Genomic DNA, 44,747 nt, shown 5'->3' with positions numbered 1-44,747 from the left:
ATGGCCTCTTATAAACGTCTGGAATTCAATAAGCATCTACTTTGTACCTTTATTGATAAGTTAGATTTAGACCCGGAGTTGATTTTAAACCATCCTAATCTTCCTTCTGTCTTGTATTATGGTACTTTGGCTGCTTAAAAACTGTCCGGAGTATTGGTGTATGAATTTGCCAATCCCACCTACCTGCAAGGGACTGGACGCACTCCAGGCATTATTGGCAAATCAATACGGGATGTTTTCCCGGAGATAGAGGGGCAAATTTACTTTGAAGCGTTTGAACAGGTTTATCGAACGGGAGAAACATTTATTCGGAAGGAGTCACCTACTTACTGGGATCGCAATGGCGATGGGGTGTTGGAAGAGGCATTTTTTAACTGTATCTTTCCGGCTTGGCGAGATGCTGAGGGAACCATTCAGGGCGTCTTAATTTATAACAGGGACGTGACAGCCCAGGTGCGGGCAAGGCAACAGATTGAGGCATTACTGGCAGAACTTCAGCACAAGGAGAGACAGCAGCAATTTCTGATTGAATTGAATGACGCGATTCGTGCCATTCAAGACCCCAAGGAAATTATGTGGCAAGTGGTTTGTGCCACAGGGCAACACTTCCAAGTTACCCGCTGTACTTACGGCGAAATTGATTCTACTCAGGAATACGTCATCGTCGATCGCGACTATTGCAATGGTGTAATCAGCATCGTCGGTAGCCATCACATGGATTCCTTTGGTCGTGAACTCATTGCTGAATTAAAGCAGGGCAAAACTATTGTCGTAGATGATGTCAATCGCGATCCTCGGACTGCCGGATCGGGGGCTGCTACCTTTGACGCAATTCAAACCAAATCTCTCCTGTGTGTTCCCTTAGTGAAAGAAGGACGATTTGTTGCATTGTTGGTGTTGCACCATGTCTCTGTCCGGTGCTGGACGGAGGAAGATGTGGTGCTAATGGAGCGAATTGCTCAAAAAACCTGGCTAGCCGTGGAGCGATCACGCTCAGAAGAGCAATTGCGAGAAAGTGAAGCTCATCTGCAACTCGCTCTGAAGGTTGGACGTATGGGAACGTGGGATTGGGACATGCAGACCGAGGCATTGCTTTGGTCAGAAGGACACTTCACGATACTAGGGCTAAAACCGAATGAGTGCGAACCGGGCTATAAGGTTTGGGCAAGTCGGGTTCATCCCGATGACCTAGCAGAAGCTGAGGCGAAATTTCAGCAAGCCATAGCTGAAAAGAAAGAGTATCACCATGAATATCGCCTACGTTGGTCAGATGGCTCGGTTCACTGGGTGGAAGCGAGAGGAAAGTTTACTTATGATGTTCAGGGAAAGCCCAAGCACTCGATCGGAGTTGTCATTGATATCACAGAGCGCAAGCAAGCAGAAGAGGCGTTGCGTCAAGCCCTACAAAAGCTCAACTTTCATGTTGAAAACTCTCCAATGGCAGTCGTTGAATGGGATCGAGACTTTCGAGTCATTCGGTGGTCTGCTGGTGCAGAGCGCATTTTGGGCTGGAAAGCCGAAGAAATAATCGGCAAATCTTTAACAGAGATACCTTTTGTCTTTGAGGAAGACCTCGAACCGGTGACTGAAGTCTGCCAACGGCTGACCTATGGTGAAGAACCTCATATTTGTTCCTACAACCGCAACTATACGAAAGATGGCAACATTGTGCATTGCCAGTGGTATAACTCCAGTCTCAGGGACGAATCGGGACGGATGATTTCGGTGTTATCGCTGGTACTGGATGTGACGGAGCGCAAGCAAGCAGAACAAGAACGAGAACAACTGTTAGAACGCGAGCGCCTTGCCCGTTCTCAGGCAGAAGCCGCACAGCACCAACTGGCAACTATTTTTGACACGTCTCCGGTTGGACTTGCCCTGTTAGATGAAAAGCAGCGATTTATTGCCATCAACGAAGCCTTAGCAGAAATTAATGGATTAACCCGAGAACAACACTTAGGACATTCCATTCCAGAACTTTTTGGTCAATTCGATCCCCAAGTAGTTGAAGTCTTTCATCAGATCTACACCACAGGGAATCCCTTCATTTCACCAAACTTTGCGGTGAATGTTCCCGGACGCAGCGATCGCCATCCCGGTTACTACAACGTTTACTATCTTCCGACTGTTAACTCAAATGGTCAGGTTGAAGGGGTTTTAGTTTATGTAGTCGATGTGACTGAACGCGTCAGGTTAGAGCTTGCCCAACGCTTTCTGTCTGAGGCAAGTGCGGTGCTTGCATCCTCACTCGATTATCAAACGACTCTAGAGCGAGTCGCGCAGCTTACAGTGCCGAAATTAGCGGACTGGTGTACGGTTCACATGATAGAAGAGGATGGTGCGATCGAGCAGATTGCGGTTGCTCACATTAACCCTGCCAAACTGGAATGGGCACATCAGATTAGAGATAAGTATCCTATGAACCCGGATGACCCTCGCGGTGCTGCATACACATTGCGAACTGGACAACCTGATTTAGTGCCGGAGATTCCCGATGAACTGTTGGTACAGGCAGCGCGTGATTCAGAGCATTTAGAGATTCTGCGGCAGGTTGGATTCAGATCCGTAATGACGGTGCCACTACGAACTCAGGCACGAATTCTAGGGGCCATTTCCTTTATCTCAGCCGAATCTGGACGACGGTATACCTCAGCAGATTTGCAACTAGCAGAGGAACTGGCTCGTCGTGCTTCTTTGGCGATCGACAATGCTCAGTTATATCGGCAGGCTCAACGCGATCGCGCCAAAGCAGAAGCCGCTAACCGCATTAAAGACGAATTCTTGGCGGTGTTGTCCCACGAGTTGCGATCGCCCCTCAATCCGATTCTGGGCTGGACAAAATTGCTACGAACTGGGCGATTAGATGGCACAAAAACGCAGCAAGCCCTGGAAACGATCGAACGTAACGCCAAGCTGCAAGCCCAATTAATTGAGGACTTGTTGGATGTCTCGCGCATTCTGCAAGGAAAAATGACGTTAAACGTCGCTCCTGTGAATCTAGCGGCAATGATTGAGGCTGCACGGGAAACGGTACGACTGGCAGCCGAAGCCAAACACATTCAAATCCAGACCACATTTAATCCTATTTCAGGAACGGTTTCAGGCGATACCAATCGCCTCCAACAAGTAGTCTGGAACCTCCTCTCCAATGCTGTGAAGTTCACCCCAACCGGAGGACGAATCGAGGTGCAACTAGAGCAGGTTGGTATGTATGCTCAGATTCAAGTTAAAGATACGGGAAAAGGCATCACACCAGACTTCTTACCTCATGTGTTTGACTATTTCCGTCAAGAAGATGGCACCATAACCCGACAATTCGGCGGCTTGGGATTGGGACTAGCGATCGTCCGTCATTTTACCGAACTGCACGGAGGAACCGTTCAAGCAGACAGCTTAGGACAGAACTTAGGGGCTACATTTACCATCCGGCTACCGTTAAACATCGTAGAGCCGGAACCCTCTTCTGATGACAGGCACCCAGAAAGTGCGGCAGACTTAGCAGGTATTCAAATCTTGGTTGTGGACGACGATGCAGATATGCGGGAGTTGGCAGCATTCACCCTAATGCAATCTGGCGCACAAGTTGCCACAGCCGCTTCGGCTGCACAGGTCTTGACCCTCCTGAATCAATCTGTCCCCGATCTGCTGTTATGTGACATTGGGATGCCCCAGATGGATGGTTATGCCCTGATTCGGCACATTAGAAAGTGGTCACCTGAACAGGGAGGCACGATTCCAGCGATCGCACTTACTGCCTATGCTGGAGAGATCAATCAGCAGCAAGCCCTAGCTGCCGGATTTCAGATGCATATCTCCAAGCCTGTTGAACCTGATGAATTGGTAAAAGCGATCGCGCGTTTGCTGAGATCGGCCAGTTAAATACAGCTAACCATGTTCTCGATCTCTTGAACCAGTGTTTCTGGGGCTACAGGTTTGGTGATGTGCCGTTGAAAACCTGCGGCAAGTGCCTGTTGCTGATTGATCTCTCCAGCATAGGCAGTTAGTGCGATCGCAGGAATATTATTTTCTTGTTCTGATTCCAGCGATCGCACCTGACGCATGAACATATAGCCGTCCATCTCCGGCATCCCGATGTCACTGATTAGAATATCTTGCTTTGATTGGCTCAGTATTTGTAATGCAGCGCTTGCAGACGCTGCTGCCGTCACTTCTGCACCTGCTTGTTCCAAGACAAAAGCGAGAAAATCACGCGAGTCGGCTTCATCATCGACAATCAAAACCCGGATGTTTGCAAGGGGTAAAGTGTCAGAAACAGTTGTGCAGGAGTTAGTCGTAGCTGCTTCATCCTTCGGCGTGGCACTTTCCCTTCTCAACGGCAGTCTGACGGTAAAAATCGCCCCTTGTCCCTCTCCCGGACTGTCTACTGCAACAGTTCCTCCGTGCAACTCGACAAGCTGACGCACGATCGCCAACCCTAACCCTAATCCCCCAAACTTGCGGGTTGTAGTGCTATCCGCTTGTCGGAAATACTCAAACACATGGGGCAAAAAGTCTGGAGAAATTCCCGTGCCGGTGTCACTCACCTGAATTTGTGCCTCAGACCCGATTTGCTCTAATGTGATTTCTATCTGTCCCCCCATTGGGGTGAACTTAACCGCGTTGGATAGCAGATTCCACACCACTTGTTGTAAGCGGGTTGAATCACCGGAAACTTGGCCAATACCCGGTTTAAATCGCATCTGAATTTCAATTGACTTTGCCTCTGCTGCCAGACGGACTGTTTCCATTGCCGCTTTAATGATGGATGGCAAATTAACGGGACAGACATTGAGGCTCAACTTTCCTTGAAGAATTCGAGAGACATCGAGCAAATCTTCTATCAGTTGCGTTTGCAATTTAGCGTTGCGCTCGATCGTTGCTAGGGCACGATCTGTGGCTTTTTCATCCAGCTTGCGCTCGCGAAGGAGCCTTGTCCAGCCCAGAATCGGATTGAGGGGCGATCGCAACTCATGGGACAACACGGCTAAAAACTCATCCTTAATCCGGTTCGCTGACTCTGCCTGTGTGCGGGCAAGCTGTTGGGCTTCATACAGCCGAGTGTTTTCAACAGCCACCGATGCCATTTGTGCTAGTTGCACCAGAATCGCTTCGTCTTCTTCTGTAAACTCACCTTCGTACTTATCGGATAGCTGGATTAACCCAATGTTACGCCCGTCTCGCCCCACGAGAGGAGCAACCAACCAGCCGCGCATGGGGGGATGCCTGTCTGCTGCCTCGCCAAACCCTTTCCACTTGGGGTGAGCTTCCAGTTCTACCTGGGTCATTCGCATGGATCGGTTGAAATGACAGACACAGGCATAGATTCCAGATCCATCCGGCTGGTCGTTATAGTCTTGCCACTGGGCATACTTGTCGGACAAGTAAACAGCATTAATTGCCTGTGCCCAGTTTTGATCGATTGACAGGCTTGTGACCGACTGGTGAGTGCCAATGATTTGATATGCCTGCTCGGTAATCACTTGCAGCACTTGTTCAACAGAAAGGGTTGCGTTGATTGCTAAGGCTGCCTGCGTCAATCCATGCAGTTGGCGGCTGTACTGCTGCTCTTTGATCAGCGTTTGTATTCGCATCTCCTCGGCCTGCTGCCGCTCCAGTTCAGTGGCAACCCGTATGGCAAAAATTGTCAGCAGGGATTCTGCAAGCTGAACATTTTCCAACGGCTTGCCGTCCATCACGCCCAGCAACCCTAATGGTTTGCCTGCCGAGTCAAAGAACGGAATTGCCACATAGCTTTCCACGTTCAAGGGTTCTAGAAGGGGAGCTTTGGGAAATAACGCTTGCACACCACGGGGGTAGCAACACATTTTTTGTTGTCGAATGACTTCTCGGCAAGGTGTGTCCTGCAACAGATATTCAAAGTTGTCGATAATTTGACCTTGGGCACAAGCCGCGATTGTTGTAATCGCTTCATTGTCGTCTCCAGTGAGCAAACCAATATAGGTATAATCGCTTCCCAGTGCCTTTGTGAAGTGTTGTACCAGAGCCGGAAAAAATGCCTCACCCGTCACCGTAGAAACGCCCTGCGTCACCTCTAGTAGAGCCGCATCCAGTTGAGCAATTTTATGCGCTGCTAGCCGTAGCTCTAATTCGTCCACAACCACTGCCGCCAAATCTGCCAAAGTCGCTTTTTGCTCATCAGTTAAGGCATTACGCGGTTTCATATCTAACAAACAAAGCGTGCCGAGGTTAAAGCCATCTTGGGTGAGCAACGGTGCACCCGCATAAAACCGCAGACCTGGTTCATTTTGTACGAATGGATTACAGGTGAGGCGCTTGTCTTGCCTGGTGTCGGGAATGACTAGAACATCGTCATATAACAGCGCCAAGCTGCAAATTGTAGCTTCTCGCTCCACTTCCCGTAGCTCAAAGCCGTAGCAGGACTTGAACCAAGCTCTCGATTTGTCCACCAGAGAGACTAGGGCGATTGGCATATCAAACAGACGAGCCGCCAGTGACGTAATGCGATCGAATGCCGCTTCAGTTGGAGTATCCAGAATGTTGTATCGCCGCAGTGCCTCTAATCGTTCCACCTCATTTGCAGGCAAAGGGGCGGTTATTGCAATGGATGTAGGCGAAGTTTCAGTCATTGGTTTTGAGTCAACGGGCGAGTAGAGAACTGGAAATGTAAGGGGAATGAGGTTGCGTTATTCTGAGGTGCCTGACCAAGGCAGCGTTAGCAGCGCTTAACGAAGTTATCGCCTGAATCAGGTCTTCTGCCCCTACAGGTTTAGAAATATGCTGTTGAAAGCCTGCGGCGAAAGCAATGGCGACCGCACAGGCATCAATCAGGGTTTGTAACGTCTGATTGCTTAAGCGCGCTCGCCTCTTGAAGCACGAGAGTTCGAGGAGGAATTAGACAAATTCAGGAAGATATAACATTTGCTATATCTAATTGTCTGCCATTAGGGGGATATATTTATCTACCTTGCAGGAGAAGTGGGTTCACAATGCCGGGGGTGTTTCTAAGCTGATGTGCATCTAAAGAGTTAAGCTTCAGCTACCTTAGTACCAAGATTTCAGGTTAATTATCAAACATATGTTTTGACTATAGTAGTGTGGGAGGATGTCACTTCTTGAGGACGAGCCTAATGCTGCTTGGCATAGATTTAGGAACAGGCTCTGTTAAGGCATTGCTCCTAGCGACAGACGGAACGGCAATGGGTGAAGCATCAAGCTCCTATCCGGTTCATGCACCCCAACCTGGATGGGCTGAGTCGGAACCTGCGGATTGGTGGTTAGCTGTTGCCTCGGCTGTTAGGAAGGCAGTGGGAAATCACGCTGAAGAGGTACAGGCGATCGCACTTTCAGGGCAAATGCACGGTGTTGTCCTAGCTTCGGAGTCGGGTCAGCCTCTGCGTCCTGCTATCCTCTGGGCAGATACTCGCTCTAGTGCCACGCTGAACACTTATCATTCGCTCGATGCCTCTATCCTAGAGCGCTTGGGCAACCCGATTACGGCTGGAATGGCGGGCCCCACTTTGTTGTGGCTACGAGAACACGAGGCTACTGTCTACACCGAAGCGCGTTGGGCACTCCAGCCCAAAGATTGGCTGCGGTTACGGATGACTGGAGAAGTTGCAACCGAACCATCTGATGCTAGTGGTACTTTGCTTTACGATGTTGTGTCGGACAACTGGGCAGAGGATGCAATTTCAGCGCTGAATCTACGCTATGATTGCTTACCAAAAATTATCCCCTCTAGTGCGATCGCAGGTTATCTAACAACTGTTGCTTCAGAGCATCTTGGCTTAAGAGTTGGCTTACCCGTTATTGCTGGTGCGGCGGATACAGCAGCGGCGGCACTTGGTAACGGACTACTAGAGCCTGGTTTGGTTCAACTCACCATCGGCACAGGCGCTCAAATCATTACACCTCGATCGCAACCAATTATCGATCCTCATGGTCGTACACATCTCTATCGAGCCGCCGTACCTAACCAGTGGTACGCCCTTGCAGCAATGCAAAATGCCGGGTTAGCGCTTGAGTGGGTGCGAGGTATCCTCGGCTTGAGTTGGCAGGAAGTCTATACTAAAGCGTTTTCTGTTCCCCCAGGATGTGAAGGGTTGACATTTTTGCCATACCTCACAGGTGAGCGAACTCCACACCTTGACCCCTATGTACGCGGGGCATGGGTGGGGCTTGGACTGCATCACACACAGGCGCACCTGATGAGGGCAGCTTTAGAGGGAGTTGCTTTTGCCTTACGACAAGGTTTTGAGGCACTTGAAGCAACAGGTTTTAAAGCGACAGAACTGCGTTTAGCAGGCGGTGGAACAGCAGAAATGCCTTGGAAACAATTACTGACCGATGTATTGAGAATACCCCTCTATTCAACTACAGTTGCTGCGGCTTCTGGACGTGGTGCTGCTCTACTGGCGGGTATCGGAATTGGCGTATACGCAGATGCTAATGACACCATCAAACTGGCACCCACACCAATGCTTGCTGCCACTCCCCAATCAGTTGATCCAATCCTAGAAGAGGCTTGGTTTCGATATCAATCCCTTTATCCACGACTTAAAAAAATGTGATAGGAGTTATGCCTAAAGGAGGAGGTACTAGAACCTATCCACAAATTACTCTTAAGCTAAGACTGTTTAACATCAGTCAAATAAAATAACTAAGTTTACTACAAGAAGAGGTAGATATTACATGAATATATTAGCTGGAATTAAGCTACCAAAATCAGCCGAAAGCGCGGATGTATATATACGGTGTAATGAATCTGCATCTATAAACTACCAGGAAGATGACAAAAAAGTTGTTTTATCTCATGGTGGTGTTGTCTCCTCAAATTCTTACTTTAATTCGTTTTACGAGAGATTTTATACTCAATATACAACTCTTAGCTCTATCTACTACTTGCTGAAACTTGAAGGCGATTTTAAAGTTTCTGTTTACCGAGAATTTGATGGACAAAAAAATAAAGAAATTATTTCTGAAGAAAGCTTTGAGAAATGTCAATTCTCTGATCCTGTAAAAATCTCACCAATAAATCTCCTTCAAGGCAAAAAAGCGGGCAGAATATATTTTGAAATAACTTGTTCTAGCGAACATGGTGAATTTAAAGGGGCATGGATAGCAACTGATCAAAGTAAAACTAGAGAAGCCTCCTTGGGGATTGTAATTTGCACCTTTAAAAAAGAGGACTTTATACAAAATACTTTAAATGCAATTTTTCAAGATGAATTACTAGAAACCAAGGACTTTAAAGTATTCGTGGTTGATAATGGTAGAACTTTAGATGAAGCTGATTTCGGAAAGCCTAAACTGAGGCTAGTTCCTAATATAAATGCTGGTGGAAGCGGGGGCTTTACCAGAGGGTTGGTGGAAGCTTTAGAGGAAAAAAAATATTCTCATTTTTTGCTTATGGATGATGATATAGAGTTAGAAAGTGAATGTATTTATAAATTATTTCCTTTGTATGAATACGCCAATTCTGATTTTGCTGTAGCGGGTGGACTGCTAAATTTACAAAAAAAGCATATGTTGTATGAAGCAGGAGCATCGTACAACGCCTATTCTAAAAATAGAGGATTTGGGCCTGGGGCATTAATTGCTTTAAATTATAATATCGATTTACGAGATTCTAATTCTCTCAACAGGTTGCTCAAGGAAGAAGATGTAGACTATGGCGGATTTTGGTTTTTCTCTTTTTCTAAGGAACTGGTTGAACAAACTAAATTACCGCTGCCTTTATTTATCAAAATAGATGATGTAGAGTTTGGTTTAAGAATAAAAGAGCTGGGCAATAACATTGTAGCTTTTCCATCACTGGCGGTGTGGCATCAACCAGCTTCGGCCAAGAATGTAAATTGGGAAAATTATTATTATATCCGCAATGATTTAATAGCTTATTCCATCCATTATTCTCCAGAATATATGGATGCAGTTGAGCATTTGACAAAAGTAATACTTCAGGCTTTAGCAAAATTTGATTATAATCATGTAGAGATGGTTGTAAAATCTTTTGAAGACTATCTAAAAGGTCCAGATTTTATCAAAAACTCTGATCCAGAAACCTTTCACATGAGCATTGTAAAGCTTAGTAAAAGCTATAATAACCAAAATGAGGTAGATAAATTAGCTGGTACTAACCTTTTGACTAGGTGGTTTAAAGTTGCTGCTGAAGGTAGTAATGAATGGTCATCCGTAAGTGAAAAATGGAAAAGTGCTTCAAAGGAGATGACATCTACTATATTTTGGCAGCAATACCTTGGGCTAAAGAAATAGAATTGAGCGTCTCCACTGGTTGATGGTGGACAGCTTAGGCCGCCCGCAACTCAACGGTTCACAACAAAAGCGCCTTGGGATTAATTATGGTAGTTGACCCTCCCCCGTCACAGCGTAGCTTGACGGGGGATTCTTCCTTCACAGCTTGATGCCAAGTAAAAGCAGTGCCTTTACTTGGTCTTACTCTAGCTCCAGAGGCTACTGAGGTATGCCCTACGTCTCAAATTCGTAAACCTCGATTTCTAATGTTTTTAGCTGCATTGATATTTCTATCATGGTGAGGCCCGGATTAGGGCATTCCCACTTTCTGATATCCAATGAAAGCCTATTTACAGCAGATTGCAAGCTTATAGACGACAATAGCAGCATTTAGAAAACCAGTTTTTTAGATATTGAGGATTAATTAAATAAGCGTGCGAAGTGCGACCCGGATTTGGTATCAGATGAAAAAAACTTGAGTTAAATGATGACATAATCTTCGCCCAAAATAGCTTGACTGACCTGTGGTTCCCGCTCTACTGGGTCGCTGTAATGAGTCTCAATGTGTTGGATGAAACTTTCCCGATAAGCTTTGAGATGCGAGTTAAGTGCTTCGATATCCTGCTGTCCTGTTGCGAAACCCCTCTCTCTTCTAAATTGACCGGATTCCTTAACGAAAGCCATGTCAACTTGCCACAAAGCTGTATCAGTCGGGCGATATGACAAATCAACAATATCGTAAGCTGCGAAGCCTTGGGACTTCATAAAACTCATTACATCATACATCTGACCGAACAAAGTAACTTCTACAATTACATATTCAGTCTGCTGCAAAATTTCAGTTGCTCCCGCTAAAACATCTAACTCCTGTCCGTCTACATCGACTTTAATTAAATACGGGCCTGACAAGTTTCTTTCCCTGCATATTCCATCCAGGGTAATTGCTGGTATCTTTCTTAAATAAGGATTGCTGCTGTCAGTAACACGATTTTCCGAAAGTGAAGAATGCACCATACCGGGACTGACGTTGAGGGTGAAAACTCCCGATTCTTTGCTCGCTGCCGCAATAATGTATTCTGCACTTTTGAGCTTGCGGCAAATTTTGGCGAGATAAGGTTCATTTTCGACGATGGGTTCAATTAGCAAATGTCGCGAATTGGGGAAAGTGTCGTAAAGGTTAAACGTTCCCAATGCCGCGCCGACATCAATCACAGTTTTTGGTTCAAAGCCTAAGTTTTTAGCCAGCAGCAAGCTGCCTGACATGGAGTTTCTGAGAGTTCCTGTTTGTTGTTGGCTCACAATTTTTTCCAGATTTCAATGTGGATAAACTTAATATTATGTCTTGCAGCAGAGTTATTGTATGTCCGAATAAAGAAACGAAGCAATCGCCGAGGTTTCCGATTGCTTCCCTTCGGATCGCAATGACAGAAATAGGTTTCAACTGAGATGTTGCACCAATCTCAATCAGTTTTTTAGGAACAGGCTTTCCGGCCTGTTCCACAAGAAAATTTACTATTTGTGGAACAGGCCGGAAAGCCTGTTAAGCGAGAATGGTGCAAGATGTGAGTTTCAACCCAACCTGCTACTATTTCGCGGATTTCTGCGCCTTGTTTTCCGGTTCGACAGATTGCAAAGCTTCGTCGAGAATTGCCCGTGCTTCTTCAGCTTTACTTCTAGCTTCTCGATAGCGGACGTTAGCTTGAGCAAAGTTTTTGAGAACCTTGAAACCATCTTTTAAACGACCAATTTCCTCGGCAGTCACAGCCTCATCTGTAAACAAAATGTCGATCGCCGCCCGGATTTTGAGTGCTTCTTCGCGGGATTCCATCACTTTCAATTTGAGACTTGCCAAATTGCTCAAAATCTGCACTGCTTCAGTAATCGCGTCCTCGCCTTCAGACGCAGCATCTTCGATATCCTTAACTTCAACAAACTGCTTGGGCCCAAATCCCTCCACGAGTTCCGTAGGCAGCTTGCCCTCATCCATGAGATCCATCAGCCGATCCATCGCTTCTTCGCGGGCTTTGGCTGAATCTTTCCCCTTGACAGTTAAAATAATTTCGGGGCTTTGAGGAAGTGTATAGCGAACCATATTTTGACAGCCTGTGCGCGAAAACAATTGAATGATATTTTATCTTTATTCGATCGCCAGTTGCAGCTATCAATCCGCTCCATTACCAACCGCTTGCCAAAACTTGACACATATACACTCAAAAGGAACCCTCGACAATGAAAGATAAATTTCTTAACTTTCTCAACTTGATTTTAGTAGCTGATGTGTTTTTCGTCTTTGCCATTTTTGGGTGGTTTGTGATCGCAGTAGCGGGTCGATCGACCGGAGTGAATCTCGGTTTTGATTTGTGGTACAGTCTCTGGCAGCCCGTATTTAATCCCGCCCTGGGAATTCTTATGGGCGGTGCTATTCTCAGCGGTATAATTAACCAAGTTTCTAAACGCCTCAATCCCAAGTAAAATTGATGTTTTGTTGGAGACAGTGATTGGCCATGCTACTTAGTTGGCGATCGAACTTGTGGGATGCGTCAGAGATGAGGCACTTAATTAGGTCGATGAAGCTTGAAAATACATAAGTAGTCAAAAACGAGTGAAACGCTCCCCAAAGGAGCGATATCTTATGAAAGCAATCACAAAAGTTATGATAGCTTTACATTCTGTGACAGAGTAAAGTTTATTTTCGCCTACCTATTTTCGTCGAAAATCAGGATTGGACGATCGCGATCTAAAAATATCAACTCATGTTCTGAGGAACAAAAGTCGGGCATTAATTATGGGAGAACAAAAATGTATCGGTATCCTCACTAGCGGGGGTGACTGTGCAGGCTTAAACGCAGTTATTCGAGCCGTTGTCCACCGCGCAACGGGAACTTACAATTGGAAAGTGATGGGGATTCGTCAAGCCACCAACGGATTGATGAGTCGTCCCCCTCAAGCAATTCCGTTGGATATTGAGAAAGTAGACTCGTGGCTCACCATTGGCGGTACGATGCTAGGCACGACAAATAAGGGCGACCCTTTTGCTTTCCCGATGCCGGATGGGACTCTACGCGATCGTGCTGAGGACATTATCGAAGGCTATCATCAACTAGGTTTGGATGCCTTAATTGGCATTGGTGGCGACGGTAGTCTTGCCATTCTCAGGAAGATTGCTCAACAAGGTAATTTGAATTTAGTTGCTATTCCTAAAACTATTGATAATGATGTCGGAATTACCGAGCGTTCCATCGGTTTTGATACTGCTGTCAATATTGCCACTGAAGCACTCGATCGCTTGCATTTTACTGCGGCAAGTCACAGTCGCGTCATGATTGTTGAAGTCATGGGACGCGACGCTGGACATATTGCCATCAGTGCCGGAATTTCTGGGGGAGCTGATATAATTTTGATTCCCGAAATCCCTTACAAAATTTCCAATATCTGCGCCCAAATCCAAGAACGCCTAGACCGGGGAAAAAACTACTGTTTAATTATAGTAGCGGAGGCCGTTCGCACGGAAGAAGGCGAGTTAGTAATGCACACAAATCGCTTAGGTCAAAGTCGATTAGGCGGAATTGGTCAGTATTTAGCTGATACAATTTCTGACTGCAGCGGTGCAGAAACTCGCGTCACCGTTTTGGGACATATTCAACGAGGAGGAACTCCTTCATCGCTAGAAAGGTTAATTGCTTCTGCTTTTGGCGTCGCAGCAGTTGATTTAATTGCCGAAGAGAAATACGACTGCATGGTATCTTGGCAAAAGCGGGAAGTTGTGAGCGTTCCGCTGGAAGATGCGATCGCCAAATACAGACCTGTAGACTTCGATGGTACTCTGGTTAAAACTGCCCGTGGTTTAGGCATTTGTCTGGGAGATTAAACAATTACCCGTCCGATTTCTCAAAGATTTAGTCCGGGACGCACTCAGAACCAAGAAACCGGGTTTTTCAACCGAGACTGAGGGTTTTAAGCCCGTGTATTGTAGTTAAAAAACCAAGGTGCTCACCTGTCGTGCTTCCAGGACTAATATTAACCTGGAAGTAGTGGCGTTTCAACTATGATTAGTGTAACTTGCAATCAGTTCCGAGCGAGTATCGACCCCGAGTGCGATCGCACTCGGAACTACAAAATACCCCAACAAGTGGAAAGGTGAGAAATTGACACCATTTACTACACAAATTAGAGTGCGCCATTACGAAATGGACGCCCTCGGTCACGTAAATAATGCTGTATACCAGCATTATTTAGAACACGCTGCGATCGAACATTTAGAACACTTGGGATTTACACTCGATCGCTACCGGGAATTGGGCGGAGTTTTTGTAATGCGGCGGATAGAGATTGACTATTTGCGATCGGCTGCCGCAGGCGATCGATTGGAGATATCCACTTGGATCGAACAAATGCGCGGCCCGCGCGCTGTCCGCCGCTACGAAATTCGCTTAGCTGGAAATGACGAAATATTGTTAAAAGCCGAGGCGCTTTGGGTTTGGGTTGAAGTTACCACCATGCGACCGCGAGCAATTCCCAAACAAATAATTGATATTTTTGAATCACAATCTCAAGCATTACCAACATAGAGAAAAAATCAACTATTATATTTGCAAAATCCTGTAAAAATCTATGGGTTTGTAGTGAGGACTTCAGTCCCCTATTCCCCGTTTGTAGTGAGCACTTCAGTCTTCTATTCCCCGTTTGTAGAAGTGCAAAAGGTTTATTGTACAGCGGGCCGCAAATCCCGATCGCAAAAAGTCGGATCGCCCGCCTGCCAGTTTGGATGCCGCAGAGGTACGATGGAGATAGGGAGGGAGGCCAAGCCCGCGAAGGTTAAGCTTGGTGACAATACCCACAGGAAGGAAAAAATGACACTTAACTTGCGGCGACCGATTTTAATAGGCGGAATAGGACTTTCAGCAGCGCTGTGGCTGCTGGAAACTCTACAGCATTCGGGTTCAGAAATGGGCGAAACGGCACTCATCGGCTTGGCGGCTGCCGGTGCGGGGTATTGGTGGTGGAAACAACAATCCCCCAAACTCGAACTCGCACTCCCGGAACCCTTGGCGAACCGGGAAGCAGCCGAAAAAGCGATCGCGACTTCCGAAGCCGCCATTAAATTGCTGGCTTCAGAAGCTCAAAACTCCGCCGATCCTGCTAATCTAACAGCAAAGCTCGATCGGCTCAGAGCTGAATTAGACAGACAAGATTTGCGGATTACCGTAACTGGCGGCAAAGCTGTGGGCAAAACTGCCTTAATTCAAGTTTTAAATTCTAATTGGGCATCTCAACACCCGCAAAAGCTTAGTTTACAAGACACATCACCGCTGTTTGCTAATACAAATGCCGATGCCAAAATCGGCGGTGATTTAGTGCTGTTTGTGACAGCGGGCGACATCACAGATTCCGAATTTCAAACATTATCTCAGCTAGCTGCCGCAGGTCAGCGCGTGCTGCTAGTCTGGAACAAACTAGACCAATATTTGCCAGAACAGCAGTCGCAGGTTTTGCACTCTTTGCAGCAGAAAATGCAAGGAATATTGGGAGCCGAAGATATAATTGCGATCGCAGCTTCTCCCAATTCTATTAAAGTGCGCCAGCACCAAGCGGACGGCACATTTAAAGAACGCATCGAAAATCAAGTCTCTCAACTCGACGCGCTGACGGAAAGATTGACTAAAATCTTAACGGAAGAACGGCAACAGTTGGTCTGGGCGAGTGCAGTGCGCGAGGCTGCAAGTATCAAGTTAGAGGCAAAAACCTTATTAAATGCAGTCAGGCGCGATCGGGCAATTCCGATTATCGAACAATATCAGTACATCGCCGCCGCCACCGTGTTTGCTAACCCGGTTCCGGCTTTAGACTTGCTAGCAACAACCGCCATCAGTACCCAACTCGTAATCGATCTCGGCGCTATCTACCAGCAACAGTTTTCCTTAGACCAAGCTAAGACAGTAGCGGGTACTTTGGCTAATCAAATGTTCAAATTGGGATTAGTAGAACTGTCTACCCAAACTATTACTGGACTGCTGAAAAGCAATGCCGTCACCTATGTAGCCGGAGGCGCGGTGCAGGGAATTAGTGCAGCCTATTTTACCAGAATAGCAGGACTGAGTTTAATTGAATATTTCCAAAGTCAAGAATTGGAAAATGCTGCCAAAGGCATTTTCAATCTCGACCAGTTGACTAAAACTTTGCAAGCAGTATTTACGCAAAATCAGCAAGTTTCCTTCTTGCAATCTTTCGTCAACCAAGTGGCGAGTCGCCTTTCATCTCAGGTATCTGGGCCCGAAACCGTTAAGTCGCCGGCCAATTAGAAGTAGTCCAGCATCTGATGTTAAATTCGGTCGATCGCCCATGATATCCGTAGGGACACGGCACTGCCGTGTCCTAGCCCCAGCCCATTAAGAAATCGTTAATTCAGCGGCCCCTTAAAATTAGTCCAGCATCCGATATTAAATTCGGTCGATCGCCTAGGATATCTGATATTAAATCCCGTCGCTAGCCCAAAATATCCATCAGGACACGGCAGTGCCGTATCCCTACCTAATTCCCAAATAAAAAGTTATAAATTTATAAAAAATTGTATTAAAATAAGAAATAGGATTTATAATTCAACGCTAAATTATACCTGCTTAAAAAAGCCGATCGCCAATGGCTGACAATTCCCCTCAAGAAAATCGCTTATCCCTAGCCCGTGCCAGTTTGCGCGAATCCCTGGCGCGCTATTCCCACCTGCGCCAAGGCCAAAAAAACTCGAATAATACAGAATTAGAAGCAACGCTGCAAAAGCAGTTAGATATCTTAACTTCCACCTCAGAAAAACTCGACTACAACGTCATTCGCATTGCTACTTTTGGCCTAGTCAGCCGTGGGAAATCAGCCGTATTAAACGCGCTTTTAGGTCAAAAAATTCTGCAAACAGGCCCTCTCAACGGCGTGACTCAGTGGCCGCGTTCCGTGCGTTGGACGATTCCTTATCTTCCCACCACAGAAGACAAAGAAAAAATCCAAGTAGAATTAATTGATACTCCCGGACTTGATGAGGTTGGCGGCGAAGTGCGCGGCGAAATGGCGAAACAAGTAACTCGCCAAGCAGACTTAATTCTGTTTGTCGTTGCAGGCGATATCACCCGGACGGAATATCAAGCACTGTGCGAATTGCAAACAGCTCAAAAACCGCTGATTTTAGTTTTTAATAAAATTGACCTTTATCCAGAATTAGACAGAAAAGCTATTTACCAAAGTTTGCAAGCGCTGGGAAATTCAGAACAGTTAGCAGCCGCTACGGTAACAGAGGAAACAGATCCCGAAAAGTCCGATCGCCCAAACAACTCCTCCGATAAATCTACAGCACAATCGCCGCTTAAAACTGCCAAATCTTTAGAAATAGTTATGGTAGCCGCCGAACCCGCGCCGGTGCAAGTGCGGGTGGAATGGTCCGACGGAAGAGTAACTAACGAATGGGAGTCGCCGCCCGCGCAGATAGACGAACTCAAACATAAAATTCTCACAATTCTTAACAGAGAAGGTCGATCGCTCCTCGCTCTAAATGCTTTAGTTGAAGCTAGAGATGCCGAAGCAAATATTGCCCGTCAAGTTCTCAAATTGCGACAAGCAGAAGCCGAAGATTTAATCTGGCAATTTGCAAAATATAAAGCTTTGGCTGTGGGTTTAAATCCCGTGGCATTCTTAGATGTAATGGGCGCAACTGTCGCAGATTTAGCCTTAATTCGCTCTTTATCCAGACTTTACGGCTTACCCATGACTGGTTACGAAGCGGGGAAACTTTGGCAAACTATTTTCTCCAGCGCTGGTGGCGTACTTTTGGGAGAATTGGGCAGCAGTTTTCTCTTGGGATTTGGCAAAACTGCGGCCGCAGCGGCCCCGCACATCGGCTTTTCTACTTTTGCGGGAGTTGCTGTCACTCAAGCTAGTTTAGCAGCTTACGGAACCTACGCTGTCGGTCGCGCCGCCCAAGTTTATTTAGAAAAAGGCTGCACCTGGGGCCCCCTGGGACAAGATACGGTAATTCAAGAAATTCTCGCCACCATCGAGCGTAATACAATTATCGATCGCTTGCAGCAAGAGTTTAAAATATGACACAAACAACAGCTATTACTGAAATTATTCAAACTTTAGCAGATGTTGAATCTCGATTCAATCTTACGCGAACTGAATCCGAGGGATTTTTCCCAGAATGGTATGCAGATTTACCCGAAATTACAGAAGTCGATAAAGCCGCTCTCAATTTAATTCGGCGGCGATATCTTTATCATTTAAATGATGGAAGCCTTACAGAAGGAACCGTTACGCTAATCATGGGTTCGCCTCTATTGGAACGAGCGGGTTTTTACGATCCACCGTTTAAAATGATGGCTGAAAAATCTGTACAAATTGTTTTAGATGACGAGGAGGATGAAGTAGAAACTCTCAAGGGACGGATTGATGTTTTAGTGATGCAAAATCAGTTGTGGGTGACACTCTTAGAGTCGAAGCGCACCACCATTTCAGTAAGGTCTGCACTTCCCCAAACACTAGCATACATGACCGCCAATCCCCGCAAGGATAGACCGAGTTTTGCTGCGATGACAAATGGCAGTGAAATTGTATTCGTCAAGCTAGACTTTCAGAATCCGCCTAAATATGACTTATCAAGAATATTTTCACCTGTTCCTCTAATGAACGAACTTTATACGGTTCTTCAAGTCTTGATAAAAATTGGTCAACTGATTGTTCAGCCCTAAAAATCGCAGTTGACTAGGGTGCGTCAGCAGAGGGTTATTTCTTAATAATCGAAGAGCTAGAATCTGACGCACCCTACTGCTTTTATTCTTATACAATTGTCAAAAAATAATGCAACTTTATGCCCGTGTTCCCAACCACGATTTTCATCAGTGATTCCCAATTCTTTAATCGAAAATCGAAAATCGTATTACCGTCTGGCGATTCTCACACCTTCCCTAAAATGAGCGATCGTTGCAATAACCGCTATAGAAAAGTAAAATATTCTAATCAGCCAAAAACAAACCCGCATTGACCAAGAAACAATAGTCGGAGCAATACCTGTGAACTGTACAAATCTGGAATTAACTTTTTTTTCAAAACTGTCGAGGTCTTTCATCTCCGATTGTTTCGTCGGAATAACCGGAAACTGACCAGTATATACGTAATAACCGATAAAACCAGGCAATCCTACTTTTCTATTCAAAAATGAGTTAGTTAAGGTAGCAGTTTGGGGAGGCGATAATTTATCCGATTCTTCCACTTTGTCCAGCCAAGAATTATATCGAATGGCTGGCGTAATCATGAAAACTAAGGGAACTATAACTATTAACAAAGCAGCACTAATTTTGCGACCGTATTTAGGGTGTAGAAGCCTTGTCGCCACACCCACTCCCATACCAATAAACGCAAATACCAATATATTTAATAGTTCAATAATTTCGATACCCCTCAACAAATCGCCGATAATCAGAATTGTATATAATAATTTGTCTGCTAGTAGCAGAGCGGCCCACTTGATGAGAATTGAAACGCCTACAATAGTAGCTACAATTGCTACATACCCGATGCCACCTAGAACGTACAGTAAAATTGAGCCGGCTTGTTTGAATGATTGCATGGAATTATTCACTCTTGTGAAAGTTGAGGAGTCCGATTGACAAAACAACTTGAAATTTTAGATTAATCTGAAGTTCCAAATTAGACTTTTAAAATTGATTAGCTTGAGATATAGAAATCAATCTAAAATCTAAAATCTACAATCTATAATCGATCGACAAGTTCCCGCGCCGCCGCTTTGGTGACTTGTGCGATCCGTTCCTTCACAACATCCTCTTCGATCGCCCTCTGGTCTGATTCCAGTTCGCGATCGATCCCCAACCATAAAAGATACTCGATATTACCGGCCGGGCCAAGTAAAGGCGACCACGTTAAACCGCGTTCGTGCCATCCTAAAGCTGTGGCTGCCTTCCACACTTGAAAAATCGCATCAGCTTGAGTTGCTGAGTCTCGCACTACGCCTTTTTTCCCGACTCTCTCGCGCCCTACCTCAAACTGCGGCTTTACCAACAACACCGCTTCTCGCGGTGGTACCAACAATTCCCACAGCGCCGGTAAAATCTTATCCAGGGAAATAAACGACACATCTACTACCGCCAAATCTGCTGGCGCAGAGTCGCCGTAAAGCTCCGTAGCAGTCATGTACCGCAAATTGGTGCGTTCTTTCAAAATTACCCTCGGATCGTTACGCAAGCCCCAATCTGCTTGACCGTAGCCAACATCTACGCCATACACTAGCGCGGCGCCGGCTTGCAGCAGACAGTCGGTAAAACCCCCTGTGGAGATGCCGCCGTCGAGACAAATTCTGCCTGCAACGGGAATCGCAAAAACTTCTAAAGCTTTGGCTAATTTGTCGCCGCCTCTGGAAACATAGCGCGATCGCTCTTTAATCTGAATTTTTGCTGCAATATCCACCTCAGTGCCCGGTTTGTCAACTACCTGTTGGTTGATGGAGACTTTCCCAGTCCGAATCAAGGCCTGAGCTTGCTGTCTGGAACTGCACAAATCTAGGCTGACCAATAAAGTGTCTAGTCGCTGTTTAGCCAAGGTTTTTAATCTGTACGGATAGGGTTAAGAACAGTACCAGATTAGCACTTACGCACAAGCCCGACTGCTAATTTTTGGCGATTATTTTGGTTTGGCGATTGTCGCGGGGCGATCGCCCCACCTCACATTATGTGACTGAGATCGCTCTGAGTGTGTAGTTGGATCACAGATAAACATTCATAGAATCACACAATAATTTTTGTGACTAGCGGATGATTTATATGCAGCTAAAAGCGCTACAAATACCGTCAGGGCGATCGAGCATGAAAACACTTAACTTTCCTATCAGAAATGCGGGCAATTGTCAAGAAAATCCCCTCGCCTTCGTCAGCGGTGACATCATCCACATTCTTTACCCCAACGGCGAAGTAGAAGCAACAACCGCCGAACAAGTCGATTTGCATCAAACCAAAAATCCCCTAGACAAATGCCTCGTCTGGGGATGTGTTGACGATTTTTAACACCAGTTTCAAACAAGAAAGCAATTATAGGGAAGCTCCAAACCGTTAATTCATCAGTCATTCCCAATTATTCAAATTTTTAAATTAAAAATTTGAATTTAAAAATTTTTAATCTAAAATCTTTAATCTAAAAGGGTATAACCCATAAAAAAAGATCGCTTGGAGGCGGTGATGCCAAAAAAAGCGATCGATATAACTGCTGCTAACTGCCAGCCACAAGTGCAATTTGCTGCTAAAAGAACTACCAAATTGACTTAAATATCTTGTTCGCTCAATTCGCGAATCATGTAATCAAAAGGCTGATCCAAAAAAGGCCCCACAGACAAGCCAGCAGCTTGCACCTGAGCCTTAACCATCTCCTTCATAATGCTAATCCCCATCACCGTCGGGCCAATGGGAACGCTTAGAGAATTGTAAGTTTCTCGCAAACCTTGCAGCACGCGCTCGTCCAGCACGTCGGTACTTCCAGCCACCAGGGCGTAAGTAGCATAGCGCAAGTAGTAGTCCATATCCCGCAGACAAGCCGCGTAGCGACGAGTCGTGTAGGCATTTCCCCCGGGACGGATCAGTTCCGGCTGTTCAGCAAATAGCTGGATACCAGCTTGCTTGACAATTGCCGCAGCATTGCTGTTAATCGCAGCCGCCGCCTGTACCCGTGCCGTGCCCGTTGCAAAATAAGATCTCAACCGATCGATACCATCCCGGTCTAAATACCTACCAGCAACATCATAATTTTCAATCAGGCTCGTCACTGCATCGCGCATAAGTTTCTCTCCCAAAAATCTTTATCAATACTTTGCTATCTGAGACAGACCGCCTATTGTAGACTACTACAAATCGGCGTTTGATTAAGATTTGAGATGGGATTTTCAATCTCTGTAGTCTATCCCCGGCAAACGGTCGTAAAATTCACCCGTTTGCCTTGTATCTTCAGCCGAAAAATCCACAGGGCAAGAATCTCAAACTGCCCGGCCACACTGGGCCCCTATTTCAAAATTTTGTAGCCATAGATACAAAATAGTGGATACTGAAGGCCTACGATCGCCCAAACAGTCTGAAATCGGCCGATCGCTAAGACACAACCAATATGAGGAGTAAGTCATGTTCCAGACGCCCCAAGAAGCCTTAAATTACATAAAAGAAAATAAAATCCAGATCGTTGACCTAAAGTTCATCGATATGCCGGGGATCTGGCAGCACCTTTCCCTGTTCCACGACCAAATCGACGAAACCTCATTCACAGACGGCGTACCCTTCGACGGTTCCAGCATTAGGGGCTGGAAAGCCATCAACGAATCTGACATGACGATGGTCATCGATCCGACCACCGCTTGGATGGACCCGTTCATGGCAGAACCGACCATCAGCTTCATTTGCAGCATCAAAGAACCCCGCACGGGCGAACCGTACAGTCGCTGTCCCCGCACCATTGCCCAAAAAGCCATAGACTACTTGCTTTCGACCGGTCTCGGCGATACAGCATTCTTTGGCCCGGAAGCAGAATTCTTTATTTTTGACGACGTTCGCTTCGACCAAACCCAAAATTCCGGCTACTATTACGTAGATTCGATCGAAGGTCGCTGGAATTCCGGCAAAGAAGAAGCAGGCGGCAACCTCGGCTACAAACCGCGTTACAAAGAAGGTTATTTCCCAGTAGCACCAACCGATACCTCTCAAGACATGAGAACGGAAATGCTGCTGACAATGGCAAAATGCGGCGTACCCATCGAAAAACACCACCACGAAGTCGCCACCGGCGGTCAATGCGAACTCGGTTTCCGCTTTGCAACTTTAGTACAAGCCGCCGACTACTTGCTGACTTACAAATACGTCATCAAAAACGTCGGCAAAAAATACGGCAAAACCATCACCTTCATGCCCAAACCGCTGTTTAACGACAACGGTTCAGGGATGCACGTTCACCAGTCGATTTGGAAAGACGGCCAACCTCTATTTGCAGGCGATCAATATGCAGGTTTCAGTCAAATGGGACTGCATTACATCGGCGGCATTCTCAAGCACGCACCGGCACTTTTGGCAATCACCAACCCCACGACCAATTCCTACAAGCGTTTAGTTCCGGGCTTTGAAGCGCCTGTAAACTTAGCTTACTCTCAAGGAAATCGATCGGCATCAGTGCGGATTCCGTTGTCTGGAACCAACCCCAAAGCCAAGCGGTTAGAATTCCGCTGTCCCGATGCCACATCCAACCCCTATTTAGCATTTGCAGCCATGCTGTGCGCCGGCATTGACGGCATCAAGAATCAAATCGATCCGGGCGAACCTTTGGACGTAGATATCTACGACCTTTCCCCTGAAGAATTGAGCAAAATTCCTTCAACTCCCGGTTCCTTGGAAGGCGCTTTAGAAGCTTTAGAAAAAGACCACAGTTTCTTAACTGAAAGTGGCGTATTTACCGAAGACTTCATCCAAACCTGGATTTCCTACAAACTCGACAATGAAGTCAACCCAATGCGGCTGCGTCCTCACCCCTACGAGTTTGCTCTCTACTACGACTGTTAGAAAATTAATAATTAAAAATTAAAAGTTAAAACTGGTAATTATACCATTTTTAACCTTTGATTTTTAATTATTAAGAACGCCGCCCTTAAAAGCGGCGTTTTTTTGAAGTTTAGAACTTCTGGATCAACGCCCAGACTCTCCCGTTACCCGACATTATCTGGGCAACGCTGTTAGTAGTAGGGCCCATTGTAGCCTCAGAGACATCCTCTACAGCCCATTTAGTTGCTTTCTCATCAACAATAAACAAATCATCAGCGGTAGTGCCTTCTTGAACCCGATATATCTTATTCAAAATGAAACGCTGTCGCGCCTCAGCTTTTGGTATGCCCGTAACTTCATCAGGATCGATAGAGATGGCACTACCTTCTTTTAATGTACCTTTTGAGTTGGTTAAATTGCGATCGTCCCTTTGAGCAACCCGCACGCCGTGAAGCTGCAAACCAGGCTCTGTCTCAGAGATATTCAAGACAGCAGCTAGCGCCCCACTTTTTCCCAAACCGAGAACCGCTGCACTAATAGTCAAAATTAGCAAAAGCTTGAAATGATTCACCGTATTTATGCTCCTTTGTTTGTGAGATTCTGCTCTCAGTATAAAGTAGCAATTAGCAATTAGAAATTACCAAACGATGTCCGATATTTTTGTGATGATCCGCAATCAAAATAACGTCGCCATGACTTCAGTTGACGGCATTGCCTTCATTACTTTACTGACTCGGGACGGACGGGTTCTAGTCGAGGAAACAGTTTCCTTGATGGAGGCAGATGCGGGATTTGATGACTTGGCAGCAGGACAATATACTGTAATAGTTAGGCACGAACGGGTTGAACCGCGCTCTGCTACCTGGGTTGTCACGATCGGCAATGAAGATCAAGTAATCATACTGACATTTATCTATCTAGAACCCGAACGGTTACTGCTTCGCATTCTAGCTACTGTTGAAAAGAGACTATAACCATGACAGCTAAAGTTATTCCATCGCAGTCAATTAAAATGTTCCGCTATCGAGTAAATTTCTTGGCAAAAGACCTTTGGAAGGAGAAAAACCCAGTTGGTCGAATGAATCTGGCTTTGCAGTTGGCGGATGCCGCGAGTACGCTGGCTAGACTGGAAGTGGAGGAGGCACGAAAATTTCAAGAAGAGTCGGCTTCGGAGGATCTGGTTTCAGAATCAACTGAGAGTTGATATCAACTTTGGGAATAGGGCATCGGGAATAGGGAATATGGCATTGGGAATAGGTTATTGACAACAAAATTCTAACTTGCTTCCTGAATTAGGAAGCCGAAAAACTGCGTTACACTTATATAAGTATCTTTACAAAACAACATAAAAGCATGACTGTTGCCTATCCCCGCAAGCTTCGCAACGCAATGGGAGCGCGCGAAATTTTAGCTAATGTAGTGCGCGATCGCGAAATTCACCTGATCACCCTCAACCGCTACCGCTACAGCGAACAGCGCAGTTGCAAAGACCTCACAGACGTGATCGAACGGCTCGACGGGAACCCGGCAGAACTCGTGCGCGACCTTTCCCGGCACATTTCCGACGAAGCGCGGCACGCTATGTGGCTCACCGACTTACTGGTAGACTTGGGCCAAAATGTGGGAACGCCGCCGGGAATCTCCTACATTGACGAATTTGACCGCCTGCTCAACAAAGAGCAATACCGCAACCTCGATGACGGTATAATTGCAGTTTTAGCCGCAATCAATGTCACCGAAAAGCGGGGCTGCGAATACTTCTCAGCGCACATCCACGCCCTCAAACAGGCTCCCCAAACCGCAGAAAACGTCAAAATCCGCGAAACAATCGAAAAGATTTTTCCCGAAGAAGCTGGTCACGTCCGCTGGGGCAACCGCTGGCTCGGCTCCATAGCTGCCAAAAGCCCGGAACACCGCCAGAAGGTGGAACAGGCAAAGCGCAAGTATGTGGCGATCGAACAAGCAGCTTTTGAATCGGGAATGGATATCATGTTGGGGGCAGAACTCCGCCGCGTCACCCGCCTGGTGGATATTGCCAACACCATGCCGATGTGGGAACGCCCGCAATACCTGATGGAACGCTTGCCCGCAAGCCTGCTGGCCCCGGATCTGCAAATGACCAGAGTCGATGTAGCTCAGCGGGCCTGGAACCGCGACCCGCAGGCATTTGTGGAGAAATTGGTGCCCATGTTCCTCAACGGCTTGAATACCATTGAGAAGAAGCCGGCGGCGACTAAGCCCAAGGCTTAAAAACGATCGCGAACCTGGTTGAAACGGCTCTGCAAGTCAAACTTGCGTCTGCCTCCGCAAACAAGCGAGATATACTGGTTCCCAGGCCTAGCCTGGGAACCAGTTATTTAAAGTCATAATTTTAAGCTTTAGCAAGTAAACTGATTATTGGAATAGTTTTCCGTCTAAATATAATCATGACTACCAGCGAGCCGAACATACAAACAGCTTCTGCAGAAAGCCTATCGAGTGAAAGCGCGATCGCCGATGCCCAGGTCGAAAAAGCCACAGCCGTCACCTATGCAGAAGAAATTGAAACTGTCATCGCCAGCATGGCTGTAGACCAAAAAGTGATGGTCGGTCAAAGTGAAGCTGGCGGACATCTTTGGAAGTTTAAGTACGGCAGTGTCGAAGTGTTCGTGCAACTCACGGGCGAAACCGAAGATGATACTTTGACTGTTTGGGCTTTTGTACTGCAGTTGCCAGCGAAGAATGAAGCTCAATTAATGCGGAAACTTCTAGAAATGAATTGGCTGTCTACTTTGGAATCTCATTTTGCTATTGTTGATAATCAAGTTGCCGTAGTATCGACTCGGACGATGGCGGAAATCTCGACCGGGGAAATTTCTCGTGCTATCACTATTGTCGCCACGATCGCCGATGACAACGATGACCTGCTGCAAGCAGAATTCGGTCAGTAGTCATTAGGGTGCGCGACTTTTGAGCGAGCCGCACTCCGCTAAATTATTGGCCGTCGCGCACCTGACATTTAAGTAGCGTGCGCGAGTTTTGCGTCTATTTATTTAAAGAGAAATGGTTTTACAGATGAAGCCATACGATCTAATTCTCCTTTGTTGTGTTGGAGAAGATGATGTTCCCATAACTCATTTGTGTTGTCAGAACAATCTTTTGCAAGAGCTTCTCCAATCTCCTCAAAAGTCTTTTTGATGTCTGTCCTTAGATTCTCTGGTTCAGATAGCACTCCCAGCACGAATACTCTGGCTTTTAGATCGTCGGGAATATGACTTTCTACATAACTCAACCGATTTTGATCATCATCGAAATCAATGAGCAAAACCATCATTCTTTGTGGTAATTGTCGCATTTCAGATGCAGACTTATTCGTGAATTCCTCCACAGCTTTTTTCCAACCACCAGCAGGTGGCAGGACTTTAACAGCACGGTTATTCAGGTTTGGCCCCAGAAGAAATCCGTTGACAATCTGGCGATTAGCATCATCTTCCGCCAACACATGAATGTGCGGTTGATACTTATTACTCATAGCTCTATGTCGCCACCAATCAAGGCATTTATCAGGTCGCCTTTCACAGACACCTCACTCAGCGGTCTGACTAAAGTGGGCTCTAAGTGGCTTTTGCGATCTAATACAAAGGTATTTTCATTTGAAAACTTGCGGATTGCTTCAGGATTATGCGATGTCACTAAGATTTGACCGCTATTTTTAAATGAGCGTCGCAGAGACATTACAAAATGTCCAACCTCCGATAAGGATAGATAGTTATCTGGCTCGTCCCAGAAGCAAAAAAGGGGGCCATAAAATTTGTTTGCAGCCAAGACAACAGCGCAAAGAAAAAAGCATTTCTCCCCGTCAGATAAGTCATTAAATTCAATACTCAGATTCGCATTATTTGCTTCAAACCGAACCATCATGCTTTTCGAGTCTTTGCCGATTAGTTCATTCAGAAAATCCTGAATGTCAGGCATGACTTCTCGGAGATATTTATCAACCTGTGTGTAGGCAGCAGGATAGCGACTCAGTAAGCCGGAAACCCACTCCCCAAAGTTTGAACCATCTCGCTTTGGCTCCAAAGTTTCACCGTTTGAGTCTCCAGTCATCAAGCTGGGAATCGGGGCTAAAATGATCGTGCGAGCCAGCCAAGTCTTGAAAATATGAAGCGGATCAGTCTCAGATTGCTCCTGAATTACTGGCAGGGCAACAAGATGCCAATCTACCCGAAACTGAGCTTCACGATTTGGGGAGGTGGTGTGAAGAGTGACTTGGGCTTCTTTTCGAGAGTAAATTGGATCTCCTGCAACTAGCAGTTGCTCTTCAAAAACTCGAAGCTCTCTAAATTTTTCTGGTAAATCTAAGGCAAGGACATATTTGTATAATTTATCTTCGAGTAATACTTCTATTTCAAACCGGATCGGAACATCAGACCTTCCACGAGCGAAATCTTTCGAGCTAATAAGGTTAAGTTTTTCAAGGTCGCGCATTCTATTGATGCCTCGACAAATCTTCTGAAGGACTTCTAATGCAGAGGCAGTAGTTGATTTACCTGCACCATTTTTTCCAATCAAGAGAGCAGATGGCATCCCCTTTATGGGCAGTTCAAAGTTTTCTAGGCATCTGAAGTTGTGTACATATAGTCTTTGGAGCATAGCAAAACAATTCCAAGGAGTGGGAAGTGAAAAAACTTTTTGAAATGCTTAATTAGGGAATAGGCATTGCCAGAAACTTCCAAAAAGTTCGGGTGCTTTTCTGAGCTAGAGACGGATGAGTTGCCGAACAATTAATCCCCGCCGCCAACTTTTACCTCCTACTCGTCAAAAAACACCACTGCCCCAAATTTACTCCGTACTTAAAACTTAATATGCAGGCCCTGCGATCCAAGCAATAGTGATTCCCAGCCCCAAACCGACAAGCACTTGAAAAGGAGTGTGTCCCAGCAACTCTTTCAGGCGAGCCTCATTAAGGTTGTGATCTTCCTCAAAAAACTCGTCAATAATTTGGTTGAGGATGCGAGCTTGCTTGCCTGCAGCTTGGCGGACGCCTGCAGCGTCGTACATCACAATAATTGCAAAGATCGCAGCGATCGCAAAGTCCGGACTTTCCCATCCCATCGTTTGTCCGACTCCAGCAGCCAAAGCGCCCACAAAAGACGAGTGAGCGCTGGGCATTCCCCCCGTTGTTACCAAATACTGAAGATTAAACTTGCGATTTTTGACCAACTCGATCGGCAGCTTCATGATCTGAGCCGCCAGACAAGCGAGCAAAGCAACCACGAGTATATGATTGTTTAAGATGCCGCTGCAAATTTCCTGCATATTATTTGGTATTTCTAGTTACTGCGGCTGGTAATAAAATCGGCGATCGCCAGCAGCGGTAGAGCTTTGCTCCCAAACACTGCCAATTGAGCCTTAGCATCAGCAACAAGCTGCGAAGCTTGGCGCCGAGACTCCTCAATTCCCCACAAACTCGGATAAGTGACTTTCCCTGCTTGAACATCCTTGCCAGCAGTTTTGCCCAGTTCTTCTTGGGTAGCAGTAATATCCAAAATGTCGTCAATGATCTGGAAAGCCAGCCCAATATTTTGAGCAAAACGAGACAGCCGCTGCAAATCTGCACCCGAGGCCCCAGCCAGAATTGCCCCACAAACTACGCAAGCCTCTAACAGCGCGCCTGTTTTGTGAGCGTGAATGTAATTCAAAGTTTCCAGAGAAACATCTGTCTTTCCTTCCGATTCCAAATCAACCACCTGACCGCCTACGAGTCCAGCGGCACCCGATGCCCGCGCTAAATGGGCGATCGTCTGCAACACCTGCTGGGGGGGTACGTTCTGAGTTTTAGTGGCGATAAATTCAAAAGCATAGGTCAGCAAACCATCGCCCGCCAAAATGGCGATATCCTCGCCGTAGACTTTGTGGTTCGTCAGTTTGCCGCGCCGGTAGTCGTCATTGTCCATTGCCGGCAAATCGTCGTGGATCAGCGACATGGTGTGGATCATTTCCAAAGCGCAAGCTGTGGGCATTGCCATAGATGTAGTGCCGCCGGCCAGTTCGCAGCTAGCCAGACACAGGATCGGACGCAGGCGCTTGCCCCCCGCTAGCAGCGAGTAGCGCATTGCTTCGTAAATTTTCTCTGGGTAGATGACCGGGAGTGCACTGTCGAGAGCTTCCTCGATCGCCTCTTTTCGCTTGACTAGATAGGTAGATAAATCGAAAGAGGATTCCGGTTGGGACGAACCCATTTCTGTTGCCAATACCATCCCTTGCTCTCTTGTACTGAATAATTATGTGGGATATTGTGAGCCGTTCAGGTCGGATCGTGCCGACTTTTACGGCAGTAGTTGCTCGAACTCCGAGCATCAATTAATCATTCTACGGGTGTTGTTGCACAGAAAATCTTTGAGTTTTGATAACTTTGTCAAATTACCAGTCAATCTAAAATTTACAATCTCAAATCTCAAATCAGCTGATTTGTCTGGCGACTTCCAAAAACCGCTGCACCGCGGCCGTTGGATCGCTGCGCCAAATTAGAGCGATCGCCACAATGCAGGTTGATTCTGGTAAAGATTTGTAAACAACCCCGCTGCGCTGGAAATTTTGCATCGACGCCGGGACGATCGCCACTCCCATCTCGGCGGCTACCAGACTCACAATGGTTTGCATTTGAATTGCTTCTTGAGCTGCGCGAGGGCTGAAACCTGCTTGCTGACAAAGACTGACGATCGCATCGTACAATCCCGGAGCCTGGGATCGCGGAAATAAAATAAAGGGTTCGGTAGAGAGTTCGCGTAATTCAAGATGTGTGCGATCGGCCGCCGGATGCGTTTCTGGCAGTGCCACGATCAGCGGTTCTCGAAAAACGATTTCAGAATTTATCCCCTCTTCCTCAACCGGAGGACGCACGAAGCCGATATCAATTTGCCCGAACCGCAGCCGCTGCAACTGTTCGTTTGTCGTCAGTTCGTGCAGTTCCAGCGTGACGGCGGGACACCGAGTGCGAAACGCCTGCAAAATGGCTGGAACCACGTTGTGTGCTGCAGAACTCACAAAGCCGATCGTTAGTTGGCCGAGTTCGCCGCGACTGGTTTGTCGGCCGAGTTGAATTGCTCGATCGACTTGCTGCAGAATTTTCTCGGCCTCCTCGAAAAAAACCTGTCCCGCAGCCGTTAAATGCACCGTCCGCTTGGTGCGGCGAAACAATTGAAACCCCAACTCTGCCTCTAAATGCTGGATTTGTTGGCTCAGCGGAGGTTGGGCAATATGCAGTTTTTCGGCTGCACGAGTGAAATTCAGTTCCTCTGCAACTGCAATGAAATAACGCAAATGCCGAAGTTCCATAAGTCCCAATGATTGATACTTTAAAAGTATAAGTTGTTAGCAAAACATATATTGGACATTGATGATGATATTTCATACAGTGATTAATAGGCGAAGTTGAGAATTAAACAATGGCTAATTTGGATATCAAAGTTAGAGAAGCAGAGCTGGTAGATTTGGAACTAATTCTGGCTTTTATTTCGCAAAAATCAGAATTCGATGGAGTTCCACATCTTTTACAAGCAACAGCAGACAAATTGAAGCAAACACTATTTGTCGAGTCTCCCCTAGTGCGAGTATTGTTGGCGGAAGTTGGCGACACAGCGGTAGGGTTTGCGATGTTTTATGCTTCCTATTCAAGTCTTTTGGCGCAGCCTTGCCTTTGGCTTGATGATTTATTTGTGCAATCTCATTTTCGCGGTATGGGAGTCGGTACAGCACTGTTAAAGTCTTTGGCAAAAATTGCTGAGTCAACAAATTGCGGGCGTATGGAATGGACTGTTAATACTGGCAATGCGCCGGGAATTGCTTTTTACCAAAAGCAGGGAGCGCGCCTTTTGCAAAATATTAGGGTTTGCCGTATGGATGGGGATGGAATTGGTCTGCTTGCTGGCAAATAAGTTAATAACGAACCGCGAAGGCGCGAAGAACGCGAAGAGAAGAAAAGAGAAAAGAGAAAAGAGAAGAGGAAAGAAGAGAAGAAATGTCGGAAAATTCTTGGAATTCAGCTCTTTATGAGCAAAATCATGCTTTTGTTTGGCAGTACGGCGAATCTCTTTTGGAGTTACTCGCTCCGAAGGCTGGTGAACAAATTCTGGATTTGGGCTGCGGTACGGGGCAGTTAACTGAAAAAATTGCTCACAGTGGTGCTTTTGTGCAAGGTATTGATTCATCTTTGTCGATGATTTCCACGGCAATAGTAAACTATCCTCACATTAACTTCGCTGCCGCAGATGCGACGAGTTTTAAAGTAGGAGAGCCGTTAGATGCTGTGTTTTCTAATGCGGTTTTGCACTGGATTAAACAGCCGGATGCTGTGATTAATTGTGTGGCAAAAGCGCTGAAGCCGGGAGGACGTTTTGTGGCTGAGTTTGGCGGTAAGGGGAACGTGGGGGCGATCGTCCGGGCGCTTTTGAGTGTTTTGTCAGAAATTGGCTGCCAGGAGCCTGAAGCGCTTAATCCTTGGTATTTTCCGAGTATTGGCGAGTATGCTGGGCTTTTGGAAAAGCAGGGATTTGATGTGGGTTATGCGGTTTTGTTCGATCGCCCGACTCCCCTAGAAGGCGGCAGCGCGGGTATGGTAAATTGGATTGAGATGTTTGCTGGCGGGTTTTTGTCGGGGTTGTCTGATGATGTCCGATCGCACGTAATTAACGCAGTTGAAGAGCGTTTGCGATCGGCGCTGTACCGCGATAGTAATTGGAGTGCAGATTATCGCCGAATTCGGGTAGTTGCTGTCAAGCAGTAGGGTGCGTCGCTTCCTGAAAATTCGATCGATTTTTCACCCGAATTTTCGACAGGGATGCACCCTACGTTAGGTGTATTTATAATGACTAATTACTACTTAATACTGTAGGTCGAAACGGTATTTTCCAACAGCATAGCGACAGTCATCGGCCCGATTCCTCCCGGCACCGGCGTGATAAATTCGGCTACTGTTTTAACAGCATCAAAATCCACATCTCCGGCCAAACGACTCGTACCGTCTGGATTGACGACGCGGTTAATACCGACATCAATTACTACTGCTCCCGGTTTGACCATATTAGCTGTAATCATTTCTGTGCGACCGACTGCGGCTATTAAAATATCGGCTTGATTGGTAATCGATTCTAGGTTTTGCGATCGCGAATGAGCTACCGTAACAGTACAATCGGCTTCTAACAGCATCAGCGCCATCGGTTTACCTACCAAAATACTCCGTCCCAAAACTACGGCGTTTTTTCCTTTTAAATCAATCTGGTATTCCTGCAATAACCGCATCACTCCGGCGGGAGTACAACTCCGCAAACCTTGCTCCCCGCGCACGAGACGACCTAAATTTACAGGGTGAAGTCCGTCAGCATCTTTGTCGGGGGCAATTTGGTACAGCAGCGAAATTGCATCTAAGTGTTCTGGTAGCGGTAATTGAACTAAAATGCCGTCTACTCGATCGTCCTCGTTGAGCGCACGAATTGCAAGTTCTAGTTCGGCTTGAGTAGCGTTTGCGGGGTAATGCTGACCGAAGGAAGCTATGCCAACTTTAGCGCAGGCTCGCTCTTTGTTGCGAACATAGGCTGCGCTAGCTGGGTTGTCGCCCACCATCAGCACCGCAAGTCCCGGAGGACGCCCCTTTTGGGGTTGTAGGGCGCGGACTCGATCGCTCAGCTCGGTTTGAATCTTTGTCGCTAAAGCTTTGCCATCTAGTATTTGAGCAGTTTTGGCATCCATTGTAGACTCTGGGTTAGGGGCGGACGATTTTAGATTTTAGCTTAATCCCCGCCAAGGACTACACTAGAGAAATTTCTTACTTGCGATCGATTCTTGGGATTCTGTTAAAGTAAGTCGTATCTCACATCTCAAATCAGTTGACCAATGACTACTGCAATTAAGCAAGTTTGGGTTCAAAGATTCTGCACCGGCTCTTTATCGCTAATCCTCGCCAGCGGTTTTTTCAGTTGTGGCAATTTACCTCTGTCTCAGCTTAATCTTGGCTTTAATGTGGCTAGCATTGGCGACGTTCAACAAAAGCGACAAGTGGATGCTGAAGTTTATCTCCGGGGAAAGGTGGAAAATCGCGCTCCGTTTGTGGGGAATGCGGCTTATCAACTTGAGGATGGTACTGGCAGTATTTGGATTTTAACCCAGCAAGATTTGCCCCAGCTTGGCGATGAAGTGTTGCTGAAGGGAGAAGTCCGCTACAAGAGTATTACTCTGAAGGAATTGGCAGGAAAGGATTTAGGTGAAGTTTATGTTGAGGAAATGGAACAGTTAAAGCGCACTCCCAGTTCAGAAAAGGGGAAATAGGCAGAAGGTAATTGGTTTTTTGTTATTTGTTATTTAATAATTGCTCCTTCTTCCTTCTTCCTTCTAACTAATTAATTAATGACTAAAATTCACGTTGCGATCGCGATTTTGTACCAAGACGGCAAGTTTCTCTGCCAGTTGCGAGACGATATTCCTCATATCAGGTATCCGGGACATTGGGCTTTGTTTGGCGGACACTTGGAACCGGGGGAAACGCCGGAAGTTGCTGTAGTGCGGGAATTATCAGAGGAAATTGGCTATGCTCCTGCAAGTGTTTCTTTTTTCTGTTGTGATGTCGAAAAAGATGTTGTTCGCCACGTTTTTCACTCACAACTTAGTGCAGATGTCAAGGATTTAGTTTTGCTTGAAGGTTGGGATATGAAGTTGTTGACACCGGAGCAGATTCGGGCGGGAAAATGCTTTTCTGAGCAGTCAGGAGATGTGCGACCTTTTGGCATTGCTCACCAGCGTATTTTATTGAATTTTATTGAGTCGATTTGAGAAAATTTCCGCGATCCTAGATAGGAGCGGTTTGAGTAAGAAGATATTGGTAAGGTGCGCCCGGTGGTACACCCTACATTGCAGGGGTTTTAAAAGTTAAGAGCGAGCCGCAATCATTCCCGTTTGGCGCGCGTAGTCAAACAGCCCTCCGGCATCAATGACTGGGCCTACTTCTCCTAAAGGTTTGAGGGAGCAAGTTCGATCGAGAGTGTGGTTGACAATTACCTCTGCTGTAAAGTCGATCGTCACTTCTTGACCGGTTACAAACAAGTCGCAGAGCCGATCGACTGATTCGATCGGGTACAATTCCCCAGTAGCCGAGCAATTGCGAAAGAAAATGCGGGCGTAAGACAAAGCCACCACCGCTGTGACGCCGGCGGCCCCGAGAGCTATCGGAGCGTGCTCCCGCGAAGAACCGCAGCCAAAATTTTCGCCCGCTATGATAATCGGATACCGGGTTTTCTGTTCACCGGATTCGATAAACTTACCGTAGCGATCGGGCAACCCAATCATAGCGTAACTGCCTAGTTTCTCGTACTCATCCGGCTTCGAGGGAACCAGGGTCAGGTATTCGGCAGGGATAATTTGATCTGTATCGATGTTGTCGTCTACAACAAAAATTTGACCGCTAATTACTTTACCCATAGTTTATTTTCTGTTAGCCTCGCTCGATGCTGTGGTGATAATTTTAAGTGGATCGGTATGCAAGATTTGCATCTGTTCATTTTAACCTGGCAGTGTCAGTGATAACCTGTATGAGTAAAAATTAGATCCGAGACTTTGGGTTAACAATTAACAGATTGCTAAGCGTCAAGATAGTTTTATGGCAAATCCAATAGATGACATTGCTCGACAAGCTCGCGAGGGCTCGGTTGCATCGATTATTCAAATCCTTAATGACGAACTGGCACAGATAGGGGTCAGGGCCCGAGCTGTGTTTGCAGACGGGGTGCTGCAACTGCTGTGCGAAGCTGCAACGCCCCAACTGCTCGAAGAGTCTAGTTTGGTCGATCGAGTCCGAGAAATTTTGGAACGTATTTCGCCCCACAATATTCGCCGAGTCAACATCAACAGCCGGCTTGTCCGAGAACACCAACTGCTGTGGCTCGAAGAAATTAGCCGCGATCCGGAGAATCAACTCTTGTGGTCTCAAGAAATTAAACTCCGAAAGCCGAATTTGTTCAAGCGTTTAGCCACCGCCCATCACGAACGCCAAGCTGTGGCAGGCAAGCGGGCTTTGCCGAGAATCGCTATACCTCGATCGATGCAGCAACCGCGGCAATTTCAGCGTGGTATCGTCGGCGGCATCAGCTTGACCGTGTTGTTGCTTGCAGCAGCGGCCGCCATCCACAAAGGACTTAATTCCCAAGTGCCAAACAGCACACAAGCCACCACCCAAGCAGTTGCCACTGCCCCTCCTTCGGAGGCAAAGCCTGCTTTGAAAATTTCTAAGGAGACTGTTAATTCTGCTGTTGACTCTTTTGCCCAAGCAGTACGAGTCGCTGAACAAGCAGCCACCGAGGGCAAAACCGCTCAATCTCGCGAGGATTGGTTAGTCGTAGCTGCTAAGTGGCAGCAAGCTTCGGATTTGATGGCCGCCGTGCCCTCCAAGCACCCCCGCTACACAACGGCTCTGAACCGGACTGCACTTTACCGCCAAAATAGCGATAAAGCCCAACAGGAAGCACAAAATAAGTAAGCAGGTAACTGGGATAAATTTAACCAGAGACTTAGCTGCACGGCTCTAGGTGTTGTGCAAAATGAGTTTTTGAGCAAAAACTCGAAAACTCTCAACTATGTTATGAGTGATAATTTTGGGATTTGGAATTTTTGCGATCGGCGTTACTCGATCGGCGGATTTGTATCAAAATAAAAATTTGTTAAGATCACAAACTTAACTAATTTGTCTAAGTCCCACGCTGTAATTGTACTCAATTCAGCGTCGGGATATAAGCCAAGCAAGGTCTATGAAAAAGAGCGACAATTTACTGTTTCTCTAGCAAAAAAAACGTGTAAGATATAAGTGGTTGCGACCCACCCACTCGACTGCAAACAACAGGCTACAGTAGCAGTAATATGCTTGGCCTCGGACAACTGCGAGAGAAAGGGGAAAAGAACAGACCGCTGGTTGGTAAGGCACGTCCCACCATAAAATACAATCCAAGTTTGTTGTACGAAAATAGTTTTTGCCTTGGGAAACAGGGCTTCTGCGTGGGTTCCCTACGAAGGGATAAAGGGTGTAAAAGCCCAGAAATGCTGTGTAAGACTCGGCTCGTCTTCAGTGACGAGTCTCAGTAATGAGATACCCAACAGAGCAACGGCAAACGAGACACGAAGCCTACACGCTCACCGAAGGTCAGTGCTAGGTATTTCACATAGGAAACATCACACAGTGAGAAGAGGGGTGTCACTAAGCGGTCTCTAGAAAAACTTCATACTACTAATAACCGTCAAAATTAGCGGGAATGGGATTGATAATCATCCGGTAAAGGATGGTAAAGTTCATCCCGTACAGATCGAAGGGTAAAAAACAGGAAAATAGAACTCGGTCAGATCTGGGTATATTTTTACATATCGAGCGACCCGCCGATCAGCTGCACAAACACAGAAAGCAGGCTCATAACGGTCAAGCCGACAGTTATGGATAGGTTCTATATTTGCAGCGCAAGCCGGCTCAAACATCTTAGAATAAAGGCTTGGTTGCCATGATCGATTGCCAGGGAAATCAAGACTTTAGTCCGATCGACCGATCGCCGTCAGAGTCTTGCACTTTGCATTTACCGCAAATCGCAGAGCCAGTATCAGTCCAAAAATTTCTGGATCGTCTTATGCAGTACCAGGTCGATCCTGCCCTTCTTGGGCGACAAATTTGCCAAATTCTCGCCACCAGCTTTGATCGAGAACTCCTGCTGCTGCGAATAGCCAATACTTTGGGGGTTGCATGGGGGGCAGATTTCTGTTTGGTTACTGCTGTGGTTGACCAAAAAGTAGTACATCCGAATGCTTGCTGGCAAAATAGCAGCGATCGCCCCTATGTTGCCGGTGCTGTGGATTCCACTCAAACACCGGAACACGCCCAAACCCCAAGATTAAAACCCCCTAGCATATCACTCGAACATCCCGCTTGGGCCAACGTCCTAGTAGACGGGGAGATAGTGGCGATATCCGACTATCTTGATAGTCCAGCAGCTTCATCGCCCAATTCCCCTGTGACTGCGCTGCCTTTTCGGGCAATTTTGGCAGGGGCTGCGCGATTTGGAGGGGCTGTAAATGGCATGATGATTGTTGGTAAGTCGCAACCTCACGAGTGGTCGGTAGCCGAGATCCAGCGCCTTGAAGCAGCATCGGAGGCGATCGGCAGCGCGATTTCTCACCTTCTAAAAACTCAAGAAATTGCCAGCTTAAATGAACAGTTACAGCGACAAGCTAAATACAAAAATCTACTCATCTCAGTTGCTGCATTGAGCCAGACAACTTCAGAAGTTGAGCGAATATTGCAGCAAGTTATTGAAAATACCGTTGATACCCTGGAAGTAGATAGAGGTCAAATCTTGCTATTGAAATATACAGACCCTCTATTTACAAATCGCTCGCCCAATCAAACCCCCAAAGCGAAAGTCGAATTAGTTTGCGAATCTGTTGTAAAAAAATATCCAAATAAACAGCCAATAGCACAAAACGCTGCCGCAAAAAAAAGCTCAACATCCAAAACAAAAAACAAGGATAAAACTGCTACTTCCCAATCCAAAATCCCCAACTCAAAACCAAATAACTCTCCCGCTTTTTGGCTGTCTGAATCTAATTTGTGCCACCAAGCATTCCACAGCGCACCCAAACCCCTCGCCCTCGCTGACGCAAGCGCATTAATCGGCAAAGAACAAGAGGTCGCCACAGAAATTTTGAAACTCCAAGGCATTCGCGGCTTGCTGCTGGTTCCCCTCACGGGCGGTAGCTGCCAGGAAACAGTTTTGGGTTTCTTGGTTTTGCAGCACTCGAAGCCGCGCACTTGGAACCCGGAAGAATTAGAAGTTCTCGAATCAGTCAGCGCTCAAGCGAGCAAGATGATTATCCAAACTCAAACGCTTAAGGAATTGCAAGCCCTAGTCTTCGACAGAACCACTCAGTTGCAGCAAAGCCTGGACGTGCAGGGGAAACTGTACGAACAATCTGCCAATCAGCTAGAGCAAATGCGGAAATTGAAGCTGATTAAAGACGAGTTTCTCAGCACTCTGAGTCACGAGTTGCGTACCCCTTTAACAATCATGAAGCTGGCGATTCTGATGCTCAAACAAGCTGAACTGCCGTCAGCGAGTCGGACTAAGTATCTCGAAATTCTAGAACAGCAGTGTTCTAAGGAAACTGCTCTGGTTAACGATTTGCTAGCCCTCAAGCAGTTTGAGCCTCAGCAAGTCCCAATTTCTCAAATCAAAATCGATCTCAACCGTTTATTTCAAGATTTAGTTAGGGATTTTGAAAAACAGTGGGCGGATAAGCAATTGACTCTGAAGGTGGATTTGCCCAAGTTGACCCCTTGCTGGGAAACCGACCCGGACATTCTCAATCGGGTACTCCTGGAACTACTGACGAATGCTGGAAAATACTCTGCTTCTGGAACGGCGGTAGTTTTGGAGGCGTCTGAGGCAGCCGGCTATATTGTCCTGAGCATTTGTAATTTCGGGCCCGGCATTTCTGCGGCTGATTTGCCCCACATCTTTGACAAGTTCCGCCGTGGCACTGGCATTACGGACCAAGCTATCGCCGGTACGGGTTTGGGCCTGGCTCTGGTAAAGTCTTTAGTGCAGCACTTGAATGGTACTATTGATGTATCTAGCCGTCCGGCGGAAAGTTCAGAAGCTGACGAGTTGTGGCGTACATCTTTTACTCTGACTCTGCCTCAATTTCCAGCGGAACTCTCTAATCTAGAATAATAGTTTGGTGGAAAAGTGGTTGTGAATTGGCAGCGAACAAACTAAGACTTGCTTTTTTAGGGAGATGTGGATGCGGCAAACGCTACCACATCCTCATTGTTGATTTGTTTGTCTGGTTTCCCCTCTAAAGTGCCGATTCTCCATTGCTGATTTTCCCCATGACTTATATTATGTCGGGTTATTGGCCCGTAATTAGTGCGTGTTTGTAGTGAGTATGAGTGTCCTCTATTTATTATTAATTAATCAGGACTTGCATTACTTGCTAGGAACTTAATTATAATTGTATAGTCGGAGATGATATTACGCAGTATAGACCAAATAAACTGAGTTTTTTAAGTGTTTCAAAGGCCTGCAACCCGTCTTTTCGTACAAGCCGGTTTCTGCGTCCTGGATTGTCCCCTAAAAATTGTCACGGTGCATGGAATTCGATCGCCAATATTATGCTCACAAAAGCTGCACCTAAAACCCTGCGTTGGCAACGTTCTAAATATTCGCCACTGGCACGACAAATAGACATTTTTGCAGCGGCGGGAAAGTTTATGTTTTTTTTGTGGTGGGATGGACTGCTGCAAAATAATTCTCCTCATATTAGAAGAATTCGCGCTCATTGGTTGGTCAATACTTTGCTGAATTTAGGCCCGACTTTTATTAAAATCGGGCAGTCTCTCTCGACTCGCGCGGATTTGTTGCCACTTGAGTATGTGAAGGAACTCGAACAGTTGCAAGATCGGGTTCCTCAGTTTAGTTCCGAAGAGGCGATCGCTCTTGTAGAATCAGAGTTAGGCAAGGATATTTATGCTTTGTACCGCGATTTTGACCCGTCGCCCATCGCTGCTGCGAGTCTTGGACAGGTGCACAAAGCAAGGCTGCACACCGGGGAAGATGTGATTGTAAAGGTGCAGCGTCCGGGTTTGGAAAGTTTATTTGATTTGGATGTGAAGGCGGTGCGCCAAGTGATGCGTTTTTGCGATCGCTATTTGCCTGGGACGCGCAAATATGACCTGGAATCTATTTATCACGAGTTTTTTAAGATTTTATATCAAGAAATTGACTACGTGCAAGAAGGTAAAAATTCCGATCGCTTTAGCCATAATTTTCGAGAATATCCTCAAGTTATTGTTCCGAAAGTCTACTGGCAATACACTACTAAAAAAGTGCTGACTCTAGAATACGCACCCGGCATTAAGGTGGACGACCGCATTAGTTTAGAGGCGATTGGAGTGGATATTGTGAAGCTCAATCAACTCGGAATTTGCTGTTATTTAAAACAGTTGTTAATTGACGGTTTTTTTCAAGCTGACCCCCATCCGGGAAATTTGGCGGTGACAGAAGATGGTAGCTTGATTTTTTACGATTTTGGGATGATGGCTGAGGTGAAGTCTCTGGCTAAAGACCAAATGGTCAAGACTTTTTTTGCTGTGATGAGAAAGGATACTGACGAGGTACTCAATACTTTAATTTCGATCGGCTTGGTTGAGCCGATGCCGGATATGATGCCAGTACGCAGGTTAATTGCTTTTCTGTTGGATAAGTTTATTGATAAGCCGATCGACTTTCAAGCTTTTAATGAAATCAAGAACGAACTTTACATCATGTTCGAGCAGCAACCGTTTCGCTTGCCTGCAGAAATGATGTTTATTGTCAAGTCTGTGACGACTCTCGACGGCATTGCTAGAACTCTCGACCCTGACTACAATTTCATAGCATCAGCTCAGCCTTTTGTCAAGAGTATTGCGGTGAGCAAGGGGCGGGGAAATGCGATCGGAGAATTGGCAAGGCAAGCGCGAAGTTTTATTACATATAAGTTACGGCAGCCGAGCAAATCGCAAGTTTATCTCAACCGTTTGGAGCAGCGAATTGAAGAGGGCGAACTGCAAATTAGAGTGCGAAATCTAGAGAGCGAAAGAGCCTTGAAACGCATTAACTTAGCCCTGAAAACTCTAATTTTCGCTTGTTTGACTGGTTTTGTGTTTTTGTCGGGTGCAGTGCTGCTAGTGGGCGGATATCAAACGGGGGCGATCGCAGCTTTTGCGGTTGCGGGATTCGGTGGCTTGTTTGTGTTGCGCTCGTTGTTAGATTTGTTGGTTAAGGAAAAGCTCGATCGAATGGTCGATCGATAAATATACTGGGTAATTGGGAATTGCGATCGTAGTCAGGACTTTAGCCCTGATTAAAAAAACTAATGCTGACTCATTTCTCCTGCAATAGTTAGGCTGACCTATATCCTTTCCTACTGCTATATCTTGTTAAACAGGAAAATTGGTGATTTTTTGAGCCATCAAGTTTGTAATCTCGTGAATATCACTCTTGATGAAAGAAAAATGAAATCCCTTTTTTGGCACACTATATATAGTGGGTCTGCGTAAGTCCTGTCAAAGCTAAACTCCTCTTAGATACGACTCAAGAACTCATGCGTCGTCATAGCGAGCACTTTAGCTAAAAACCCCGTGGGTTTCAACCCCTGCCGGACTGGCGGACGATCGGCGGACGTTGGTACTGCCAACTAAACTTGTTAACATAATGTGCGACTTTAGGTAGGGGCGGATTCTCAAAGCACGAAGTTATACTCCTAACATATATTAAACGCGATCGCCCGCCCCTACAAAAAATGTACGCCCAAACATTGCTAAAACCAGACGGCCGCCCACTCACACTGTACAGTCGCTACCCAATCCCAGAAGGTATCGCGGCCGTAAGTCCCAGCAATGACCCCGTAGAGGCAAACCCGCACTTTCGCTGGCATCCTTTGCGGGGGGAATGGGTAGCATACGCCAGCCACCGTCAGGGAAGAACTTTCATGCCGCCGCCGGAATACAACCCGCTGGCAGCTACAATTAACCCTAAGTTTCCGACAGAATTGCCGCCGGGAGATTACGATGTAGCAGTGTTTGACAATCGCTTTCCCTCGATGACTTTGCAAGCAAAAAATGCACCTGCAAATATTGTAGAAACTTTGCCAGCGAAAGGCATTTGCGAAGTCGTTGTTTTCACTCAAGATCCGCTGGCTTCCTTGGGTTCTTTGGAGTTAACTCATTTGGAATTATTGTTAGAAGTATGGGCCGAACGCACTTCAGTTATTGGCAGCAATTCCGAAATTCAATACGTCTTGCCCTTTGAAAATCGCGGCGTCGAAGTCGGAGTAACTTTGCACCATCCCCACGGTCAAATTTACGCTTATCCGTTCGTGCCACCGGTGCCGACACGGATGTTAGAATGTCAATCGGTTTACTATCAAAAAAACAGTAGTGGTTTGCTGCAAGATTTGATTCAAAAAGAGATTTCCGACAAACAGCGAATTATTTATTTAGACGAAGAGGCGATCGCCTTTGTCCCCGCTTGTGCCCGCTACCCTTACGAAGTGTGGATTGCCCCAATCGCCCCCGCTGCTACATTTATCGATTTGACCCAAAAACAGCGGCAATCACTCGCTAAGGCCTTAAAAACAGTCACCCTCAAATACGACGGTTTGTGGCATCGCCCATTCCCTTATTTGATGGCTTGGTTTCAAGGGCCCACAGACGGGAAGCCCCATCCAGAAGCGCATTTGCACGCCCAATTTTATCCCCCCTATCGATCGAGCGATCGATTAAAATACCTAGCCGGAACCGAACTCGCCGCCGGAATGTTTGCCAACGACGCTTTACCCGAAGAAAAAGCTAAAGAATTGCAAGCTGTATCCGTCAATCTATTTTAGATTTTAGATTTTAGATTTTGGGTCAATCTATGAAAAACTCATTCAACCAAGAAGTCGATACAAAACTCGAATTCATCCGCAAAGCCTTAACCGAAACAAAAGCGATCGCCCTTCGCTTGCGCGGTACAGACTGGTTTGCCTGGGCCACAGCCGGCGGTTCCCATACAGTATTGCTAACTGCAGAAACCGGAGTTGCAGAAATATTAATTACTGCCGAAAACGCTTGGGTTCTCACCGATGAAATCGAAGCTCAACGCTTGCAGGAGGAGGAATTGCCAGCCAACTTTCAAATGCACATCTATCCTTGGGCTGATGTTGCACAGCGCGAAGCTTTTGTCAAAGAAATTACTGGTGGCGGTAACGTCATGAGCGATCGGCCAACTGCGCAAGAAACACCAATAATCCCTTCTTTAGAGTCTCGCAAACAGACAATGATGTCAAGCGAATTAGATCGATATCGGCGAGTCGGGCTTTTAGCCAGCGAAGCGATGACAGAGGTACTTTCCGCCGCTAAACCCACATGGACAGAATATCAGCTAGCCGGAGCCGGTGCAGAGGCTTTGTGGGCGAGAGGTTTGCATCCAGCCCTGACATTAGTTGCTGGAGAAAGGCGTTTGCCACTGTACCGCCACGCCACAGCAACCGCCGAACAAATTGGACGACAAGCAATGTTAGTATTTTGCGCTAGGGGATGGGGTTTGTATGCAAATTTAACCAGATTTGTCTGTTTCGATTTTCTTGGGGAAAAGCATTCAGAGTTGCACCGACAAGTCAGAGAAATTGAAGCAGTGGCGCTAAATTTGTGTCGACCGGGATTAACGCTGAATGCGGTTTATGATACGCTTAAAACTGCTTACGAAGAGCACGGATATCCTCAAGCAATTGCGGAACACCATCAAGGCGGAACTACCGGATATTTGGCGCGCGAAATTGTGGCGAATCCGGCTACTTCAGATATTTTGGCAGAAAATATGGCTGTGGCTTGGAATCCGAGTTTGTCGGGAGCAAAAATTGAGGATACGTTTGTAATTCACAGCGATGGAACGTTGGAAAATTTGACTTTTGATCCGAATTGGCCCAGTGTAGAAGTAGCGGGAAGGTTGCGGCCAGTACCGCTCGAAATATGGAACCATAGACTTTAGTCAATTTAACTTATCGCTCTATTTTTATTTCAGGCCCGAGGAGAGACAATTCATATCAATTCCGGTTGCCCTCCTCATGATTGTTTACGTTCAGGGGGCGACAACGAGGCTAAAGCGGTTGCTCTATCAGCTTTCTAGCTCTTAGCCCCCTCCGGTAAAATGACTGCTTATTGCGAGCTAAACTCCTCATAGATGCTATCGACTCCCAACAGCAGTCATTGGCAATTAACCAATTTTCGCCATACAAACCAATCCAAAACTTGCTATGTCTTCTTCTATTTCTACCTTTTTCTTGAGGACGACATATATATTTTTCCTGGGGGGGTGACAACCCCGTTAGAAGCTAGACAAGGTAAGGCGTTGACCCACTTGTGGTAAAAAAAGATAGGCC

37 protein-coding genes and 1 pseudogene are annotated in these 44,747 nt (G+C 46.4%); 24 read left to right on the top strand and 14 right to left on the bottom strand.

The features are described 5' to 3' along the window. Positions 1 to 156 precede the first annotated feature (156 nt). Positions 157 to 3,879, top strand: a pseudogene (locus tag QUA74_RS23640) (PAS domain S-box protein); the annotation flags it as partial. On the opposite strand, the gene QUA74_RS23635 reads toward QUA74_RS23640, so the two are convergent. Next, complete coding sequence (locus QUA74_RS23635) at positions 3,876 to 6,608, bottom strand: GAF domain-containing protein (RefSeq protein ID WP_333334034.1); 2,733 nt, start codon at positions 6,606 to 6,608, stop codon at positions 3,876 to 3,878. The pseudogene QUA74_RS23640 and the gene QUA74_RS23635 sit on opposite strands and share 4 nt — an antisense overlap. A 501-nt stretch (positions 6,609 to 7,109) precedes the next feature. On the opposite strand from QUA74_RS23635, the gene xylB reads away from it, so the two are divergent. Next, a complete protein-coding gene (gene xylB, locus QUA74_RS23630) occupies positions 7,110 to 8,552 on the top strand; it encodes a xylulokinase (RefSeq protein ID WP_333334032.1) in 1,443 nt (480 codons plus the stop codon). 121 nt (positions 8,553 to 8,673) lie between these two features. Next, complete coding sequence (locus QUA74_RS23625) at positions 8,674 to 10,254, top strand: glycosyltransferase (protein WP_333334030.1); 1,581 nt, start codon at positions 8,674 to 8,676, stop codon at positions 10,252 to 10,254. 459 nt (positions 10,255 to 10,713) lie between these two features. Here QUA74_RS23625 and QUA74_RS23620 read toward each other — a convergent pair whose 3' ends face one another. Beyond that, on the bottom strand, positions 10,714 to 11,532 hold the full coding sequence (locus QUA74_RS23620; protein ID WP_333334028.1) for an FkbM family methyltransferase: 819 nt from the start codon (positions 11,530 to 11,532) through the stop codon (positions 10,714 to 10,716). A gap of 286 nt (positions 11,533 to 11,818) precedes the next feature. Beyond that, entirely contained in the window at positions 11,819 to 12,325 is a 507-nt protein-coding gene (locus tag QUA74_RS23615; RefSeq protein WP_006634121.1) for a hypothetical protein, read from the bottom strand. Positions 12,326 to 12,462: 137 nt separating this feature from the next. On the opposite strand from QUA74_RS23615, the gene QUA74_RS23610 reads away from it, so the two are divergent. From QUA74_RS23610 to QUA74_RS23585, 6 genes are all read left to right on the top strand, one after another. Further along, entirely contained in the window at positions 12,463 to 12,705 is a 243-nt protein-coding gene (locus QUA74_RS23610) for a hypothetical protein (protein WP_333052315.1), read from the top strand. A 313-nt stretch (positions 12,706 to 13,018) separates the two neighbouring features. Beyond that, the gene (locus QUA74_RS23605; protein WP_333334026.1) at positions 13,019 to 14,101 is read left to right on the top strand and encodes an ATP-dependent 6-phosphofructokinase; all 1,083 of its coding nucleotides are present in this window, start codon (positions 13,019 to 13,021) and stop codon (positions 14,099 to 14,101) included. Positions 14,102 to 14,378: 277 nt separating this feature from the next. Further along, positions 14,379 to 14,801, top strand: coding sequence for a thioesterase family protein (locus QUA74_RS23600; protein WP_333334024.1), 423 nt, complete (start codon positions 14,379 to 14,381; stop codon positions 14,799 to 14,801). Between the two features lie 282 nt (positions 14,802 to 15,083). After that, positions 15,084 to 16,532 (top strand): slr1306 family protein, encoded by a 1,449-nt coding sequence (locus QUA74_RS23595; protein ID WP_333334022.1) that lies wholly within the window; start codon positions 15,084 to 15,086, stop codon positions 16,530 to 16,532. 337 nt (positions 16,533 to 16,869) lie between these two features. Next, positions 16,870 to 18,318, top strand: coding sequence for a GTP-binding protein (locus QUA74_RS23590; protein WP_333334020.1), 1,449 nt, complete (start codon positions 16,870 to 16,872; stop codon positions 18,316 to 18,318). Beyond that, positions 18,315 to 18,962, top strand: coding sequence for a type I restriction endonuclease subunit R (locus QUA74_RS23585; RefSeq protein ID WP_333334019.1), 648 nt, complete (start codon positions 18,315 to 18,317; stop codon positions 18,960 to 18,962). Before QUA74_RS23590 ends, QUA74_RS23585 begins: the two co-directional genes overlap by 4 nt. A gap of 188 nt (positions 18,963 to 19,150) precedes the next feature. Here QUA74_RS23585 and QUA74_RS23580 read toward each other — a convergent pair whose 3' ends face one another. Both QUA74_RS23580 and QUA74_RS23575 read right to left on the bottom strand, forming a co-directional pair. Then, the gene (locus tag QUA74_RS23580; RefSeq protein WP_333334017.1) at positions 19,151 to 19,840 is read right to left on the bottom strand and encodes a hypothetical protein; all 690 of its coding nucleotides are present in this window, start codon (positions 19,838 to 19,840) and stop codon (positions 19,151 to 19,153) included. Between the two features lie 143 nt (positions 19,841 to 19,983). After that, positions 19,984 to 20,826, bottom strand: a complete 843-nt coding sequence (locus QUA74_RS23575; protein ID WP_333334015.1) for a TlyA family RNA methyltransferase — start codon at positions 20,824 to 20,826, stop codon at positions 19,984 to 19,986. Between the two features lie 221 nt (positions 20,827 to 21,047). Here QUA74_RS23575 and QUA74_RS23570 point away from each other — a divergent pair, with 221 nt between their 5' ends. Continuing rightward, positions 21,048 to 21,287 (top strand): hypothetical protein, encoded by a 240-nt coding sequence (locus QUA74_RS23570; protein ID WP_333334014.1) that lies wholly within the window; start codon positions 21,048 to 21,050, stop codon positions 21,285 to 21,287. Positions 21,288 to 21,541: 254 nt separating this feature from the next. On the opposite strand, the gene apcB is transcribed toward QUA74_RS23570, so the two are convergent. After that, positions 21,542 to 22,051, bottom strand: a complete 510-nt coding sequence (apcB, locus tag QUA74_RS23565; RefSeq protein WP_333334012.1) for an allophycocyanin subunit beta — start codon at positions 22,049 to 22,051, stop codon at positions 21,542 to 21,544. Between the two features lie 337 nt (positions 22,052 to 22,388). Between apcB and glnA the strand changes: the two genes are divergently transcribed. Then, entirely contained in the window at positions 22,389 to 23,810 is a 1,422-nt protein-coding gene (gene glnA / locus QUA74_RS23560; protein ID WP_333334010.1) for a type I glutamate--ammonia ligase, read from the top strand. A 109-nt stretch (positions 23,811 to 23,919) separates the two neighbouring features. Here glnA and QUA74_RS23555 read toward each other — a convergent pair whose 3' ends face one another. Then, the gene (locus QUA74_RS23555) at positions 23,920 to 24,360 is read right to left on the bottom strand and encodes a hypothetical protein (RefSeq protein WP_333334008.1); all 441 of its coding nucleotides are present in this window, start codon (positions 24,358 to 24,360) and stop codon (positions 23,920 to 23,922) included. A 76-nt stretch (positions 24,361 to 24,436) separates the two neighbouring features. On the opposite strand from QUA74_RS23555, the gene QUA74_RS23550 reads away from it, so the two are divergent. From QUA74_RS23550 to QUA74_RS23535, 4 genes are all read left to right on the top strand, one after another. Continuing rightward, entirely contained in the window at positions 24,437 to 24,763 is a 327-nt protein-coding gene (locus QUA74_RS23550) for a hypothetical protein (RefSeq protein ID WP_333334007.1), read from the top strand. 2 nt (positions 24,764 to 24,765) lie between these two features. Continuing rightward, positions 24,766 to 24,993, top strand: coding sequence for a hypothetical protein (locus QUA74_RS23545; protein ID WP_333334005.1), 228 nt, complete (start codon positions 24,766 to 24,768; stop codon positions 24,991 to 24,993). Positions 24,994 to 25,142: 149 nt separating this feature from the next. After that, entirely contained in the window at positions 25,143 to 26,039 is an 897-nt protein-coding gene (locus QUA74_RS23540; protein WP_333334003.1) for a ferritin-like domain-containing protein, read from the top strand. A 176-nt stretch (positions 26,040 to 26,215) separates the two neighbouring features. Beyond that, positions 26,216 to 26,719, top strand: a complete 504-nt coding sequence (locus QUA74_RS23535) for a YbjN domain-containing protein (RefSeq protein WP_333334002.1) — start codon at positions 26,216 to 26,218, stop codon at positions 26,717 to 26,719. A gap of 98 nt (positions 26,720 to 26,817) precedes the next feature. Here the strand turns inward: QUA74_RS23535 and QUA74_RS23530 are convergent, their stop codons facing one another. The 5 genes from QUA74_RS23530 to QUA74_RS23510 all read right to left on the bottom strand — a co-directional run bounded on the left by QUA74_RS23530 (position 26,818) and on the right by QUA74_RS23510 (position 31,106). Beyond that, positions 26,818 to 27,300 (bottom strand): hypothetical protein, encoded by a 483-nt coding sequence (locus tag QUA74_RS23530; RefSeq protein ID WP_333334000.1) that lies wholly within the window; start codon positions 27,298 to 27,300, stop codon positions 26,818 to 26,820. Next, entirely contained in the window at positions 27,297 to 28,421 is a 1,125-nt protein-coding gene (locus tag QUA74_RS23525; protein ID WP_333333998.1) for an AAA family ATPase, read from the bottom strand. The genes QUA74_RS23530 and QUA74_RS23525 overlap by 4 nt, the downstream gene beginning before the upstream one ends. A gap of 207 nt (positions 28,422 to 28,628) precedes the next feature. Continuing rightward, positions 28,629 to 29,087: a divergent PAP2 family protein gene (locus tag QUA74_RS23520; RefSeq protein WP_333333996.1), complete on the bottom strand. Its 459-nt coding sequence runs from the start codon at positions 29,085 to 29,087 to the stop codon at positions 28,629 to 28,631. Between the two features lie 14 nt (positions 29,088 to 29,101). Then, on the bottom strand, positions 29,102 to 30,028 hold the full coding sequence (gene crtE / locus QUA74_RS23515) for a geranylgeranyl diphosphate synthase CrtE (protein ID WP_333333994.1): 927 nt from the start codon (positions 30,026 to 30,028) through the stop codon (positions 29,102 to 29,104). A gap of 202 nt (positions 30,029 to 30,230) precedes the next feature. Further along, on the bottom strand, positions 30,231 to 31,106 hold the full coding sequence (locus QUA74_RS23510) for a LysR family transcriptional regulator (RefSeq protein ID WP_333333992.1): 876 nt from the start codon (positions 31,104 to 31,106) through the stop codon (positions 30,231 to 30,233). Positions 31,107 to 31,216: 110 nt separating this feature from the next. On the opposite strand from QUA74_RS23510, the gene QUA74_RS23505 reads away from it, so the two are divergent. Both QUA74_RS23505 and QUA74_RS23500 read left to right on the top strand, forming a co-directional pair. Continuing rightward, positions 31,217 to 31,705, top strand: coding sequence for a GNAT family N-acetyltransferase (locus tag QUA74_RS23505; RefSeq protein ID WP_333333989.1), 489 nt, complete (start codon positions 31,217 to 31,219; stop codon positions 31,703 to 31,705). An 83-nt stretch (positions 31,706 to 31,788) separates the two neighbouring features. After that, on the top strand, positions 31,789 to 32,553 hold the full coding sequence (locus QUA74_RS23500; RefSeq protein WP_333333987.1) for a methyltransferase domain-containing protein: 765 nt from the start codon (positions 31,789 to 31,791) through the stop codon (positions 32,551 to 32,553). A 92-nt stretch (positions 32,554 to 32,645) separates the two neighbouring features. Here QUA74_RS23500 and folD read toward each other — a convergent pair whose 3' ends face one another. Beyond that, complete coding sequence (gene folD, locus QUA74_RS23495) at positions 32,646 to 33,515, bottom strand: bifunctional methylenetetrahydrofolate dehydrogenase/methenyltetrahydrofolate cyclohydrolase FolD (protein WP_333333985.1); 870 nt, start codon at positions 33,513 to 33,515, stop codon at positions 32,646 to 32,648. Positions 33,516 to 33,659: 144 nt separating this feature from the next. Here folD and QUA74_RS23490 point away from each other — a divergent pair, with 144 nt between their 5' ends. Both QUA74_RS23490 and QUA74_RS23485 read left to right on the top strand, forming a co-directional pair. Continuing rightward, complete coding sequence (locus QUA74_RS23490; RefSeq protein WP_333333983.1) at positions 33,660 to 34,091, top strand: DNA-binding protein; 432 nt, start codon at positions 33,660 to 33,662, stop codon at positions 34,089 to 34,091. A 78-nt stretch (positions 34,092 to 34,169) separates the two neighbouring features. Beyond that, the gene (locus QUA74_RS23485) at positions 34,170 to 34,592 is read left to right on the top strand and encodes an NUDIX hydrolase (RefSeq protein WP_333333981.1); all 423 of its coding nucleotides are present in this window, start codon (positions 34,170 to 34,172) and stop codon (positions 34,590 to 34,592) included. A gap of 96 nt (positions 34,593 to 34,688) precedes the next feature. On the opposite strand, the gene QUA74_RS23480 is transcribed toward QUA74_RS23485, so the two are convergent. Continuing rightward, positions 34,689 to 35,237, bottom strand: coding sequence for a LeuD/DmdB family oxidoreductase small subunit (locus tag QUA74_RS23480; protein WP_333030027.1), 549 nt, complete (start codon positions 35,235 to 35,237; stop codon positions 34,689 to 34,691). Positions 35,238 to 35,415: 178 nt separating this feature from the next. Here QUA74_RS23480 and QUA74_RS23475 point away from each other — a divergent pair, with 178 nt between their 5' ends. The 5 genes from QUA74_RS23475 (at position 35,416) to QUA74_RS23455 (ending at position 44,356) form a co-directional block, all read left to right on the top strand. Continuing rightward, positions 35,416 to 36,291 carry a hypothetical protein gene (locus QUA74_RS23475; protein WP_333333979.1) on the top strand — a complete coding sequence of 292 codons (876 nt, stop codon included), beginning with the start codon at positions 35,416 to 35,418 and terminating at the stop codon, positions 36,289 to 36,291. Positions 36,292 to 37,297: 1,006 nt separating this feature from the next. Beyond that, entirely contained in the window at positions 37,298 to 39,520 is a 2,223-nt protein-coding gene (locus QUA74_RS23470) for an ATP-binding protein (RefSeq protein WP_333333977.1), read from the top strand. 440 nt (positions 39,521 to 39,960) lie between these two features. Then, on the top strand, positions 39,961 to 41,640 hold the full coding sequence (locus QUA74_RS23465; protein ID WP_333334038.1) for an AarF/ABC1/UbiB kinase family protein: 1,680 nt from the start codon (positions 39,961 to 39,963) through the stop codon (positions 41,638 to 41,640). A 488-nt stretch (positions 41,641 to 42,128) separates the two neighbouring features. Beyond that, positions 42,129 to 43,214: a galactose-1-phosphate uridylyltransferase gene (gene galT / locus QUA74_RS23460; protein ID WP_333333975.1), complete on the top strand. Its 1,086-nt coding sequence runs from the start codon at positions 42,129 to 42,131 to the stop codon at positions 43,212 to 43,214. 29 nt (positions 43,215 to 43,243) lie between these two features. After that, positions 43,244 to 44,356: a M24 family metallopeptidase gene (locus tag QUA74_RS23455; protein WP_333333973.1), complete on the top strand. Its 1,113-nt coding sequence runs from the start codon at positions 43,244 to 43,246 to the stop codon at positions 44,354 to 44,356. The last annotated feature ends 391 nt before the right edge of the window (positions 44,357 to 44,747 follow it).

It is taken from the genome of Microcoleus sp. LAD1_D3, assembly GCF_036702135.1.
Taxonomy (GTDB): Bacteria; Cyanobacteriota; Cyanobacteriia; order Cyanobacteriales; family Microcoleaceae; genus Microcoleus.
This window is presented reverse-complemented; position numbering and strand designations above follow the sequence as displayed.

Bases quoted from the DNA above. Each gene is read 5' to 3' on its own strand.
- QUA74_RS23635 (WP_333334034.1), bottom strand. From the start codon at position 6,608: ATGACTGAAACTTCGCCTACATCCATTGCAATAACCGCCCCTTTGCCT.
- xylB (WP_333334032.1), top strand. From the start codon at position 7,110: ATGCTGCTTGGCATAGATTTAGGAACAGGCTCTGTTAAGGCATTGCTC.
- QUA74_RS23625 (WP_333334030.1), top strand. From the start codon at position 8,674: ATGAATATATTAGCTGGAATTAAGCTACCAAAATCAGCCGAAAGCGCG.
- QUA74_RS23615 (WP_006634121.1), bottom strand. From the start codon at position 12,325: ATGGTTCGCTATACACTTCCTCAAAGCCCCGAAATTATTTTAACTGTC.
- QUA74_RS23610 (WP_333052315.1), top strand. From the start codon at position 12,463: ATGAAAGATAAATTTCTTAACTTTCTCAACTTGATTTTAGTAGCTGAT.
- QUA74_RS23605 (WP_333334026.1), top strand. From the start codon at position 13,019: ATGGGAGAACAAAAATGTATCGGTATCCTCACTAGCGGGGGTGACTGT.
- QUA74_RS23595 (WP_333334022.1), top strand. From the start codon at position 15,084: ATGACACTTAACTTGCGGCGACCGATTTTAATAGGCGGAATAGGACTT.
- QUA74_RS23590 (WP_333334020.1), top strand. From the start codon at position 16,870: ATGGCTGACAATTCCCCTCAAGAAAATCGCTTATCCCTAGCCCGTGCC.
- QUA74_RS23585 (WP_333334019.1), top strand. From the start codon at position 18,315: ATGACACAAACAACAGCTATTACTGAAATTATTCAAACTTTAGCAGAT.
- QUA74_RS23580 (WP_333334017.1), bottom strand. From the start codon at position 19,840: ATGCAATCATTCAAACAAGCCGGCTCAATTTTACTGTACGTTCTAGGT.
- QUA74_RS23570 (WP_333334014.1), top strand. From the start codon at position 21,048: ATGCAGCTAAAAGCGCTACAAATACCGTCAGGGCGATCGAGCATGAAA.
- apcB (WP_333334012.1), bottom strand. From the start codon at position 22,051: ATGCGCGATGCAGTGACGAGCCTGATTGAAAATTATGATGTTGCTGGT.
- glnA (WP_333334010.1), top strand. From the start codon at position 22,389: ATGTTCCAGACGCCCCAAGAAGCCTTAAATTACATAAAAGAAAATAAA.
- QUA74_RS23550 (WP_333334007.1), top strand. From the start codon at position 24,437: ATGTCCGATATTTTTGTGATGATCCGCAATCAAAATAACGTCGCCATG.
- QUA74_RS23545 (WP_333334005.1), top strand. From the start codon at position 24,766: ATGACAGCTAAAGTTATTCCATCGCAGTCAATTAAAATGTTCCGCTAT.
- QUA74_RS23540 (WP_333334003.1), top strand. From the start codon at position 25,143: ATGACTGTTGCCTATCCCCGCAAGCTTCGCAACGCAATGGGAGCGCGC.
- QUA74_RS23535 (WP_333334002.1), top strand. From the start codon at position 26,216: ATGACTACCAGCGAGCCGAACATACAAACAGCTTCTGCAGAAAGCCTA.
- QUA74_RS23530 (WP_333334000.1), bottom strand. From the start codon at position 27,300: ATGAGTAATAAGTATCAACCGCACATTCATGTGTTGGCGGAAGATGAT.
- QUA74_RS23525 (WP_333333998.1), bottom strand. From the start codon at position 28,421: ATGCTCCAAAGACTATATGTACACAACTTCAGATGCCTAGAAAACTTT.
- QUA74_RS23520 (WP_333333996.1), bottom strand. From the start codon at position 29,087: ATGCAGGAAATTTGCAGCGGCATCTTAAACAATCATATACTCGTGGTT.
- crtE (WP_333333994.1), bottom strand. From the start codon at position 30,028: ATGGTATTGGCAACAGAAATGGGTTCGTCCCAACCGGAATCCTCTTTC.
- QUA74_RS23510 (WP_333333992.1), bottom strand. From the start codon at position 31,106: ATGGAACTTCGGCATTTGCGTTATTTCATTGCAGTTGCAGAGGAACTG.
- QUA74_RS23505 (WP_333333989.1), top strand. From the start codon at position 31,217: ATGGCTAATTTGGATATCAAAGTTAGAGAAGCAGAGCTGGTAGATTTG.
- QUA74_RS23500 (WP_333333987.1), top strand. From the start codon at position 31,789: ATGTCGGAAAATTCTTGGAATTCAGCTCTTTATGAGCAAAATCATGCT.
- folD (WP_333333985.1), bottom strand. From the start codon at position 33,515: ATGGATGCCAAAACTGCTCAAATACTAGATGGCAAAGCTTTAGCGACA.
- QUA74_RS23490 (WP_333333983.1), top strand. From the start codon at position 33,660: ATGACTACTGCAATTAAGCAAGTTTGGGTTCAAAGATTCTGCACCGGC.
- QUA74_RS23485 (WP_333333981.1), top strand. From the start codon at position 34,170: ATGACTAAAATTCACGTTGCGATCGCGATTTTGTACCAAGACGGCAAG.
- QUA74_RS23480 (WP_333030027.1), bottom strand. From the start codon at position 35,237: ATGGGTAAAGTAATTAGCGGTCAAATTTTTGTTGTAGACGACAACATC.
- QUA74_RS23475 (WP_333333979.1), top strand. From the start codon at position 35,416: ATGGCAAATCCAATAGATGACATTGCTCGACAAGCTCGCGAGGGCTCG.
- QUA74_RS23470 (WP_333333977.1), top strand. From the start codon at position 37,298: ATGATCGATTGCCAGGGAAATCAAGACTTTAGTCCGATCGACCGATCG.
- QUA74_RS23465 (WP_333334038.1), top strand. From the start codon at position 39,961: ATGCTCACAAAAGCTGCACCTAAAACCCTGCGTTGGCAACGTTCTAAA.
- galT (WP_333333975.1), top strand. From the start codon at position 42,129: ATGTACGCCCAAACATTGCTAAAACCAGACGGCCGCCCACTCACACTG.
- QUA74_RS23455 (WP_333333973.1), top strand. From the start codon at position 43,244: ATGAAAAACTCATTCAACCAAGAAGTCGATACAAAACTCGAATTCATC.